General features: G+C 43.3%; 41 protein-coding genes. 29 read left to right on the forward strand and 12 right to left on the reverse strand.

All coding sequences use genetic code 11. The features are described 5' to 3' along the window. Window positions 1–302: 302 nt before the first annotated feature. The 6 genes from BK139_RS21125 (at window position 303) to BK139_RS24495 (ending at window position 9686) form a co-directional block, all read left to right on the forward strand. Complete coding sequence (locus tag BK139_RS21125; protein ID WP_076262730.1) at window positions 303–1619, forward strand: globin-coupled sensor protein; 1317 nt, start codon at window positions 303–305, stop codon at window positions 1617–1619. Between the two features lie 297 nt (window positions 1620–1916). Beyond that, the gene (locus BK139_RS21130) at window positions 1917–3935 is read left to right on the forward strand and encodes a bifunctional 2',3'-cyclic-nucleotide 2'-phosphodiesterase/3'-nucleotidase (RefSeq protein ID WP_286149073.1); all 2019 of its coding nucleotides are present in this window, start codon (window positions 1917–1919) and stop codon (window positions 3933–3935) included. Between the two features lie 270 nt (window positions 3936–4205). Continuing rightward, window positions 4206–6596, forward strand: a complete 2391-nt coding sequence (locus BK139_RS21135) for an immune inhibitor A domain-containing protein (RefSeq protein WP_076262733.1) — start codon at window positions 4206–4208, stop codon at window positions 6594–6596. Window positions 6597–6761: 165 nt separating this feature from the next. Next, entirely contained in the window at window positions 6762–7886 is a 1125-nt protein-coding gene (locus tag BK139_RS21140; RefSeq protein WP_076262735.1) for a DEAD/DEAH box helicase, read from the forward strand. Window positions 7887–8011: 125 nt separating this feature from the next. Then, window positions 8012–9493, forward strand: a complete 1482-nt coding sequence (locus tag BK139_RS21145) for an amidase family protein (protein ID WP_076262738.1) — start codon at window positions 8012–8014, stop codon at window positions 9491–9493. 58 nt (window positions 9494–9551) lie between these two features. Beyond that, the gene (locus tag BK139_RS24495) at window positions 9552–9686 is read left to right on the forward strand and encodes a hypothetical protein (RefSeq protein ID WP_258549819.1); all 135 of its coding nucleotides are present in this window, start codon (window positions 9552–9554) and stop codon (window positions 9684–9686) included. A gap of 559 nt (window positions 9687–10245) precedes the next feature. On the opposite strand, the gene BK139_RS21150 is transcribed toward BK139_RS24495, so the two are convergent. Continuing rightward, window positions 10246–11772: an FAD-dependent oxidoreductase gene (locus tag BK139_RS21150; RefSeq protein ID WP_076262741.1), complete on the reverse strand. Its 1527-nt coding sequence runs from the start codon at window positions 11770–11772 to the stop codon at window positions 10246–10248. A gap of 207 nt (window positions 11773–11979) precedes the next feature. On the opposite strand from BK139_RS21150, the gene BK139_RS21155 reads away from it, so the two are divergent. The 5 genes from BK139_RS21155 to BK139_RS21175 all read left to right on the forward strand — a co-directional run bounded on the left by BK139_RS21155 (window position 11980) and on the right by BK139_RS21175 (window position 17410). Beyond that, window positions 11980–12210, forward strand: coding sequence for a hypothetical protein (locus BK139_RS21155; protein WP_076262743.1), 231 nt, complete (start codon window positions 11980–11982; stop codon window positions 12208–12210). 42 nt (window positions 12211–12252) lie between these two features. Continuing rightward, window positions 12253–13374 (forward strand): GerAB/ArcD/ProY family transporter, encoded by a 1122-nt coding sequence (locus BK139_RS21160; protein ID WP_076262745.1) that lies wholly within the window; start codon window positions 12253–12255, stop codon window positions 13372–13374. Further along, a complete protein-coding gene (locus tag BK139_RS21165) occupies window positions 13371–14960 on the forward strand; it encodes a spore germination protein (protein WP_076262747.1) in 1590 nt (529 codons plus the stop codon). Before BK139_RS21160 ends, BK139_RS21165 begins: the two co-directional genes overlap by 4 nt. Further along, window positions 14957–16150 carry a Ger(x)C family spore germination protein gene (locus BK139_RS21170; protein WP_076262749.1) on the forward strand — a complete coding sequence of 398 codons (1194 nt, stop codon included), beginning with the start codon at window positions 14957–14959 and terminating at the stop codon, window positions 16148–16150. The genes BK139_RS21165 and BK139_RS21170 overlap by 4 nt, the downstream gene beginning before the upstream one ends. Window positions 16151–16276: 126 nt before the next feature. Beyond that, window positions 16277–17410, forward strand: a complete 1134-nt coding sequence (locus tag BK139_RS21175) for a trans-sulfuration enzyme family protein (protein WP_076262750.1) — start codon at window positions 16277–16279, stop codon at window positions 17408–17410. 5 nt (window positions 17411–17415) lie between these two features. Here the strand turns inward: BK139_RS21175 and BK139_RS21180 are convergent, their stop codons facing one another. Next, a complete protein-coding gene (locus tag BK139_RS21180; protein ID WP_076262752.1) occupies window positions 17416–17901 on the reverse strand; it encodes a hypothetical protein in 486 nt (161 codons plus the stop codon). 172 nt (window positions 17902–18073) lie between these two features. Between BK139_RS21180 and mutM the strand changes: the two genes are divergently transcribed. Further along, entirely contained in the window at window positions 18074–18883 is an 810-nt protein-coding gene (mutM, locus tag BK139_RS21185) for a bifunctional DNA-formamidopyrimidine glycosylase/DNA-(apurinic or apyrimidinic site) lyase (RefSeq protein WP_076262754.1), read from the forward strand. Window positions 18884–18917: 34 nt separating this feature from the next. On the opposite strand, the gene BK139_RS24170 is transcribed toward mutM, so the two are convergent. After that, entirely contained in the window at window positions 18918–19061 is a 144-nt protein-coding gene (locus tag BK139_RS24170) for a hypothetical protein (protein WP_175609172.1), read from the reverse strand. A 179-nt stretch (window positions 19062–19240) separates the two neighbouring features. On the opposite strand from BK139_RS24170, the gene rraA reads away from it, so the two are divergent. Together rraA and BK139_RS21195 are read left to right on the forward strand one after the other, a co-directional pair. Then, the gene (gene rraA / locus BK139_RS21190) at window positions 19241–19720 is read left to right on the forward strand and encodes a ribonuclease E activity regulator RraA (protein WP_048010607.1); all 480 of its coding nucleotides are present in this window, start codon (window positions 19241–19243) and stop codon (window positions 19718–19720) included. A gap of 89 nt (window positions 19721–19809) precedes the next feature. Beyond that, window positions 19810–20067 (forward strand): hypothetical protein, encoded by a 258-nt coding sequence (locus tag BK139_RS21195; protein ID WP_048010608.1) that lies wholly within the window; start codon window positions 19810–19812, stop codon window positions 20065–20067. 31 nt (window positions 20068–20098) lie between these two features. Here BK139_RS21195 and BK139_RS21200 read toward each other — a convergent pair whose 3' ends face one another. Both BK139_RS21200 and BK139_RS21205 read right to left on the reverse strand, forming a co-directional pair. Next, window positions 20099–21034, reverse strand: a complete 936-nt coding sequence (locus BK139_RS21200; RefSeq protein ID WP_076262756.1) for a VanW family protein — start codon at window positions 21032–21034, stop codon at window positions 20099–20101. Window positions 21035–21209: 175 nt separating this feature from the next. After that, window positions 21210–21719, reverse strand: a complete 510-nt coding sequence (locus BK139_RS21205; RefSeq protein WP_076262758.1) for a hypothetical protein — start codon at window positions 21717–21719, stop codon at window positions 21210–21212. Window positions 21720–21972: 253 nt separating this feature from the next. Here BK139_RS21205 and BK139_RS21210 point away from each other — a divergent pair, with 253 nt between their 5' ends. The 6 genes from BK139_RS21210 to BK139_RS21235 all read left to right on the forward strand — a co-directional run bounded on the left by BK139_RS21210 (window position 21973) and on the right by BK139_RS21235 (window position 26645). Further along, on the forward strand, window positions 21973–22320 hold the full coding sequence (locus BK139_RS21210; RefSeq protein ID WP_048010486.1) for a lmo0954 family membrane protein: 348 nt from the start codon (window positions 21973–21975) through the stop codon (window positions 22318–22320). Between the two features lie 17 nt (window positions 22321–22337). After that, window positions 22338–22970: a PspA/IM30 family protein gene (locus tag BK139_RS21215; protein ID WP_076262760.1), complete on the forward strand. Its 633-nt coding sequence runs from the start codon at window positions 22338–22340 to the stop codon at window positions 22968–22970. Between the two features lie 186 nt (window positions 22971–23156). Further along, window positions 23157–23891: a cell wall-active antibiotics response protein LiaF gene (liaF, locus tag BK139_RS21220; RefSeq protein ID WP_076262762.1), complete on the forward strand. Its 735-nt coding sequence runs from the start codon at window positions 23157–23159 to the stop codon at window positions 23889–23891. Next, a complete protein-coding gene (locus tag BK139_RS21225; protein ID WP_076262764.1) occupies window positions 23888–24904 on the forward strand; it encodes a sensor histidine kinase in 1017 nt (338 codons plus the stop codon). Before liaF ends, BK139_RS21225 begins: the two co-directional genes overlap by 4 nt. Before the next feature lie 43 nt (window positions 24905–24947). Continuing rightward, a complete protein-coding gene (locus BK139_RS21230) occupies window positions 24948–25580 on the forward strand; it encodes a response regulator transcription factor (protein WP_076262766.1) in 633 nt (210 codons plus the stop codon). Between the two features lie 114 nt (window positions 25581–25694). Further along, window positions 25695–26645: a cation diffusion facilitator family transporter gene (locus BK139_RS21235; protein ID WP_076262768.1), complete on the forward strand. Its 951-nt coding sequence runs from the start codon at window positions 25695–25697 to the stop codon at window positions 26643–26645. Window positions 26646–26688: 43 nt separating this feature from the next. Here BK139_RS21235 and BK139_RS21240 read toward each other — a convergent pair whose 3' ends face one another. Then, complete coding sequence (locus tag BK139_RS21240; protein ID WP_076262801.1) at window positions 26689–27369, reverse strand: TspO/MBR family protein; 681 nt, start codon at window positions 27367–27369, stop codon at window positions 26689–26691. A gap of 307 nt (window positions 27370–27676) precedes the next feature. Here BK139_RS21240 and BK139_RS21245 point away from each other — a divergent pair, with 307 nt between their 5' ends. The 4 genes from BK139_RS21245 to BK139_RS21260 all read left to right on the forward strand — a co-directional run bounded on the left by BK139_RS21245 (window position 27677) and on the right by BK139_RS21260 (window position 33300). Continuing rightward, entirely contained in the window at window positions 27677–29053 is a 1377-nt protein-coding gene (locus tag BK139_RS21245) for a sigma-54 interaction domain-containing protein (protein ID WP_076262770.1), read from the forward strand. Window positions 29054–29138: 85 nt separating this feature from the next. After that, window positions 29139–30458: an aspartate aminotransferase family protein gene (locus tag BK139_RS21250; RefSeq protein ID WP_076262772.1), complete on the forward strand. Its 1320-nt coding sequence runs from the start codon at window positions 29139–29141 to the stop codon at window positions 30456–30458. A 12-nt stretch (window positions 30459–30470) separates the two neighbouring features. Beyond that, window positions 30471–31838, forward strand: coding sequence for a YjiH family protein (locus BK139_RS21255; protein WP_076262774.1), 1368 nt, complete (start codon window positions 30471–30473; stop codon window positions 31836–31838). Window positions 31839–31974: 136 nt separating this feature from the next. Next, window positions 31975–33300, forward strand: coding sequence for a polysaccharide biosynthesis protein (locus BK139_RS21260; protein ID WP_076262776.1), 1326 nt, complete (start codon window positions 31975–31977; stop codon window positions 33298–33300). A gap of 34 nt (window positions 33301–33334) precedes the next feature. On the opposite strand, the gene BK139_RS21265 is transcribed toward BK139_RS21260, so the two are convergent. Together BK139_RS21265 and BK139_RS21270 are read right to left on the reverse strand one after the other, a co-directional pair. Then, on the reverse strand, window positions 33335–34009 hold the full coding sequence (locus BK139_RS21265; RefSeq protein WP_076262778.1) for a TrkA C-terminal domain-containing protein: 675 nt from the start codon (window positions 34007–34009) through the stop codon (window positions 33335–33337). Window positions 34010–34066: 57 nt separating this feature from the next. Further along, window positions 34067–34330 carry a hypothetical protein gene (locus BK139_RS21270; RefSeq protein WP_076262781.1) on the reverse strand — a complete coding sequence of 88 codons (264 nt, stop codon included), beginning with the start codon at window positions 34328–34330 and terminating at the stop codon, window positions 34067–34069. 197 nt (window positions 34331–34527) lie between these two features. On the opposite strand from BK139_RS21270, the gene BK139_RS21275 reads away from it, so the two are divergent. Next, window positions 34528–35466: a magnesium transporter CorA family protein gene (locus tag BK139_RS21275; RefSeq protein ID WP_076262783.1), complete on the forward strand. Its 939-nt coding sequence runs from the start codon at window positions 34528–34530 to the stop codon at window positions 35464–35466. A gap of 10 nt (window positions 35467–35476) precedes the next feature. Here the strand turns inward: BK139_RS21275 and BK139_RS21280 are convergent, their stop codons facing one another. After that, on the reverse strand, window positions 35477–36427 hold the full coding sequence (locus BK139_RS21280) for an SDR family NAD(P)-dependent oxidoreductase (protein ID WP_076262786.1): 951 nt from the start codon (window positions 36425–36427) through the stop codon (window positions 35477–35479). A gap of 74 nt (window positions 36428–36501) precedes the next feature. Further along, entirely contained in the window at window positions 36502–37074 is a 573-nt protein-coding gene (locus BK139_RS21285) for a TetR/AcrR family transcriptional regulator (protein ID WP_076262789.1), read from the reverse strand. Window positions 37075–37219: 145 nt separating this feature from the next. Here BK139_RS21285 and BK139_RS21290 point away from each other — a divergent pair, with 145 nt between their 5' ends. After that, entirely contained in the window at window positions 37220–37732 is a 513-nt protein-coding gene (locus BK139_RS21290) for an acyl-CoA thioesterase (RefSeq protein WP_076262791.1), read from the forward strand. A 216-nt stretch (window positions 37733–37948) separates the two neighbouring features. Beyond that, window positions 37949–39730, forward strand: coding sequence for a gamma-glutamyltransferase (gene ggt / locus BK139_RS21295; protein ID WP_076262793.1), 1782 nt, complete (start codon window positions 37949–37951; stop codon window positions 39728–39730). Between the two features lie 65 nt (window positions 39731–39795). On the opposite strand, the gene BK139_RS21300 is transcribed toward ggt, so the two are convergent. Then, on the reverse strand, window positions 39796–40293 hold the full coding sequence (locus tag BK139_RS21300; protein ID WP_076262795.1) for a GNAT family N-acetyltransferase: 498 nt from the start codon (window positions 40291–40293) through the stop codon (window positions 39796–39798). Between the two features lie 125 nt (window positions 40294–40418). Between BK139_RS21300 and BK139_RS24175 the strand changes: the two genes are divergently transcribed. Next, on the forward strand, window positions 40419–40562 hold the full coding sequence (locus BK139_RS24175; RefSeq protein ID WP_175609173.1) for a hypothetical protein: 144 nt from the start codon (window positions 40419–40421) through the stop codon (window positions 40560–40562). A 687-nt stretch (window positions 40563–41249) separates the two neighbouring features. Beyond that, window positions 41250–42761 carry a cardiolipin synthase gene (cls, locus tag BK139_RS21305; protein ID WP_076262798.1) on the forward strand — a complete coding sequence of 504 codons (1512 nt, stop codon included), beginning with the start codon at window positions 41250–41252 and terminating at the stop codon, window positions 42759–42761. Here cls and BK139_RS24235 read toward each other — a convergent pair. Continuing rightward, on the reverse strand, window positions 42695–43071 hold a 377-nt coding region (locus BK139_RS24235; protein WP_217695245.1), incomplete at its 5' end, for a hypothetical protein. The two genes, cls and BK139_RS24235, sit on opposite strands and share 67 nt — an antisense overlap.

A 43071-nucleotide genomic window follows, 5' to 3' on the forward strand; every position in this document is an offset into this window, starting at 1 on the left:
ATGTAAAGGCCCGATTGGTGAGATACAGTGAAACTTGCCGACGCGCAGGCAGAGGCTTAGTTGAACCAATCGGGTTCGTAGTGTCGATTGATCAAAGCGCTAGCGGAGATCTTAGCGACACTAGAACGCGACTAACAATCAGTGGGGGATAAGAAAGACCCCCACTGATTGAAGTTTCACTTTATATTAAGGACTATTGTCCCGATATAAATAAAGAGTTAATGGTTGCTTTTTACCTATTAATTATACATAATATATACAAAATATGTACAAATTGGCTAAAGAGCCGGAGGGAAACTATTATGCTATTTCAGTTAAAAAAGAAGAATCCATCTTCATTTTTTCAGCCGGAAATGAACTTTCCAGAATTAGAGGAAACAGTTGACGTAAAAGATCAGCGTATTACTGAACGATTGTGGTATATGGGCTTTTCAAAAAAGCATCTTGAAACACTTCAGGATCTGAGCCCGGTGATTTCACCCCTGCTGGATGAATTGCTCCAGAAAGTTCTGGATCATCTTTATAAACAGTCGCCATTAAAGAGAATTGCTGAAAATAATACAAGCAGGAATAGGCTCTATGGCGTATATGTCCGTTACTTCCAGAGCTTATTAAGCGGCAATCTGGATGATGAATACTTTGCGATGAGAACGAGGATTGGCAATACCCATAACGGGGCTGGTCTTCCAGTTGAGTGGTTTCTGGCCACATATTCTGCCATTAATTCATTATTGGTGCCTAAGGTCGTCGCGGAACTGCACCAGGATCCTGAGAAGCTGACGAACGCACTGCTGGCTCTTACACATATCATCAATCTGGATTCCCAGCTGGTTGTCGAAAATTATCTGCAGGCCAGAATGAATCAACTCAATGAATTAAATGCTTCAAATGCTAATCTGCAGAAAGAATTAAATTCTATCAGCCAGGAAGTAGCAGCCTCGGTCCAGCAAACGGAAGCTTCGATCAATGAGACAAGCTTAAAAGCTGATCAAATCCGCAGTGAAACCGAAACAACGCAAAAAAGCAGCAAAAATCTGCTGAACCTGACTAACCTCAACCAAACACAAATGGATGAGATGGTTCATGCTTTCAATAAAGTCCTTCAGGATGTGGAGCAGTCTATAAGCGGAATTGAAGCTTTAAAAGGAATCTCGGAGCAAATTATCACGATGACAAAAGGGATTGAGGATATTGCCGATCAGACGAATCTGCTGGCACTGAATGCATCGATTGAGGCGGCCCGGGCGGGTGATGAAGGACGTGGATTTGCTGTAGTGGCAACCGAAGTGAGAAAGCTGGCAGAAAACTCTAAGAAGATGAGCAGCCATATCAAGGAACAAATCGAAAAAAGCGACAATCAAATCAGCGTGCTGGTTGATACGATGAACTCCATGAATCTCTCAACAAAAGAATCACAAGCTCAGATTCAGCAGGTTAAAGGCGGGCTTGTTACTGTAAAAATGGAAATGGAACAGTATCTGGACATGTTCGGCCGCAATAAAACAGATCTCGACAGCATTGTACAGTCCATTCAGGAAATTAATCATACAACCGAAAGCCTGTCCCTTCTTGCAAATGAGCTGAAGGAAAAGGCTGAGGGCGGAGATAGGAATTATTAATCTCTATGATAATAACTATTTAAAATGATGCAGTATCCTTTGAGGGTGCTGTTTTTTTTAGGTATTTAGAAATTGATTTTTACAAAAAATTAATAAATTGCCACACGAATTGCTCCTAATTGCTCATTCTCAAATAAGTCTAAAAATAGATAGAATTATGAATGTTATCATCCTAATCTACTAATATCGAGGAGATGTATCCATTTGAAAAATCCTGCGCGCAAATTAGGTAAAACAATTCTTGCTGCAACTATGTCCCTATCTGTCTTGGCAGCTCCTGTTTCATATGATTCTGTAATGGCAGCAAAGCCTGATCATTCAGGGAAACCTGAAAATAAATTCAGCCATGAAGTAAGCCTTCGGATACTGGGAACAACAGATATACATACACACCTTTATAACTATGATTACTATAAAGATGCAGAAACCATTGAATTTGGTCTGGCTAAAACAGCTACCTTAATCAAACAGGCGAGAAAAGAAGCAAAGAATACATTATTATTCGACAATGGCGACTTAATACAGGGAAATCCGCTTGGCGATTATAAAGCAAAAGTAGATAAGCTTGAGGATGGGGAAGTGCATCCTGTATTCAAGGCTATGGAACTATTAGATTATGATGCCGCTACGGTAGGAAACCATGAATTCAACTATGGGCTGGATTATCTGGATGAGGTCCTGGATGATTCGCCATTTCCTTATGTAAATGCCAATGTCTACAAAGAAGACCACGACCAAAATCCGAAAAACGATAAAAATTATTTTAAGCCATATAAAATCATCAAGAAAAAAGTGGTTGACGAAAACGGCAGAAAACAGGTCATTAAGGTTGGGGTAATCGGTGCTGTGACTCCGCAGATTACACAATGGGATAAAGCCAATCTTGATGGAAAAATCATCACAAAAGACATTGTAAAATCAGTAGAAGCTAATGTTCCTAAAATGAAAAAAGACGGGGCAGACATTATCATTGCACTCGCGCACTCCGGCATGGGGGATGCGGCATATGCGGAATTGGAAGAGAATGCAGCCTACGACTTAACAAAAGTAGAAGGCATTGATGCGGTGATTTCCGGACACAACCATAAGAATTTTCCGGGAGATTTCACCGATCTTCCCGGAGTAGATACAGAAAAGGGAACGGTCAACGGGGTGCCGTTCATCATGCCGGGCAGCTGGGGCAACCAGCTTGGCGTTATGGACCTGACCATTGCCAAGGTAAAGGGAAAGTGGCAGGTTAAGGATTCCCAGTCATCTTTAAGGTCTATTTTTAGAAGCTATAAAAATGAATCCGGCGCGACCGTCAAAGAAAGCCTTGCAGATGCAGATCCTGCTATTTTGAAAGCTGTAAAGGAAGAGCATGAAGGTACCGTGAATTATGTCCGCCAGCCTGTCGGGGAAACAACAGCGGATATCCACAGCTATTTTGCACTTGTAAAAGATGATCCTTCCATTCAAATTGTAACGAATGCACAAAAGTGGTATATCGAGAAGCAATTAAAAGGAACACCTGATGAAAATACACCAGTGCTTTCAGCGGGAGCACCTTTTAAAGCAGGCGGCCGCAACGGGGCGAGCTATTACACATATATTCCTGAAGGCACAATCGCCATCAAGAATGTAGCTGATCTATACCTGTATCCGAATACTGTGGCTACGGTAAAAATTAAAGGAGCAGATGTGAAAGAATGGCTTGAAATGTCTGCAGGACAGTTCAATCAGATAAAAGAAAATGAAGCAGGAGAACAGTCACTCATTAATAATGATTTCCCTACTTATAACTATGATGTAATCGATGGTGTGACATATGAGATCGATGTAACAGAACCTGCTAAGTATGATAAGGATGGCAAGCAGGTTAATGCTGATGCAAACAGAATCAAAAATCTTCAGTATAACGGATCACCTATTGATCCAGATCAGGAATTCATCGTTGTGACAAATAATTATCGGGCCAGCGGCACTTTCCCTGGAGTCAGAAACAAAACAGCAGTAGAGCTTTATCCGGATGAAAACCGCCAGGCAATCATTGATTATATCCGTGAAGAACAAACCATCGATCCTTCTGCAGATGCCAATTGGTCTTTTGCACCGGTTGCCGGTGAAGTAAATGTAACGTTCGAATCTTCACCGGATGCAAAGAATGCAATTGCTGAAGGCAGCGGAATCGGCTATGCCGGTGAAGCAGGCAATGGCTTTTCGAAGTATTCGCTTCAATTTCCGGAGCCAAAGCCTTTTGAAGTCCAGCTTTTGGGCATCAATGATTTCCATGGCCAGCTTGATACATTTAATGCCGGATTGAATGCGGGAAAGTAAACCCAGTGGTTGAAGGAAGAATTACCAAATTGAATAAATAAAAGTAAAGGGGCATCAGAGCAGTCTGATGCTCTATTTTTATACCCCCTAAATAAGCATTAATACCCAATTATTTTTTTGTGCTGAATAAATTAAACACAATTACCTACTAAAATGTTATCAAAATATTAAAATAACAGTATTGTTAGACTATTAAAAACTTTGTGTTAGTTTGATAGAATTAATCTCGCACTTCGGAAATTCAGAAAAACTAAATAGGAGGCTATAAGAATGAGTAATAAGAATAAACCTTTTAAGGTTGTATCTTCCATTACAGCCAGCACGATGATGGCAGCTGCACTATTTGCGGGATCTTTTGCCGGGACAACAGCAGCTCCTTCAAAAGCTTCAGCAGAGGAACTTTCTGCACCGATTGATTTGAATATTGTGAACGAAGACCGGCTGGGGAAGGCATTAAAAGAAAGAGGATTAGTTAAAAAGGATGCTTCTTCGAAAGAAATAGAAAAGGCAGTAAAGGAATACATAAAGGAAAAACAAGGTGAAAAGCAGCCTGGAAGTACAAAGAATAGCCATGGCCATAAGGATGAGTTTGACAAAAAAACAAAAGATTTTTTAACCAAACAAAAAGACAAGCTGTCAAAGCAGCTGAATAAGGGTCATAAAAACTTTAAAAAGGGCAAACCGGACGGATATGTAAAAGTAGATCCGGCCAAAGAAGCAAACTACAATGGTGATGTCAGAACAGACAAAGTGCTTGTGCTTTTAACTGAATTTGAAGATTTCAAGCATAACAATGTAACACAGGAAGAGGGCTACATGTACGCTGATGATTTCAGCAAAGAGCACTATGAAAAACTGATGTTTGGCGATACTGAATTTGAATTATTTAATGGAGACAAAGTAAAAACATTTAAGCAATTCTATGAAGAGCAGTCCGGAGGCAGCTACACGGTGGACGGCACTGTGTCTGAATGGCTGACGGTCCCTGGAAAAGCGGGCGATTATGGTGATGATAACCCTAACGGAGGCCATGACAATTTATCTCCTCTAGGACCTCGCGACTTAGTAAAAGAGGCATTAAAAGCAGCTGTAGACGCTGGAATGGATCTTTCAGATTACGATGAATTTGATCTATATGATTTAGATGGAGATGGAAACCTTAACGAGCCTGATGGATTGGTTGACCATCTAATGATTATCCACGCTGGTACAGGACAGGAAGCTGGCGGAGGTGCGCTCGGTGATGATGCCATCTGGTCTCACCGCTGGACGCTTGGCGGAGTATTTGCAGTTCCGGATACAACTGCCAAGGTAGATTATTGGGGCGGAAAAATGGGCGCATTTGATTATACGATTCAGCCTGAAGATGGAGCTGTCGGGGTGTTTGCCCATGAGTTCGGACATGATTTAGGATTGCCGGATGAGTATGATACGCAATACACCGGTCAAGGTGAGCCGGTTGCTTCCTGGTCCATCATGAGCGGAGGCAGCTGGAACGGCAAAATAGCTGGTACAGAGCCAACCAGCTTCTCACCGCAAAATAAAGAATTTTTCCAAAAAGGCATGGGCGGAAACTGGGCCAATATTATGGAAGTAAATTATGAAGATATTGATAAAAAAGGCTTGGCAACGGTTATTGACCAAAGTGTAACCAAATCTAAAAACCCTGGAATTGTAAAAGTTAATCTTCCAGAAAAAGAAGTGAAGGGGATCGCACCTGCGTTTGGCGAGAAATACTATTACAGCACGAAGGGTGATGACCTTCATACCACTTTGACGACGCCTGAATTAGACTTAACAAATGCGGAAACAGCTGCCTTCAATGCAAAAGTTTATTATGATATTGAGTTTGATTATGATTATCTGACAGTTACTGCAAAAGCATCCGATGGCACAGAACAAGTAATAGATACAATTGGTGATGATGATACAGACGGCGATGCCCGTGCAGAATCTTCAAAAGGACAATGGGTGGATAAGAAATATGACTTAAGCGGATTTGCCGGTAAAAAAGTTAGCCTGACATTTGAATATGTAACAGATGGCGGCTTAGCATTGGACGGATTTGCGATGGATGAAATCAATGTAACAGCTGATGAAAATGTGATTTTCTCAGACGATGCTGAAGGCGCCTCTCAGATGGCACTTGACGGATTCATTGTTTCCAACGGGATCAGCTTTGCCAAAAACCATTATTACCTTGAGTGGAGAAATTACGCAGGCTCCGATACGGCTCTTGCCCATTCAAGAGGTGTAAAATACAACACTGGTTTAGTTGTTTGGTATGCTGATGACAGCCACACAGACAACTGGGTTGGCGTTCATCCGGGAGAAGGTTTTCTTGGAGTGGTGGATTCACATCCGGAAGCCATTACCGGTCTGTTAGACGGCAAAGAAACAGTATCTCAAAGCACAAGATATCAGATTGCGGATGCTGCATTCTCCCTGGATAAAGCACCAGCATGGGAAGTAAGTTCGCCAACACGCGGGGATTATGACTACCCTGGCCTTAAAGGAATTTCAGTTTTTGATGATTCTAACAAATACATCAACAGTATGATTCCTGATGCAGGAAGAATTGTTCCTGAACATGGCTTGAAATTCCAAGTGGTCGGTGAAGCCAAAGACAACTCTGCGGGAGCTGTATGGATTCATAAGTAAGTAATAAGGTGCGAATGCCAGAAGTGGCTTCGCGCCTTTTTCTGTTAAGGGTGGACAACTTCCAGCCTATAAGCTAGTATCATTACCGATACTAGTTTTTTCCGATTTTCGGCTATACTAAATATAACTTTCTGATTACACGCATTAAAGTTAAAGGAGTAACTTATGACACAATCTATCATTCAAGATATGAAACCATTTATCCAGGAGGCATGGAAAAAGTCTGCATTTACTCAGCCGACGACCATTCAGGCAGAGGCGGTTCCTCCGGCTTTGGAAGGCAGAGATATTATTGCCGAATCTCCGACTGGAACAGGCAAGACACTTGCATACCTGCTGCCGGTCCTGGAAAAAATTGATCCGGATAAACAGGCGGTACAGGCCGTTATTTTGGCCTCTTCACAGGAGCTTGTGATGCAGATATTAAGCGAGATCCAAAAATGGGCTGAAGGCAGCGGGATTAAAGCAGCTTCTTTTATTGGCGGAGCCAATGTGAAAAGGCAGCTTGAAAAATTAAAGAAGCATCCGCATATTGCTTTAGGAACGCCGGGACGGGTGCTGGAGCTGATTAAACAGAAAAAGCTGAAAATGCATGATGTCAAAACCGTTGTCCTTGATGAAGGCGATCAGCTTCTCGTTAAGGAACACACTCAGACGGTTCAAAACATTGTTAAATCTACACTTAAAGAACGCCAGGTCCTGCTGTTTTCAGCGACACTGCCGCCGGTTGTTGAGCAGCTTGCAAAAGAACTGACAGCTGATGCTGAAGTCATTCGTGTCGAGAAGGATGAAACCATTCAGGCTGCAGGTGTGGACCATATTTATTTTGTGGCAGAAGCGCGGGATAAAATCAAAATGCTCGAAAAGATCTCAAGGCTTGAAGACATTAAGGCACTGGTATTTGTTAAAGATATCGGCAACCTGACCGTTATGGCTGAAAAGCTTGATTTTAAAAATATCTCTTCAAGCACTCTGCACAGTGACCTGACCAAATTTGACAGGCAGAAAGCCATCAAGAACTTCCGCACGGGCAATACGAATATGCTGATTGCCACAGATGTTGCGGCAAGAGGGCTGGACATCAAGGGAGTTACCCATGTCGTACATTTTGACTTCCCGAAGGATATAAATCAATATGTCCACCGTTCGGGAAGGACAGGAAGATTCGGCGCAGGCGGAACCGTTATTTCTCTCGTCACTGAAAGAGAAGAGCGCGAACTTAAAAAAATGGCGAAAGAACTGGGCCTCACTGCCGAAAAGAAAGTCATGCGCGGCGGCCAAATCGTTTAAAAATCAAGTGCCGGGCACCTATATCAATTGGTGCCTGGCATTTTTTTATAAAAAGGAATTTCTCCTTTTCTAAGCGAATTAGTAAGTGAAGCTTTATTTCACTAAAGAATAAGGGGAAGTCAGTGATGGAGAATCCAAGACTAAAGAGTTTTCATGATGACTATTTGCTTGAAGCCACGATAGATGAATTACAGGAAAAAATGCAGAATGGGGAAATTACCTCCAAAGAACTTGTAGTGATGTATATGTACCGAATTGGACAGCTTGATCAAAACATTCATTCTGTTTTAGAACTCAATCCGGATGCACTGCATATTGCAGCTGCTCTTGATGCGGAAAGAGAAAAGAAGGGGCCGCGCAGCCCTCTTCACGGAATACCCATTTTGTTAAAGGATAATATCGATACAGGAGACAAAATGCAGACAACTGCAGGGTCACTTGCTTTGAAGGGTCATTATGCACAAAGTGATTCATTTGTGGCTTCTCAATTAAGAAAAGCGGGAGCCGTCATTATCGGAAAAACGAATATGACAGAATGGGCCAATTTTATGGCAGAAGGGATGCCGAGCGGGTACAGTTCGCGCGGCGGACAGACCTTAAACCCTTATGGGCCGGGGAAATTTGATGTGGGAGGTTCGAGCGCAGGATCCGGTGCCGCTATTGCCGCTAATTTTGCAGCTGCAGCCATTGGAACGGAGACATCAGGCTCCATATTAAGTCCTGCCAGCCAGAATTCTCTCGTCGGAATAAAGCCGACCGTCGGACTTGTCAGCCGAACCGGGATTATTCCGATTGCCCATAGCCAGGATACTGCCGGGCCAATGGCGAGAACGGTAAAGGATGCTGTATTTTTATTAAACGTGCTGGCAGTCTCTGACGAAAATGATCCGGTTACCCTGACAAATCAGGATCTTCAGGAGAAGGATTTTACCATCTTCCTTGATAAAAATGGACTTCAGGGAGCACGAATCGGCATTGCCAGAGATACTTATTTTGACTACTTAAGTTCTGAAAAGCTCGCCGTTATGAATCAAGCTGTAGCCCGGTTAAATGAACTGGGTGCAGAGGTTGTCGACGAAGTAGTGATTCCTTCCACTAAAATGGAGTGGAGTTACGATGTCCTGACTTATGAATTTAAAGCGGATGTGAATGCCTATCTGCGGACTGTCGCACCGCACCTGCATATTCGCACCCTGTCCGATGTCATTGGATTTAATGAAAAAAACAGCGAAAAGTGCTTGAAATACGGTCAATCCATTCTGATTGAAGCGGAGGAAACAAGCGGAAATTTGATTGAATCAGCGTATTTATCAGCTTTAGAGAAGGATATTTATTTTTCAGGAGAACAGGGCATTGACTGCGTAATGCAGGAGCATAATCTGGATGCCATCGTGTTCCCGAATAATTATGGAGCAGGCATCCCTGCAAAAGCGGGATATCCATCCATCACAGTACCGGCCGGGTATACCACGGAAGGAGAGCCGGTGGGCATCACATTTACAGGACTTGCATACAGTGAGCCGCTCCTGATCAAGCTTGCTTATGCCTTTGAACAGGCTGCCAGGCATAGAAAAGCACCTGAACTTGGAGTGCCGGCATCAGAATAAGTGCTCCATAATTTACTCATACTACTCCTGATAATACAAAAAAGGAGCAGATGAGAACATGGGCAGAACCAAACTTGGAAACGGCAATGCACAGCGCAATAATAATAAACACAGACCGCAGCGCACAAGCGAAGAGCTTGTAGAATTTACAACCGGAAGCAAAGAAAAGAAAGAAAACAACGTGCAGGACTGATTGAGCCGAATCCTCCTTTTTAAAGGGGGATTTTTTGCTGCCGCCGGCTATATGAAAATAAAAATGTGCTAAACGGTAGTAAAATAGTTTATCCGAAAGGCTCTTTTCGTATAAATTGTTGTTTTCGCTTATTAATGTTGTCCGTTGATTTCCGCTCCAGGATGCTCGCTTTCCGCGGGGCGTGCGCTGAGCCTCCTCGACGCTACGCGTCTGCGGGGTCTCACCTGTCCCGCTACTCCCGCAGGAGTCTCGCACCTTCCGCTACAATCAACTCAGTAAATTTAATACAAATAGCAACAAACTTCGCCTAAACAGCCATCCGAAAATAAAAATGTGCTATCTGCAAGTAAAATCCAGTTATCCGAAAGTAAAAGCGGGCTATCAAGCAGTTCAACATCTATTAGGCAGCCATAGTAACAGCGCAGAAGTCTAACCGCACATAAAATTGAGCTATCCACACAGAAAAAAACTTATCCGCACATAAAAGAGGTGAACTCAATAAAATTACCCTAAAATCCACAAAAAAGACAGTTTCCCAAGGAAGACTGCCTTCTTTTCTTTATTCTTCAACCTTTTTAAGCGGTTTGGCTGCCGGACCTTCCACAACGGTTCCATCATAGGAAAAGCGGGAGCCGTGGCATGGGCAGTCCCAGGTGCGGTCGCCATGGTTCCATTCACATTCACATCCCATGTGAGTGCAGGTTGTATCCACAAGGTGAAGGCTGCCTTCAGGATCCCTGTATGCACCTGTCCGCTTGCCTTTAATCATCACGACGCCGCCTTCATCATTTGACAGATCTCCTGTTTCTTTTGGCACGAATTCAAGCTTGCCTTTGATCAGCTGTCCGGCAACATCTGTATTGGCTGCGATAAACTTTTTGATGCTTGGGTCAGCCTGAAATCTGGATGGCGTAAACAGTTCGGCATAAGGATTGTCTCTTTCCATAATCTGATCCTTTATCAGCATGGCAGCTGCTGTCCCGTTTGTCATACCCCATTTCCGGTAGCCTGTTGCGACAAAGATATTCTTCTGTTTGGACGTAATCGGGCCGATATAAGGGACCTTATCAAGTGTGTATAAATCCTGGGCAGACCATCGATAAGGATAATCGGTAATGCCAAGCACCTCTTCCGCAAAGACTTCCAGGGCGTCGTAGTGCTTCATCGTATCCGGCCCATGGCCTGTCTTGTGGCTGTCGCCGCTCACTAAAATAAGCTTGTCTCCGTTATAGGGTGTGTACCTGAGCGAGCGGGTCGGTGAATCGGCACTGTAATACATGCCTCCAGGGAAATCCTCTTTGATTTTTACGCCAAGTACATAAGATCTTTCCGGAGATAATCTGGAAAAATAAAACCCTTTCATATCCGCAAATGGGAAGTGGGAAGCCGCAATGACATATTTGCATTTCAGACGATGGCCGTCTCTGGTTACGACATCAGGAAGACTGCCTTCTTCAATATCTGCTGCTGTGGTATTTTCATAAACAATTCCTCCCAAATCCACAAAGTCTTTAAGCAGCTTTTTCAAGTATTTAACCGGATGGAACTGGGCCTGATCAAACATGGAAAGCACGGCTGTCGTGTTGATGTTAAACGGAATGCTCTCCTTCATTCCGTGTGGGATTCCGAGTTTTTCATAGGCTTGCCGCTCTTTATCGACTTTTTGTGCATACTCTTCCGATACAGCGTAAATGATTGCTTCTTCATTACTGAAGTCGCATTCAATTTGTTTTTCAGTTACTGTGTTACGGACGAAATTCAGTGCATCAGCCGAAGCCTGATAATAGAGCTTGGCTTTTTCCACGCCAAAGTGGCTGATCAATTCATCATATATTAAGCCATGCTGTGCCGTCACTTTGGCTGTTGTATGGCCAGTGGTGCCGTTCAGGATATTGCCTGCTTCAACAATCGCCACTTTAAAGCCTTCCTTGGCAAGAAGGTACCCTGCCGTTATCCCGGTAATGCCTCCGCCGACAATCGCAATGTCCGTATGAGCATCTTCTCTGAGCTTGTCAAAGACAGGAAGTTCCTCTTCCCTCCAATATGGCTCAGGATATTGGGGTGTGTTGTGGTTGGATGTCGTCATCTTTGTCCTCCTACTTTATATTCGTACATAATTTTTCCTGTAAACCCTATTTCTATACAATTTCTCCTTCTCTAACCATACCCAAATAATTTTTAATTAATCAGGTGGATTGGTAAATTGGAACCTGGACGGTTTTTTCTTTAATTCTGGATAAAATGGGCAGACCGAGAAAAGATATACAATATCCAATGTTAATGGGGTACAGTCATGATTACATTTAGCTATCTGACCATTTTTCTGCTCTTGGCTATATTGAGCACTATATTTGATATGAAAATATTTGATGATACGTTTTGGGAAGCTTTGAAGAATCTGCTGTTTTCAGAGATTGCCACTGGAAGAATGATTATTATTTTTACTGTTTTGGTTGGGTTGGCCTCAAGTGCAGTGGCTGATTTCCGCCTTTTGAAAGCGAAGAAAAAGAAGCGGCTATCATAGAAACGCTTGCTTAATTGACGTACACAAGGGATTGGTGATGGAATGTTAAAAGAGAATATCTCTCTCAGCCAGCTGCTGACATTGATGATCAATTTCCTTTTAGGAAGCGCCATTGTTGTGGGAGTAGGCGGGGATGCCAGGAAAGATGCCTGGATTGCCATTGCTGCTTCGATTATGTTTGGGTTTGGGATCATGCTATTCTACTATTTCCTAATCAGCAGGGTGCCCGGAAAAAATTTGTATGAGCTCATGGAAATTGGGTTTAAGAGACCAATTGCCATTATTTTTTCTAATCTATATGCAGTTTATTTTCTGTACCTTGCCAGCAGGGTGGTCCGGGATTTTGGCGAATTAATTGCGTCGGCCATTCTGCCGTCGACGCCAATTGAGATCATTTCGCTGACCATCTGTCTTGCCATGGCCTATATTTTATATCTTGGTCTTGAAGTCCTTGGCAGAACTTCAGAAATTTTTACCCCATATTTATTCGGCTTTTTATTCCTGTTGACCATCCTTTTATTTGCAAGCGGGAATGCCAATTTATATGAAATAAAGCCCGTGCTCGGAGATGGGCTAAAGCCTGTTTTGAAGGCACTTTTTCCAACTTTAATCGTGTTTCCTTTTGGCGAGCTTATTGCATTTACACTTATCCTTCCGGTAGTAACCAACTTTAAATATTGCCTGCGTGTGTCAATGCTGGGAGTAGCAATTGCGGGTGCGCTTTTATTATTTGCGATGTTTTTAATGATTGTGACTCTTGGAGCTGATGCTTTGCAGCGTTCCAATTTTCCCATGCTCAGTTCAGCCCGCGAGGTCTCCATCGGTAATTTTATTGAAAGAATTGATGCGCTCGTTGTTTTTATCATGATGCTGGGGATTTTGGTAAAGGGGTCTGTGTTTATGTTTGCAGGATTGAAGGGCCTGGAATACACCTTCAGACTTCCATACCGGTATTTTTCCCTGCCTGTTGCCATGATTGTTTCAGCTTATTCTGTATTGATATCAGTAAATTTCGGTGACCATTGGCAGGAGGGACTTGAGATGGTCCCGTATTTCCTGCATTTGCCGATGCAGTTCGGACTGCCTTCACTTCTATTATTCGCAGTTTTATGGAAGAGGCGAAAGAAAAAGTCTAAACCCGGCACGAAGGGGATGAAGTTTTGAGTATTCTTAAATCACTTTTAAAAATGCGCAAAAAAAAGGAATACACTGTACAAATTGAGGAAACCGCAGACCAGGGTCCGGATCTTAAAAGCATGAAGCTGGAACAGTTGAAGAAAAAAATAAACGCAGAGTTTGGGAGCACGATTGATTTAAGCATGGATGAGCTGAAAACAGAAGGCAAAGATGCGCTGCTTATCTATCTTACTACTATGATTGATACTAAATTGCTAAAGGAAACGATTCTGCAATCCATCAGCGGGAAAGAGGATGGTTTTAAATTAACAACAGAGGATGATTTAAAGTCTTTATGCAAGGAGAAATTCGGAGGTGACGGCTATAAGCTGGTGGGGTCATTCGATGAGATTATTACCTCTCTGCTTTATGGAAACATCATCATTTTATTTAAAGATATGGAAAAGGCGCTTTCCCTTTCCATGAGTATCGGCGAAGACCGGTCCATATCAGAGCCAAGCACTCAGACGGTCATACGGGGGCCTAAGGATGGGTTCGTGGAGTCGATCACAACAAATGTGAGCCTTCTGAGAAGAAGAATAAAAAACAGAAACCTCCGTTTTGAAAAATTCATCATTGGTTCTGAGACGAACACTACTGTATACATCGGGTATATGGAAGGCACGGCGAATGAAAAAATCGTTGGAGAGGTTCGCAAAAGGCTTGGCGGGATAAAGGTGAATGCCATACTTGAATCCGGAAATATTGAAGAGCTGATTGCAGATAAATCTGCGACACCTTTTCCGCTGGCTTTGAACAGTGAGAGGCCTGATGCAGTGGCATCCAATTTGCTTGAAGGGAAAATTGCCATCCTTGTGGATGGCACACCTTTTGTGCTGGTGGTTCCGGCTGTACTGGTCGATTTCTTTTCCATTGCAGAAGATTATTATCAAAACTTCATGATGGGAAGCTTCTTAAGAATAATCCGGTATTTATCCTTTATGATTGCTTTGATTACGCCTTCCTTATATGTCGGGATTTTAACCTTTCATCATGAGCTTCTGCCCACGCCCCTTCTTCTCGGGATTATTGCCCAGCGGGAAGGAGTGCCGTTCCCGGCAGTGATTGAAGTGATATTGATGGAAGTTACCTTTGAGATTCTGAGGGAAGCCGGTGTCCGGATGCCGCGGGCTGTTGGGCAGACTGTTTCCATTGTAGGGGCTCTTGTGATTGGACAGGCTGCAGCAGAGGCAGGGATTATATCGAATATTATGGTCATCATTGTCGCTATTACAGCCATCGCCAATTTTGTATCGCCCACTTATAGTTTTGCTGCAGCAGCAAGGCTGTTAAGGTTTCTCTTAATTATTGTGTCGGCCATACTGGGCTTGTATGGCGTCCTGATTGTACTTGTTTTTATTGTGGCCCATTTGAGCTCTCTCAGGTCTTTTGGCATTCCATATCTTTCTCCGGTGGCCCCGTTTATCATTGAGCAGCAGAAGGATGTATTTTTCCGATTCCCGATCTGGAGCATGAGGAAGAGGCCGGCTTATTTAAAGACGCAGAATCCGGAAAAGTTTCCAAAGACAGGGTCGCCTTCTCCTCCTCCAATGAAAGGAGATCAGCCCAATTGAAAAATTTTGGTGTAATGTCCGCCATTTTATTAGCGGCAATACTGCTGTCCGGATGCTGGGATCAGAGAGAACTGGGTGAAATTACTGTTGTGACAGGAATGGCTGTCGATAAGGGAGAAAACGATAAGTATATTCTGACTGTGGAAGGCATTAATGCAACTGAATTGAATAACCGTACCGCCAGCGGTTTTGCTCCATCCATTGTTTACTCTGCGGAAGGGAATTCTCTGGCAGAGCTGACCTATAGAGTGAATGAAGGGATGTCCAGACATCTGATTTATTCACACATGCGCACACTGATTATCGGAGAGGAGCTTGCAAAAGAGGGAATTATTGACTTCATTGATTTTCTGGAAAGAAACCGGGAAATCCGTGATGATTTTAATATATTGATTGCAAGGGAAGCTAAAGGTTCCGATATTCTAAAAGTGACGTATCAATTTCAGAAATCTACTTCATTAAAATTGCACACTCAGCTGGACACGATGATGAAGGATTGGGGTGGAGACCCGGGAGTGAGGATGAATGACGTCATAACAGCCTGGACTGCTCCGGGCCGTCAGCCTGTTATGGCCGCTGTCAGAATCAAGGGTGACCCGGATGCTGGCTCAAGTGTGGAGAATATGATGAAGGTCACCCCTGATGCGCTTGTTGTCCTGGACTCTTTGGCTATATTCAAAGGTGATAAGCTGGAAGGATTTCTGACACTGGAGGATTCAAGAAATTACTTATGGATTCAGAATAAAATCAATAAAACATCCATTACCGTAAAATGCAGCGAAAGTCAGTATATGGGGCTTAGAGTATATGATACAAGGACAAAAATCAAAGGGGAACTCGAACATGGAAAAGCAAGACTTAATTTAAAAATCAGAGCAGAGGCATATATTGACGGGACTCACTGCAACGATCAGTTTGATAAGGCGAAGACATATGAAGAAAATGGTGAAATTGCCCAAAAACAGATTAATGCTATGGTTAAAAAAACGATTGAGAAGGTTCAGCAGGAATATGGCACCGATATTTTTGGTTTTGGCGAGGTTGTGCTGAGGCAGGATTATCAGGATTTTAAAAAGGTCCTGAAGAACTGGGATGAAAAATTTGCTGATGCGGATATAGATGTAGACACAACATTAATCATTCGGCGGACGGGCATCAGGACTAAAAGCTTTCTGAAGGAAGTCAAGTAGAATAGAGATCCTTTCATTCATTGACGCATAAAAGCTGTATTGATATAATTTTTTATATATTCAGCTAATTATCATTAAGGTCTGGGCATGTTTCCAGACTTATTTCTTTTAAAGGGGAAAGGCCATATGAATTTCGAGACTTCTGTTCTGCATAGAAAAAATAGCGGCAATCGCACTATTAAAAGTAAAGTCACACCCATCTATCAGACCTCCGCTTTCGCTTTCAGCGATCTTGAAGAGCTGGAGGGGTTTTATCAGGGTAACGGCAACTATCTTTATTCCCGGGTCGGAAATCCGAATACAGATGAGCTTGGTGAGTTAATTGCCGGCCTTGAAGGAGCGCCGGCCGGGACAGCTGCCTCCTCCGGTTTATCTGCCATCCTCTCGGGAGTACTTGCTGTGGTCAAAAGCGGCGACCATATTGTGGCAGCTGATGACCTGTACGGAGGCAGCTTCCATTTAATCAAGGAAGAGCTGACACAGCTCGGTATAGAAGTAACCTTTGTGCCATTTTCTGATGCTCAACAGGTGGAGGGAGCCATTAAGGAGAATACAAAACTTCTATACTCAGAAAGCATCACAAATCCTTTATTGAGAGTGGAAAACCTTGAAGAAGTCGTCCGCCTGGCGAAGAAGCATCATCTTGTTACCCTGATTGATAATACATTTGCCACTCCGTATCATTGCCAGCCCTATTTGAAAGGCATTGATCTAGTCGTCCACAGTGCAACCAAATACATAGGCGGACACAGTGATATCACCGCAGGTGTCCTCGCTGGAGATGAAGAACTGGTTGGAAAAGCGCGCGGCAAAATTGTAAACCTCGGGGCAAATCTGAGTCCGTTTGAAGCCTGGCTGACCTGCAGGGGAGCGAAAACGCTGGCTCTCAGAATGAAGCAGCAGTCAGCCAATGCCAGAAGAGCGGCAATCGCATTAGAACAAAATCAGGAAGTAAAAAAGGTCTATTATCCTTTTCAGCACGGTGAAGAAGGGTTCGGCGCCATCGTCACGATTGAATTGTCTGAGAGTGCTAATGTGAATAAATTTTTCAAAGAGCTTGGATGGATAAAAATTGTGCCGACACTTGCGGGTGTTGAAACGTCCGTATCCCATCCTCTGACAACATCCCACCGGGCATTGCCTCCTGAAGTGTGCAGGGAGCTCGGCATTACTAAGCAGGTGGTAAGGATATCCATTGGCATTGAACATGCGGATGATATTATTGCACAGCTGAATGAGGCTGTTAATCGGAGTCTGTGAGGATCTTAGACGCTCTCGAGCTGGTCAAACAGCCAAAACTTCAATAAAACCAAAAAGATAACAGTTAAGATGAAGTTTTTCAGACTGAATGTCAACTTGCCATCCCTGGGCAAAACAATGCCCAATGAAACCAAGTACCAGAACCACTTCTTATTGGTCAGCCTATTTGGATTGGAGAAATGCCCCTGCTGTTTCTTTTTATTTTCATGACGGGCCCAGAGAAGTACAACGATGATATCAAGACAAGAGCCGATGGAAATGGCTGTGATCATAAACGTATTGGATGGCTGCCATTTCTCTTCGTTCTCAGCTGCCTTCTTTTCCTGATTGTGCTTTTGAATCTGGAGTTCTTTGGAGAAAGCAGAAGAAATTTCTGAAGGCTGTTGAAAAGCGGGTTTGAATGAGACAGCCGCAAAAATTAAACTGCCTAATAACGCAATATAAACGATAAAAAACATTAAAGCCTGATTGCTGGAACGGTTCTTTTGCATATGGAAAAACCTCCCTTAATCATCATCGTAACATTTCTAACATCAAAATATTGAAAACTATTGTTGCGAAACGTTGAACAAACGAAAAAAATTGATTGTACAGTTTTCAGGAATGAAGTGAATCCTTCCATTAAATACTAAGGTAACAGTATTTTAGGAAGGAGCTGACACCATGCCTGAGCTTCCGGAAATGGAAACCTACAGAAGGCTGTTAACGGAGAAACTGGTCCGTAACGTCATTACTGATGTAGAGGTGAACCGCGAAAAATCAATAAATGTGCAGCCTGCCCAATTCGAAAGTCAGCTGATTAATGTGCAAATAACGGAAATCCAAAGAAGGGCCAAGCACCTGATTTTCAAGCTGAGCTCCGGGAAAAACCTGCTGCTGCACCTTATGCTTGGGGGCTGGATGTATATCGGCAGCGAAGCGGACAATCCTGACCGAACCAAACAGGTTATTATTTCTTTTGGTGATAAAAAGCTTTATTTTATTGGATTAAGACTTGGCTATCTGCATTTGCTGACAGATGCAGAGTTGGATAAGGAGCTTTCCCATCTGGGACCGGAGCCTCTGGATCACACATTGGGATTTCCGGCCTTCCGGGAACTGATCGGAAGCAGAAGAGGAATGCTGAAAACGACATTTGTCAATCAGAAGTTTCTCTCCGGAATCGGCAACTGCTACAGCGATGAAATCTGTTTTGAGGCTGGACTGCTGCCAATGAAAAAAGCGCATGAATTGGATGAGGATGAAATAAAAATCCTGTATCAGTCCATGAAGGGCGTATTAACCCGTGCCATTCAGTTTGGGGGGTATATGGAAGAGGTCTTATTTAAAGGAGATGCCAAAACCGGGGGGTATAATGAGCAGTGCAGGGTCTATGACAGAGAAGGAGAACCATGCCTCCGCTGCAGCAGCCCTATAGTGAAAGAAGAAATATCTTCACGAAAAACGTTCTATTGTGCAAACTGTCAAAGCTAGAAAAGAGGCTGCCAATTCCGGCAGCCTCTTTTCACTACTCTTTCGAATCACTCTGAATCCTGTCAACAGTCGTGGAATCGCGGGAATCCATTGCACCCTTTAGAAAATGGACAAGCATAAATCCGACCAGCCCCAATGAAACAATAAAACCGATTGTAATAGCCCACATTAAAGCCATCCTTTAACCTCCCTTTTCTATTAGCGCAGAATGTCCTTACTAAAAGATATATGCCTGAAATCTGCAATCTTTCCCTTTCGATTATGAAAAAAGGAAGGGAACAGGCTGCTGCATATCGAAGTATTGAAAGATGGCATAATGAGGTTTACAGCCAAAAGTGCTAAAGGAGGAGATCTCTTTTGGATTTTAAAACGGCAGACTTATGTGATGAACACAGCCAGGAGCTGCGTATTTGCCAGCAGGAGTTTAAATCTTATGGGCAAAAAAGAAAGTTTTCCGGCCCCATTTCTACGGTTAGAGTGTTTGAAGATAACGTGCTGGTCAAAGAGTCGCTGGAGTCCATTCCGGAGGGAAGTGTCCTGGTGGTGGATGGCGGAGGTTCAAAAAGATGCGCACTAATGGGGGACAGGCTTGGTGAGATAGCTCAATCAAGAAAGCTTGCCGGTGTGATTATTTATGGATGCGTTCGGGATACTGTGGAGCTTGGAAGACTGGATACTGGCATCCTGGCACTTGGCTCAAATCCTTTGAAGAGCAGAAAAGAAGGAAAAGGGGACCGCAGCATTCCTGTTACATTTGGCGGGATTGACTGGAAGCCGGGTGAATATGTATATGCAGATGAAGATGGAGTGATTGTCTCTTCTGTACCGCTTATTTAAAGTTGAACACCCGCTTATGAGCGGGTGTTTTCTATCTTTGGCACTTTCCTGCTTAACACAGAATACCGTATCTAAAGGGGGTGCACAGCATGATTATCATCTTTTTGCTTTTATGGGCAGCCGGCATTTATCTTTTGTTCCGCAGCAGGAATGAGGAAGAAGAACACTTGGTGCTGAAGCTGATTGGTTATTATCTATTAGGAACATTTACTTTTAGTTTTAATGGCATTGTTCTGCCGGTTGGTTTTGTGATCAGTTTATTCCTGAAGCCCCGGCAGAACAGGAGCGTGAAGCGAGTCTCTGCTATATTTGGGCTGGTCATAATGCTCCTTGGTCTATTTTTATAGACTGTAGTAATTTCGAATGAAATAAAGTCTTTCAATCCTCCTTAACCGCTTCCTTTTCAATGCTGATTTCTTCCGGCAGCATTGTTGAAGCCTTCGGGACCTGGCGGGGCTCATAGTCTATTTCATCAGATGAGTATACTCTGATCACCATCTGGCCGTGCAGGGCTTTTGCTCTTATAAGCAGGGGAAAGCTGTAACGGTTCTTAAAGGTGAAATCAGGACCATACCAGCTTACTGTTGCATCCCGGCCGGGCGGTACATATGGAACCTTCTTGCTGTGGGAATAACGCTCGAGCACCTTCACGCCTGCCCTGTCAACTGCATTGAACAGAGTGGAGGAAACCTGGCAGATCCCGCCGCCGATATCTTCTGACAACTCCCCTCTTACGATCACCGGAGCGCGCATATAGCCTTTACCCGCCGTTCTTTTGCCGACAGCACGGTTAAAAGAAAATATTTCATTCGGAAACACAACAGTATTATCAAGAGCTTCGGCTGCAAGCTGAATATTATGAGAGCGTGAGGTGTTATTCGGATTAAAGTATGTAGCATACTGGCCGATCATTTTAACCCGGATATGGGAAAGAAGGTCCCGGTCGACTCTTGGATAAACGGGGAGCATCGGAATCTCAATTCTGCCCGGCCCTTTATGATAAAAATAGGAATAAAAAATATCTGTGAATGCTTTACGGTGCAGTATTCTGCCGGGTTTCTCAGCAACGATCCGCCCGCTATCGCCTATATAAGCGTTCATAGGCGGAATATACGTCTGACGATCCAATGTCTCAAGCAGCTGAATGAACCGTTCACTATCTACCAGAGGAAGCCCGGGAAAAGGTATTTGATAGTCTATTCTGCTGATAGTTGAAATGGATTTGCCGTCGTTTTCGATGGATAAATTTTCTGGGGGTCCAGCAGTCTGTGTTTGTGCTACTATCATAATCCCTAATATCCATGAGAAATACATATCACACTTCACCTCCGCCATTAGTATTGGCAGGAAAGAATTCTTTCATGTGCCGAAAGAACTGTTTATCAGGCAATTTCAATCAGCATTGGCCGCTTGCTGCAAGAAGCAATTATGGAATGAAACACACACAAAAAGGAAGCTCCGGTGATTGGGGCTTCCTTGTGAATGCCTATTATCTTTTTTCATCAACCAGCTGGCAGTCTGCTGAGGAATCATCTTCATTTTTATCAACCCAGAGCTTGTACATGGCCTTCCCGTCACTAAGCGTGCCATCTGCCATATCCATTGGCAGCAGGGCGAAAAAGACATAATAAAAAGAAAAATAGACGAATTGGTACCACAGCATATTAGCATCCAGAATACCAATTCGAATCAAGTAATTCACAAGAAAAATACTGGCAATGTTTAAAATGGATCCTCCTAAAAAGATAAGAGATTTGGTCAGTTTATTGTTGTGTGTTAAAGATGTATACTCACATCCCCCATACCAGAAGTAAAACCGCCTAACCTCCAAATACCTCGTTGAAAACAGGATTTTACCTGTGCCAATAATAACCCGGATTCCTTTCCCGCCAAAGATGGCTGCAAAGAATATATGACCCAATAGATGAATGAGTGTCACTATAGGGAATACCACAAAAAAAGCTTGCATGAACTTCATAAAATCATCATACCCAAACATGGGAAGACCTCCACTTCAATAGATGTATATCAAAAACTGCATATTGCAGACATCATTATTATTTGTTTGCATACCCCATGTGTACCCCCCGGTCTGTCGTTCTAACGTACATTCTTTTTCCAGATTTCCCAGCTTTATTGAAAGAGGCCGACAAACTGCTACGTCTCAGGTCTTATTTGAAAATAAAGCTGAGGCTCGTTATAGCATTTACGTATAACAGGTAAGATGAAATCAAGAAAGGAGGAAACGAAAAATGAAAAAACTTGGATTATTGATTGCAGGTGGTATTGCGGCGATGGTGCTGATTTCAAACCTTGGCCCGATCGTGGGTCTGGCAGTAAGTGCTGCAATTCTATACTTTGTGTTTAAACAATTTTTAAAAGCAGAAAGCACGATGGCAAAGATCGGCTATGGAATCATCGGGTTCATTGCTTTGATGGCCACAGCTTCCAACTTCCCGGCAATCCTGGGGCTTGCAGCTGCATACGTTCTTTACCTGGTTTATAAAAAATGGAACGATTCAGGCTCACGTGTAATGGAAGAAGATAATGACCCTTTTGCCAGCTTTGAAAAGCAGTGGGCAGAATTAAACAGAAACTAAAAAGAGGAGAGATCGATATGGCAAACCTATTAACAAGAATTAAAGATACAGTAATGGCAGACCTTCATGATGCATTGGATAAAAAGGAGAAAAAGAATCCAATTGCCCTTTTAAACCAATACCTTCGTGATTGTGAGCGTGAAACTGAAAAGGTCCGCAAGCTGTTGGAACGTCAATATACATTAAAGGAAGAATTCACCCGGGAATACGAGCAGGCGAAGAACCTTGCAGATAAACGCAAACGCCAGGCAGAGGTTGCCTCACAGGCAGGTGAAGAGGAACTCTATCAGTTCGCCTCACAGGAGCAAATTCAGTATGAAGAGCGTGCCGGCCGTTTAAAGGATCTCCTAAACCAGGCAGTACAGCAAATGGGTGAGCTTGAAAGAAAATATGAGGAAATGAAGCATAAACTAAAGGATATGCACATCCGCCGCATGGAGCTGATGGGCCGTGAAAACATCACACGTGCCAACCACCGGATGGATAAGGTGCTGGATCAAAACAATGATAAATCCTTTACAAAGTTCCAGGAAATCGAATCCTATCTTGACCGTCTTGAGCATCAGGTGAAAAGCTCCTATCACCGCAGCACAATCGATGCCCGCATCGCGCAGCTGGAAAAAGAGATGGAGAAGAAGCCTGTATTGTAGCGGTTATTTCGTAAGCAGCAGCCCAAATTAACGAGAGAGTAAAATAAACCCTGTCTGTATGATCTTTTTCCCAAAAAAGATAAAAACTCTTTCTACTTAATGAACAAAAAATGGTATTCTAAAAAGGCGTAGAAATACTGCGCCTTTTAATCAATCATTCCATATTACACAAAAGGGGGATGCCTCATGAACACGAACAACAAAAGCGATTATATGAGCTGGATCATCATATTGGGCATTGTCTTTCTCTTTGTGGAAATAGCCTTTTTTAACAGCGGCGTGGTATTCTCTCTTCTTGTGCCAATTGGAATGGTATATATCGGAAGAAAGTGGATGCCTAAGAGCTCCGGTAAATGGCTTTTCTGGCTTGGACTAATTTTTCTGCTCATCAATATTTTCAGCATGATGACGCTGAAATTTTTCCTGCTGGCGATTCTGGTTCACCTGCTGATTCAGTTTTGGCAATCCAAAAAAGAACCTAAACGAATTCAGCCGGAATTAAAGGAACCGGCAGTCAATCTCCAGAAAGAAACGTTCATAAAAAAGAATCCTCTTTTTTCCAATATATTTGTCGGCCAGCAAAAAACGCCTGAGCAGGTGTATGAATGGAACGATATCAATATCCAGACCGGCATAGGTGATACGGTTATCGACTTAAGCTATACAGTTATTCCAAAGGGAGAAACCGTCATTTTTATCCGGAACTTTATCGGAAATGTACAGGTGCTTGTTCCCTATGATGTGGAGGTTACTGTCAGTCATTCAGCGATAGCCGGTAAGGCACGGATATTCGAGTACGAAGAATCAAAGATGTTTAATCAGCATCTTCACGTTCAGACGCCTGGCTATGAACAGTCAGGACAGCGCGTTAAAATTTTCACTTCTTTTGCAGCCGGGGATATCGAGGTGAAGCGCGTATGAGTATCATTCAGCGGCAAATTGCATGGGGAGCGGGCATGTCCCTCCTCATTCTTGCTGTCCTGACAGCCTCTTTTTTTACGATGTTCCCCATTCCCGGCTGGCGGGATCTTTGGGAAACGGAAATACTTGATATTCCATTTATCTTATTTGTGCCGAGCGTAAGCCTGGCCATAGGCCTGATCTTTGGTCTGCTGTCAGGCATTTACTGGCGCCGGCAGCTTTTTGCTGTAGACACTATGCTCCACCAGGTCGAAGAAGGCAGGCAATTGGATGTGCCGGAAACGGGTAAAGAACTGCAGTCCATAGCAGTCAGAGCCGAGAAGATTCAAAAAAATATAGCAGAACAGGCAAAGATCTCTCAAAAGCTGGCAAATGAAAAAGCGGAAGATATCGAGAACAGGATGCAGGAAATCGTTTCACAGGAACGGAACAGGCTTGCCCGTGAGCTTCACGACTCTGTCAGCCAGCAGCTGTTTGCAGCATCGATGATGATGTCCGCCATTACTGAAACCCAGCAGGATCCGGAAGACAGGCAGGCAAAACAACTGAAAATGGTGGAGGAAATGATCCATCAGTCACAGCTCGAAATGCGTGCCCTGCTCTTACACCTTCGTCCGGCTGCACTTAAGGGCAAAAGCCTTCAGGAAGGAATTGAAGAGCTTCTGGTCGAATTGCTTCAGAAAGTTTCCATGGAGATTGAATGGAAGGTGGAGAGTTTTCCGCTTGATAAAGGGGTGGAAGACCATTTATTCCGGATCCTTCAGGAGGCAGTGTCCAACACACTCCGCCATTCCAAATCGCAAAATCTTGAAGTGCTTCTGATTCAAAGAGATGATTATGCCATACTCCGGGTGGCTGATGATGGAGTCGGGTTTGATGTAGAGGAAACAAAGGCAGGCTCCTATGGTCTGCAGAATATGTATGAACGCGCAGCGGAAGTTGGCGGCAGCATGAAAATCATCAGTGTGAAAAATAAAGGAACCCGCCTTGAAGTAAAGGTTCCGATTATGTAAATATTGTCTGCTTGGGCAAGACTAAATTCTGAGGGTGAGGCCAATGATTAAAGTACTTTTTGTGGATGATCATGAAATGGTTCGGATTGGAGTGTCTTCCTATTTGACGGCACAGCCGGATATTGAGGTTATAGGAGAAGCGGATAACGGAAAAACAGCGATTGATATGGCACTTGAATTGCGGCCGGATATCATTCTGATGGATCTCGTTATGAAGGAAATGGACGGAATCGAGGCGACCGGAAGAATCATCGAACAATGGCCGGAAGCTAAGATCATCATTGTGACAAGCTTCCTGGATGATGAAAAAGTGTATCCGGCTTTGGAAGCAGGGGCGACAAGCTATATGCTGAAAACCTCCAAAGCCAGTGAAATTGCAGAGGCAGTCCGCTCGACCTATCATGGACAGTCAGTGCTTGAACCGGAAGTAACCGGCAAAATGATGGTGAAAATGAGGCAGAAAAACCAGCTGCTGCCCCATGAAGAGCTGACAAGCCGTGAGATGGAAATCCTCCTGCTAATGACAGAAGGAAAAACGAACCAGGAAATCGCCGACGAGCTTTTCATTGCCTTAAAAACAGTCAAAACACATGTGAGCAATATACTAAGCAAACTGCAGGTGCAGGATAGGACCCAGGCTGTCATATATGCCTTTAAGCACTCGCTTGTTAAATAATGTCTTTGGAGAGCTAATCATGATATTAGCTCTTTTTATTTTTGCTAAAAATGATTCAGAATCTGCTGATGAGGGTAAAAATAAAACCAAACAAAAATATTTGGCGGTGATGTAATGTCTGTGATTGCTTTATTGAAAAAAGGAAACAAATCATCGGGAATGGCAGCAATCGGAAATACGGCACTCGCAATTGCGAAAGGCCTGGCAGCTTTTGCAAGCGGGAGCGGGGCCATGCTTGCCACGACCCTTCATTCTCTTGCAGATGCATTGAATCAGGGGTTTGTGTTCTTTGGCAGCGCGCTTGCGGAAAAGGCGCCAACCAAAAGATTCCCAACTGGATTTGGCCGGGTGATCAACCTGTTTGTATTAATTGCTGTTATCGTCATTTCCATCATGGCCTATGAAACTTTACATAAAGGCTGGGAATTGATTCAGCATCCAAAGGAATCAACCGACCTCTGGCTCAATGTGGGAGTAATGATACTTGCAGTTGCCGTTGATGGATTTATTTTAGTAAAAGCCATGAAGGAAATCGGCCATGAAACGAGGAATCCTGCTAAAGGATTTGACATTATTCCTGTTGCCTTTAAAAATGTCAGGCTTGCCTCTCCTCCAACACGACTGGTTTTTTATGAAGATATTATCGCGACATTTGGTGCGCTGCTTGCCCTTGTTTCGATTCTGATCGCTCATTTTACAGGGCTTTACTTCCTGGACGGAGTGGGCACGATTTTAATTGGGCTGCTTCTGGTGGGAATCGCTGTGAAAATTGGATTTGAAAATACGCTTGGCCTGATTGGAGTGGCCGCGCCAAAAGATATCGAAGACCGTATTGCCGATATTATTCTTGGTGACCCCCAGGTCGTGGATATTAAACAGCTGCGTCTGATTCAGGAGGGAAGAAGATATCATGTGGAAGGGTACATTGAGCTGGTTGAAGGTCTGACCCTTGCGGATGCGGATGATATAAAAATCGGTGTAAGGAATCAGCTGCTTGATGACCCTGATATTAGTGACGTAACGCTCGGAATACTTGAAACAGACCAAATCCAGACATGGAAATGATGAGAAAAGGAAGCCTTGTGATGAGGCTTCCTTTCTTAATGTCTTACCTTTTTTTCCTTGTCAGCAGAATCCCTGCCGCTGTAAAAAAGGCAGCGAAGTAAGCGGCAAAAGCCACATTTGGGTCATTTTCCATATTCCTGACGCCAATGCCGATAAATGCCCAAACAAACACAAGCGGATAAACCCAGTCATTATTCTTAATCCGGAACACAAGGGCGAGGGCGGTGGCCACTGAGAGCATGATGTATGTCCACAAACTATCTTTAAGACCCCATCCATCCCAGCCTATATAGGTAAGATAAAAGCTGATATTTGCAATCGCCGCTACAGAAATCCAGCCTAAGTAAACGGAAAATGGGGCAATATCCAGAAACTCAGGATCAAATTTCCTGACATTCTTGTATAAAAAAATGAGAGTAAAAAGAAGTGCAATCATAATGAGTAAGGATAAAAGAAAATACTCGTAGTGCCAGGCGAAAATCCATAGACTGTTTAACATGCAGCTCACAATGAACAGAAGACTGGTCTGCCTGTAAATAGGAAGATTCCTTCGCTTCTTTGGAACTTGCCTTGCCAGCCAGACACCCAGCAGCAAATAGATAAATCCCCAAATGCTGAATACATACCCTGCCGGGGTGAAAAGAACCTCCAGCTTGTTGGATATCTCACCTGTTGTCTGCCCATTCAAAGGCAGAATGTTTGCCAGCGCATTTACTGCAATCATGACCAAATAGGCCGCTATTTCAAAAAGTAGAATCAAAAATACCTCTCCTTCCCTTATAAGAGTATATATTCCACTTTTAATGCAGCTATAATCTTTGAAAGTTTTAATTTTATTTTTATACTAAAATACGAATTTTTATTAATTTATCCCATCAGCATCTTTTCATTTCCACTAAAATGATGTATAGTCTTATACAAATCTGAATAATTATTTAAATTTGAATAATCTAAGGGTGAATCTCCTGAAATACAACAATTTTTTTAGAAATATGATTATTCAATAATGAATAATCTGCGGGAGGAACTTGATGAACAGCTTTTTCATGGACTGGAATAATGACAGAGAAGTCATATCTTCAATGGAAGAAGACATTATGGTCACCAATGCAGACGGCATAATTATAAAGGTCAGTAAAGGAAGCGGTGTGCATTATGGCATCGAACCGGATACTCTGCTTGGTGAATCTGTATATGAACTTGAAAGAAGAGGCGTGTTTAAGCCTGCGATTACTCCAGAAGTATTAAAGAAAAAGAAAAAAGTCATTCTGGTGCAAAAAGCCGGCTCAGGCAAAAAGATCCTGGTTACTGGTATTCCTGTATTCAATGAAACTGGGAATATCGATCATATTGTCAGCTATTCCTACGATGTTTCAGAACTTCTTGTTATAAAAGAATATCTGAACAGTGTTGAAGAAGAAATGGCCAGGGTGAAGAGTGAACTGGATCTCCTCCGCAATAAGAGCATTAAAATGGATGGCATGATAGCAGACAGCCTGGCAATGAGAAATATTGCCGAAACCATCAGAAGAATCCGCGATGTAGATGTCACAGTCCTGCTCCTGGGTGAGTCAGGAGTCGGAAAATCGGCTCTCGCCAAATGGATTCATCAAAACAGTATACGAAAAGACGGCCCGTTCATTGAAGTAAACTGCAGTGCGATTCCGGAATCCATCTTTGAAGCTGAGTTTTTCGGGTATGAAGGCGGTGCTTTTACAGGGGCAAAGAATAAAGGCAAAATGGGATTTGCTGAAATGGCAAAAGGAGGCACACTATTTCTTGATGAAATTGGCGAACTCTCAGCCCATCTGCAGGCAAAGCTGCTGAAATTCATACAAGACAAGCAGTTTTATAGAGTAGGAGGGACAAAGCCTGTTCATGCAGACTTTCGGCTCCTGGCAGCGACGAACAAGGATCTTGAAAAAGCAGTGGAATCCAGGGATTTCAGGCAGGACTTATTCTTCCGGCTGAATGTGGTGCCCTTAAAGATTCCGCCGCTCAGGGAAAGGAAAGAGGATTTATTTGCTCTCATTCATTATTTTCTCCACTCTATCTCCAAGCGGCATAATCGGGAAAGGCGCCTGGACAAATCCCTGGTCGATCACCTGCTGCAGCTTGAGTGGAAGGGAAACGTAAGAGAGCTTGAAAACCTGATGGAGCGGCTTATCGTAACAAGCACCAGCCTGATGATTACGAAAGACGACCTGCCTTATGAATACCATATGCAAGGAAAAAAAGAGGGTTTTATAGATTATGAGGGACAAACTCTTCCCGCTATATTGAAAGATGTAGAGAAAAAAGTATTAAACAATGCAAGGAAACGTTACCGGACCACTACTGAAATAGCAGTTGCCCTGGGGATCAGTCAGCCTTCAGTAGTAAGAAAATTAAAAAAATATGATTGTTAATACATACTTTGGCATGAATATTGCATTAAAGAATAGCAGAGAAAACATAACAATTACATCTATGCAGTATTCAGGAGGGAAAAGTATGAACGGAGAAAATTGGAGTCATCTTGTCGGAAACATTTCAAACCTATTGGCGCCAAGCATGGCAAAGGATCATCCGAATTTGCCGGTGGTCAAGGCGGAAGGCTGCTATTACTACGGTGTCGATGGAAAAGAGTATTTGGATTTTACATCAGGCATTGCAGTGGAAAATGTCGGGCATCGCCATCCAAAGGTTGTACAGGCCATTAAAGACAGTGCAGACCATTTGGTGCACGGCCCGTCAGGCGTTATCATCTATGAATCGATTTTGCGGCTCGCAGAGGAGCTTGGAAAAATTACACCGGGAAATCTGGATTGCTTTTTCTTTGCGAACAGCGGGACTGAAGCAATCGAAGGAGCTATTAAGCTTGCAAAGTATGTCACGCGGAGGCCCTATGTTGTTTCCTTCACAGGCTGTTTCCATGGAAGGTCGATGGGAGCGCTGAGTGTATCCACATCCAAGAGCAAATACCGCAAGTTTCAGCAGCCGTCCTGGCTGACCTATCAGCTTCCATATGCGGATGAGCGGGATTGTCCTTTTGGCGAAGATCCTGAGGAGTACTTCCCAAGAAAACTGGAAAAGGACGCTGAAACACTCTTCAAGCATCAGGTTGACCCGGAAGAGGTTGCCTGCATGATCATTGAACCGGTTCTCGGGGAAGGCGGCTATATCATTCCTCCGAAGAAATGGCTGCAGAAGATCAGGGAAATTTGTGACCGGCATGGAATCCTGCTGATATTTGATGAAGTGCAAACCGGCTTTGGGCGTACTGGGGAATGGTTTGCCGCCCAGGCATTTGATGTGGTGCCGGATATCATGGCGATTGCAAAAGGAATTGCGGCAGGACTGCCGTTAAGCGCAACTGCAGCTTCGAAGGAATTGATGGAAAAATGGCCGCTGGGTGCCCATGGAACAACCTTTGGCGGAAATCCGATTGCCTGTTCTGCAGCATTGGCCTCTCTTGAAGTCCTAAAAACGGAGAATCTTTTGGAAAACGCAAAGCAAATGGGAGAGTATGCATTACAGAAATTACAGGCTTTGAAAGCCGAACATCCTGCAATTGGCAGTGTCAGAGGTCTGGGGCTGATGATCGGCATTGAAATCATCGACCCGCAAACCGGAAAACCGGATGGAAACGCGGTAATGGACATCCTGAATTCTTCTCTTGATAAGGGAGTCCTCTTTTATCTCTGCGGAAATTCAGGGGAAGTAATTCGGATGATTCCGCCGCTTGTTGTGACAAAGGAGCAAATTGATCAGGGTCTGAGAATATTGGAAGAAGCACTTATGGAACATGAAGCAGTTGTTTCCAAATCATAAGGAGGTAATAGAATGAAAGCTGAGACAAGGGTTAAGCCGCAAGCCGTCACAGGAGAGTATTGGAAATTTATTATCCCATCTTTAATTGGGTCGCTCCTATTTCTGGTTCCAGTTAAATTTCAGGGAGACGTCACGATTGGTGTCGGTATTTTAGCCTCTCTTTTAGGCAAAGCGTTCAGTGAGCAGATGCCTGCCATTATCATTATTATTTTAGGATTATCCGTTTTTCTTTCCATCCTGGCAAAAACAGCAAAGCCGGCATTTATACTGGATAATAAGTTTTTAAAAGGGTTATTTGATACCGGGAAATTTGGGTTGACCATGAGAGTCCTCGGATTCGCAGTGGGAATCATGACTTTTTATGAAATCGGTCCTGAGTTTATCTGGTCGCGGAATACAGGCGGAGTGGTTCTCTACGACCTGGCTCCCGTTTTGCTTACGTGGTTCCTGTTTGCCGGCATCCTTCTGCCGCTTTTAGTGGAGTTTGGTTTAATGGAGTTCATTGGGGCGCTTGTCCAGAAATTTATGAGGCCATTTTTTACACTTCCCGGACGGTCCTCCATCGATTGCCTCGCGTCCTGGATGGGTGCCGGAACAGTCGGTGTATTGGTAACAACGAAGCAATATGATGAAGGCTTTTACACAAAAAGAGAAGCAGCGGTCATTGCGACAACCTTCTCGATTGCGTCTGTGGCTTTCAGTCTTGTCGTTGCGAATGTTGTTGGTCTTGGCCATTTATTCATCCCTTTTTACTTAACCGTTTCTGCCGCATGTGTCGTGGCAGCATTGATTATGCCAAGAATACCGCCATTATCCCGGAAGCCGGATACTTATTATGAGCCGGTAGGACAGCAGATAGATGAAACCATTCCGGAAGGGGTTTCGAAATTGAAATGGGGATGGGAGCAGGCAATTGATAAAGCAAGGAATGCTCCGGGTCCCAAAAAGCTTTTAACCAATGGCATTGAAACTGTTCTGGATATTTGGATGGGCCTGATTCCACTTGTGATGAGCCTGGGAGCAGCGGCCCTGATCATTGCGGAATACACGCCTGCATTTAAGTTTATTTCTTACCCGCTCATTCCGGTTTTGGAGTTTATGCAATTGCCGGAAGCAGGTGCTGCGGCGCAGACTATGCTTGTCGGCTTTGCTGATATGTTCCTGCCTGCTGTTATCGGAAGCGGAATTGAGAGCGAGCTGACAAGGTTCGTTGTGGCAGGCCTGTCATTAACACAATTAGTATACATGTCGGAAATCGGGATTCTGATCCTGCGTTCAAATATTCCGCTGAGCTTTATGGATTTATTCGTTATTTTTATCGAAAGAACGATCATTACTTTACCTGTTATTGTACTGATTGCACATGTTTTTGTATTTTAGCTGAGAGGGGGGCGGCATATTGCCAGCTCTCCTTTTTTCGTTATATTAATTTTCTCAAAAGTTCCAAAAGGGCAATATATTATCGGGGCATGTCTCATATCTTATATAGAATCTGCATTATATAAGGAGAGGCGCAATGAGTAAATTCTTCAAAGGAGTCATATTGCTTGCACTGGCTGCTTTTGCAAGCGAATGTATAGAGTTTGTGGTGAATATGGTGCTCGCCCGGGAACTGGGGGAGAGGGGACTCGGCATGTACATGTCGATTTTGCCGACCATATTTCTGATCGTGCTGCTGGCCAGTTTTGAGCTTCCGATCTCGATTTCCAAATTCATTGCCGAAAAAGATAAAAGGTATCATCTTAGCATGCTTCATCATGTCATCAAGCTGACCATTATCTTTACAGCCGTTTTGGTGCCGGCCGCAGCGATTATAATTCCGTTTATCAGTGTCTTTGATGAGTACCATCCGCTCTTGAGATGGGTTGTGATCGGCTTTATCCCCATCGTGTCCTTTTCCTCGATTGCCAGGGGCTTTTTCATGGGCAAGCATCAAATGGGAAAAATTGCAGCATCCAATTTTCTGCGCAAATCCGTTCAGCTCCTCCTGCTCGTCGTGCTTTATCAGGCCTTTCAATTTGATGTCAATACAGCGGTCTTTATTGCTTTTTGTACGTTTGTAGGAAGTGAGATTGTTGTTTTTCTATACTTGCTGAATATGTTTATTATTCAGTATCAGCGGATTAAAAAAGAGCCATCTGACTATGTCAGCGGAAAAAGTGTGAGGCAGAATCTAATCTCTGTGTCTGTTCCGACAACGGCTTTAAGGGTCTTTCATGCCCTGACACATGCTGTTCAGCCATTTTTAATCAAGGCGGCTCTCTTAAAAGCAGGAGTGCCCGGCGAAGTTGCAACAGAACATTTTGGGATGCTCGCCGGTGTCGCCATGACCATTGGTTTTTTTCCATCCTTTATAGCCCATTCCTTTTTAATCATGCTGATCCCGACAGTCTCCAAAGAGTATGCTGATCATAATCTGGGGGAGCTTCGGAGACTTCTTCAGCAGGTGTTTTTTGTCACCTTTTTATATGGGATTCCATCGGTTGTTTTTTTCTATTTCTTTGCACAGCCGCTGACCGAGATGTTTTTTCACTCCACAGATGCAGCCGTATATTTACAGCTGCTTTGGCCATTCTTCCTGCTCCACTTTTTCATTATCCCGATGCAGGCCTATTTAATCGGACTGGGTCTGATGAAGGATGCGTTCTATCATTCCGTCTGGTCAACCGTTGTTTCTTTCTCGGCCATGTTTGTGCTTGGCTCGATGCACAGCCTGCAGATGGACGGAATTATTGTGGGAATGAATATGGGCGCTGTTCTCCTGGCGATGATGCATTATGTAACAGTATGCAAAAAAATTGGCCTGACACTCTATCTGTCGCCGGCAAAGCAGTTTAACTGAAGCGGCAAAAAAGCATCTCCACGATGGGGATGCTTTAATCTTCTTTATCCTGTTTAGGACCAAACTTATCCTCAATTGTTTGTTCTTCTCCATATAAAACAATATGGTCGCCTTCCTGCAGTTCCGTAACAAGCCGCTCTTTTCTGATTTTTACATCGCCTCTCTGGATAAATAGCACATTAATATCTTCATCCTCGTCGATAATATCCCCCAGCTCTTTACCAATAAACTCACATTCTTCGTCAATAAAATAGTCCAGGACATGATCATTATCTTCCGTGAGAAGAGCCTCCCTTATCGGAAGATCACGAAAATCATAATGTTCTTCGAGTTCATGCTCCAATTTACCTGGAAGATAATCCCGTACCTTGGGGAGCCTTAAAATAATGATAATTAGGACCAGGGCTGCTGCCACGAATGAGATCTTGGAAGTATAAAATTCATCTGAAAGGATATTGCTGATTGCAGAAATAATGACTGCCAATGAAAAGGCGCCAAATAAAATTAGAAAAGCTCCGAACCTTCTGCGGATCGGATGGTCAATGATGAGTTCCGATTCCCCGGTTGTAAAGCCGGTGCCTGTAAGCATGCTGATCACCTGAAATCTGGCAATATGCTTATCAAGCCCTGTATAGGTGAAAATAAGAGTATGGATTTCAATAACAGCTAATACGATTCCCAAATAAATCAGGATGAAAAGAACACCCATCTTGCTTCCTCCGAAAATTCAGATTTATGTAAAAAACCTAAGGAGTTAGTCCTTAGGTCATTGCTGAACAGTTTCATTATAGTAATTTACTGAATACATGGCACCTTCATCAACCATTTTATTATCTTCAATATTATGAGGGTCCGGGTGACCCAGCTTTTCTGTTGGCACTGTTTCGTTTAAAAAGCGTTCAGGCAGCATGCCTTTCATTTTAACTGCAAGAGACTGAACTTTATTTCGATTGTTTTTGCTTGCTAGTAATAAAATGCTTGTAATTCCAACACCGGCTAACAGATATGGATTTAATGGACGAGAATTCATGTTTATGCTCCTCCTCTAAAAAATTTGATTGTCTTTCTTGCTCTATATTTACCCGGCATAATCAGAAGCAAACATGAAGTACTTTTAACATTGTTTCCAATACTAGAAGAAATTACTCTTTCAACAAGGTTTTATTCAGCCTTTAAGCAGGGAAGTATGATGATATAGATAAAAGAGCGTTTTAGGAGGAAGATGGGATGGAAAAAGAATATAATGAGGATAATTGGACATGGCACCGTTACGATCATTTGGATGAAATAGACTTTAATGAAGCTGGCGACTATAAAGAAGCATTGCAGAAATGGGCCAAAAACACTTCCGAGAACAAAACAAATGTAATGGAAATAGATACCTGCGTCCGCAAAAAGGAGTTTATCAGCGGCTCACTCATTTATCAGCAGACAACGAACGAGCAGCATGAAAATAGTTTGTTTCACTATTTTCTGACAAGGGATTTTCTCCTCACTGTGGACTTTGATTCGACTGTCATTCAGTCTGATGAATCACTGCTTTTAAATAAAATGGATTATACGAACAACGCCATTGATGGATTTTTTGTGATTTTAGGTGAAATCCTGAGCGATAACATTAAGAAGATTGATAAGTTTGAAGTACGTTTAAATGACCTTTTATGGAAAATAAAAGATAAGAATAATATTAATCGCCTGGAAGAAATCTATGAGCTGCGCCACCAGATTCTCGTGTGGAAAAATATTATGATTCCTGTTAAGGAAATCAGGCTTGGTGTAGAAGAAACCTTTGGTGAAGATGTTACAGAAGGAACTGAATTTAAAAGAACCTGCAAGCGGATTGAAAGAGGGTATACGCTGGTGCGTGAGTTTCAGCAAGAAATTGATGACCTCGTGAATTTTGAAGAGATGGTATCCATGCACAGGGGAAATGAAATTGTGAAGACACTCACTGTTATTACCACTCTTATGACTCCGATTGCAACCTGGGGAGCGCTCTGGGGCATGAACTTCAAAATTATGCCCGAACTGGAATGGAAGTATGGTTATTTGTTCTCCATTATCATTATCATTGCTTCTACCGCAGCCCTTTATATCATGCTCGTGAAAAAAGGCTGGATGGGTGATATCCTGAGGGGAAAGAAGAAAAATTCATTCTTCAAATAAAGGAATGCCGTTAAACAACGGCATTCCTTTCGTTTAATAAATGATCCAGTGTCATTTTAATTCCAGTCTCGTATGGTGTTTGAGGGAGAGTGCCGATTCTCGCTTCATATTTACTGCCGTCCAAAATAACAGGAGTCTGATTCAAATACATCAATTCCGTATATTCCCTCATCATGGGATCAAAAACACCGATGGCACGAATCATCCACTTATGGACAGGTGTGAAGGTAACGCCTCTATTTAGATGGCTAGAAACAATACTGGCTATTTCTTCACCAGTTATGGTCCCTGCACCAGGGATATTCCAGACTTCGCCGTATGAGGTTTCATTTAATGAAAGTTCGGCTAAAGCTTCTGCTCCATCCTTAATATAGATGAATTCTCTTGGAATATCGGTTTTGCCGACAAACATGCCTTTATTTTTTTCAATAATCTGGCTGAGTGTATAGTGTAAGAGTGTGTTTCCTGTATGTGGGCCGTAAAAGTCAGGGAAGTGGGCAATGATGTATGGCACGCCTGAGTTTTTTATCATCTCAATTAAGGTTTGGCGCAGCTTGCCTTTTTTTGTGTGCGGATTCTTGGGAGAAACTTCGGCAGCAGGGCTGGATTGAAGGCCATAGGAATATATATTATCAGCATAAATAAAAGGCTTTTGATGTTTGCGGCATGCGTGCAGGATATTATCCAATATAATTGAGAGTGCGGGATTCCAGTCAGGATAAGGAATATTAATGGCATGAAAAACGGCATCCGCTTCTGTCACTGCCTTTTCAACATCATCTGGATTCTGTGCATCCCCTGGATGGATAACAGCATTTGGTCCCCAGTCTTCCTTGAAGTTAAGCAGGTTTTCTTCAGACCTGGCAAAGGCAAAAGTTTTTATATTTATGCGGCATAATGCCTCTGTTAAAGCATAGCCCATTCCGCCTGTTGCGCCTAAAACCGCAGCTGTTTTTATCATTCTTCATCATCCTTTTTAATTTATTAACCACTGTTCAATTAAAGGGAAAAATTAAAGAAATGGATGTCATTTCTTTAATAAATGGCTTTAATCAAAAATTGCGCATGTGAAGAGGCGAGTTCCTTCACTTCTTCAAATGTCGTTTCCGATCTGCAATAATGCGTGACAAAGCCGTGCAAGCTTAAAAATACAGACCAAATATCCTTTATGGAAAGAGCTTCTGGAGCGAGTGAATTAATCGCTTGCGCAAAATGCATGTAGCTTTTATTTGGTCCTTCATTCAGATAGCTTTTCACATCATCATCCCGAATTAAAAACATCAGCTCATAATGCTTTTGATGGGTCAGGCCAAATTGAATATAACGGTAAAAAATGCTGAAAAGCTTCTGTTCATTGGTATCTGCAGATTCTTTCAGCACACTGTCGAGGACCTGGTCGAGCTTTTGAAAATCGGCTTCAACCATTTCGTAAAATAATTGAGCCTTATTTTTGAAATGATAATAGATGGCACCATGGCTGCAGTGAAGGGTGTCCGCAATTTTTCTCATGGATGCTGCGGCATATCCTTCCTGAACAAACAGATCACGTGCTACAGAAATAATTGCTTCTTTTGTTAGTTCGTCTTGGGCTGATTTTCTTGGGCTCATGGAATCACCTTTCGTTATTGAACACTGGTCAATAAAATTATATGATAAAGAGGGTATTTTTGGCAATATTTTTTTAATATCTATCCAAATTATTTTTATTAGCCATCAGCTTTTGATATGCTTTATTAAAACAGGAGGGAACAACATGAATGAAACAAAAACATGCAGAGAATCTTTTACGGTAAAAACAAGCATCGTGCTTCCGCCGGACACGAATACATATGGAACATTATTCGGCGGCAAGCTAATGGCTTATATTGATGATGTGGCAGCCATCGCGGCGATGAGGCATGGAAGAAGAAATGTCGTAACCGCATCTACAGACTCTGTTGACTTTCTTCATCCGGTTTATGAAGGCAATTCAGTCTGCCTGGAGGCGTTTGTGACCTATACAGGCCGGACATCTATGGAGATTTTCGTAAAAGTAATTGCAGAAGACCTGCTGACGGGCGATCGAAATGTGTGTGCGATGTCCTTTTTGACAATGGTTGCGGTTGACGAGAATGGAAAGCCTGCTCCGGTGCCGGCAGTCGTGCCTGAGACAGACGAAGAAAAGAGCTTATATGAAACAGCAAAAGAACGGGCGGAATTCCGCAAAAAGCGGAGAAAGGACAGTGAAGCCAGAGCAAAGACCTATGGTGCAGACCTGCCCTGGTAGATAACAAAACCTATAACAGAATATCGGGGGGAGCGTTTCTCCCCGATTAAAAACTGCCCCCTCATATTTTCCCATCCGGAAGAATAATTCCACCTTTTTACACACCAGCATCTAGTAAAATAGACTTAACTTTCAGAATATTAACTCTTATTTCTTGATTATCCTTTTCCTTCCTCTTAAGTTAGACGTGTAGAACCATACTGAAGGAGGAAGATTATGAAAAGATTTTTGAAAGCTAGTATTCTCATGCTTTTAAGTATTTTACTGGTTGCCGGAACCATGCCGTTAACCGGGCAGGCGAAAAAGCCGAAGCATGATGATGGCTATGGCGGATATAGCCAGGTTGATGTAGGCAGGGATGGAATGGTGGCTTCAGCTCATCCGCTTGCATCAAAAATTGGGGCAGATGTTTTGAAAAAGGGCGGTAATGCCATCGATGCGGCTGTCGCGGTCCAGTTTGCCCTCAATGTGGTGGAACCGATGATGTCCGGAATTGGCGGCGGGGGCTTCATGATGGTCTATGATGGAAAAACGAAAGAAACCACCATCATTAACAGCCGCGAACGTGCCCCGGCCGGAGCCACACCGGATATGTTCCTGGATGAAGACGGAGATCCGATTCCATTTGCGGAGCGATCAACTGGCGGTACGGCTGTCGGTGTGCCGGGCACATTGAAAGGGCTGGAAACAGCTCTTGAAAAATGGGGAACACGCCCTATGCAGCTGCTGATCGGTCCTGCGATTAAGCTGGCAGATAAAGGTTTTCCGATTGATTCTGTATTAGCCGATGCGATTGCCGATAATCAGGACAAGCTGGACAGAACGGCTGCCGGCAAAGTGTTTTTGCCTAAGGGTGAACCTCTTGAAGAAGGGGACCGTTTAGTACAGAAGGATCTTGCCAAAACGCTTAAAATGATTCGTTCTGGCGGAACTGACGCGTTTTATAACGGGAAAATAGCAGACGCTCTTGCAGGTGTGGTGCAGGATTTTGGAGGATCGATGACACCGGAAGATTTGGCAAAGTATGATGTAACTATTGACGAGCCTATTTGGGGAGACTATCAGGGGTATGAAATTGCGAGCATGCCGCCGCCAAGCTCTGGCGGAGTATTTTTGCTGCAGATGCTGAAGATTTTGGATGACTTCAATCTATCACAATATGATTTAAAATCCTGGGAAAAATATCACCTGCTTGCTGAAACCATGCATCTTGCTTATGCAGACCGCGCAGTATATGCAGGGGATCCGGAGTTTGTAAATGTCCCGGTCAATGGGCTCCTTCACCCTGATTATATTAAGGAGCGCCAGGAACTGATCAGCCTGGATAAAGTCAACAAAAATCCTGAAGCGGGAGATCCTTGGAAATATGAGAACAGTGAAGCCAATTATGAAGCGGCTGAACAGCCGAATGACCGCCAATACGGTGAGACTACCCACTTTTCCGTAACGGACAGATGGGGAAATGTTGTATCTTATACGACAACCATTGAACAGGTATTCGGAACAGGAATCATGGTTCCGGGCTACGGGCTGATGCTGAATAATGAGCTGACAGATTTTGATGCCGTGCCAGGCGGGGCAAATGAAGTCCAGCCAAACAAGCGTCCTTTAAGCTCGATGACACCGACGATTGTCTTTGAAGATGGAGAGCCTGTCCTGACAGTCGGTTCACCAGGAGGCCCAACGATTATTACATCAGTACTGCAGACCATCCTTTATGCGATTGAATATGATATGGAGCTAAAAGCAGCAGTTGAGGAACCGCGGATCTATACCAATAACCTGAATTCCTACCGCTATGAGGAAGGCATTCCGTCAGAAGCTATTAATAGGCTAAACGGAATGGGGCATAACTTCGGTCCGAGTCCGACCACAATTGGAAACGTCCAAAGTATTTTGATTGACCGTGATAAAGGTATTTTCAAAGGTGTAGCAGACTCCAGCCGCAATGGAGCTGCCATTGGCGTTGATTTGAAAGGGAAAGGAAAAAGAAAATAGAGTTTATGAGAATAGCACCTTGCTGATAAGGTGCTATTCTTTTTATCCTGCGGGGAAGCTGCCTCTTATAAAAACAATGCCATCAGGTCCTCATCATAGTACTTGCCATCAATCTTCAGTGCATGCCTCTCCTTGCCGTAAACCTCGAAGCCGAAAGATGCATAAAGCTTTTTAGCAGGTATATTTTCAGACATGACGGCCAGGTGGATTTGTTCCACCCCGTCCCATGAGCGGGCTTTTTCCACAGCCTTGCTGACAAGGCTCTTGCCGATACCATTCTTTCGGGCGGACTCTGTCACGTACATCGCATATATATTGGTGCGGTGCTTCATTTTTAACCCGGTATCTCTCACTAGACTGACAACACCTATAAGCTTCCCGTCTTCAAATGCGCCGTAGTGATAGGAGTTTTCTGTCTTAAATCTTTCTCCATACACTTCAGGAGGCCTCCCCGCTTCCTCCTCATAGCTTGAACCAAATGCTTCCGGATTCTTTTTTAATCCCTCTAATCTTAACTCTTTGTATATTTCAGCATCATCCGGGCGCAGAAGCCTAATTTCCATCAGGTTCACTCCTTTATTTTTTCCTAACCCTTAGATTCTCTTTACTGTGACGAAATCCTTTAGCAAAAATTGTTTTTCTTTGCTGTGATAAGGGAACAGGATAAAAAAGTACAGGAGGGATCAGTATGACACAGGATAACAACAAGGACTTAAAAGAGATTGTAAAAGGGCAGGATTCCCGGCAGCAGCAAGAACAGTCGTTAAAAGATCAGGAGCGTAAGCCGGATCAGCAAAACCGTTTGAAGGACCAGGAGAATATGAGGAAGTAATTTTTTAGAGGGAGCTATGAAGAGTAGCTCTCTTTTTTTAAGGCTGAATTGTAAGCAATGGTTTACGCATATTGAATATACATATAAAAAGGGGGAAGCAGAATGGGAGTGCTGTTTGGTTTAATTATTGCGACTCTGGTTTTCGCCTATTGCATTGACCGCAGAAGAAAGAAGATAAAGTGAAACTTCAATCAGTGGGGGTGTTCCTTATCCCCCACTGATTGTTAGTCGCGTTCTAGTGTCGCTAAGATCTCCACTAGTGCTTCAATCAATCGACACTACGAACCCGATTGGTTCAACTAAGCCTCTGCTGCGCATCGGCAAGTTTCACTGTATCTCACCAATCGGGCCTTTACGGGCAGTTTGACCCCCGCTTTCCTCCTTTGATTCCTCTGAGTCTTGAAGTGGGGGTCTTACTGCCCGTTAGACTGCGATAAACAATACAATGCAAAAAGGGATCAGCCCAAGTGAAAAACCGGGGGAGAGCTCGAATTATACGATGGGTGATAATCATTATACCGGAGGGGGACAATAGCCATTGCGATTTCAGCAAGGCTCTTCTTTTTTTCCGGATCATGCTTTCTTAACCTGAAAATGGGAAAAGCTAAGGTTGCCTGGTTTCTATATGGCATCAAAAAGGGTATAAGGAAAACATACATATTGTAACCTTTTTAGGAGAAGTGGCCTATGAAAAAAAGAAGAGTGGACTCTTTATTTGTATTTATCCTGATTGCATCAGTGTATATGATATTTTTCACGGATGCACCCTCACCCATTAAAATCGGTGCTGTCCTGCTTTATGCAGCTGTTATATTTATCAGCGCTATTTCCTTGATGCTCGAGAATCGCAGCCCTAACCAGACCTTGCTGTGGATGTATGTGCTGGTGTTTTTTCCGGTTGCCGGTTATCTGTTTTACTTGTTTTCCGGACAGCTATATTTGAAAGGCTATTTATTTAAAAGCAAAAGAAGCCGGGACAGGGATGAATGGAAAAGGCTGATGAAAAGGGAAGAAACACCTGATATTTCATTCCTGCAGGACAGCCAGCACTGCTTTGCTAAATTCGCCAATAATGTGGCATTGACCCCGCTGAGCACCAATTCACGGGCAAATATTCTTAAAAATGGCGAGGAGACATTTAATGAAATCAAGAAAAAGCTGCGTGAAGCAGAAGAGTTTATCCATATGGAATATTATATTTTCCGGTCTGACAGGCTTGGCAAGGAAATCATCAATATCCTGATCGACAAAGCCAGGCAGGGAGTGGAAGTGCTGTTTATTTTTGATGCGGCAGGCAGCATGGGAATGACATTGGAAGATCTGCAGTCCATGGAGGATGCAGGCATTAAGGTAAAGCCATTTTCTCCGCTGAAGTACGGTTTTTTTAATCAGAAATTCAACTTTAGAAACCATCGCAAAATTGTTGTTATAGATGGGAAAGTCGGCTTTGTGGGCGGACTGAATGTGGGAGTTGAATACCTGGGCGAAAATGAAAAAATCGGCTTCTGGCGTGATACTCACATGCTCCTCAAGGGGGAGGCAGTGTATACATTGCATACGGTTTTTCTCCTGGACTGGGAATATGTCAGCAAGGAAGATGTGCTGGAGGAATACCGGGATGTAAAGTATCCGATTGATGATGATGTGCTTGATGGTGCGGTGCAGGTGGTGGCCAGCGGTCCTGACACACAGCAGGGAATTATGAGTGATCTGTATTATTCAATGATTTCCTGCGCGACACGGTCCATTTGGATTGCCACACCTTATTTTGTCCCTGATGAATCGATTCGTACGGCGTTGAGGGTGGCGGCGGCTAAAGGAGTGGAAGTGCGCATCCTGGTCCCTGAGATCAATGACAGCTTCCTGACGCAATACGCAAGCCGGTCCTACTTTGCGGAACTGCTTCGATATGGTGTCGAGATCTATTCCTATAAAAAAGGCTTTCTCCATCAGAAGATTATTATCGTGGACGGAATCCTCGCTTCCATTGGAACGGCAAACATGGATATGCGCAGCTTCCACTTGAACTTTGAAGTTAATGTCTTTTTATACGGCACAAGCTCCATCCGCGATCTTGTCGCCCACTATGAAGAGGACCTGGAAGAAAGTGTGAAATTAAGTCCCGTCCAATATTATAAACGGGGATTGGCGGAAAGGTCGAAGGAATCATTTGCCCGGCTGTTTTCAGGGGTGTTGTAAAAAAGTGCCATTGATGTGGCACTTTTTTTGTGTGGAGGGGTGCTGCTTTTATAATCTGCAAATAGAAGAGGGGACTTGCAAATAGAATAGTGGAATTTGCAAATAGATAGGTAAAATGCAAACAGAGATCCGGAACCTGCAAATAGATGAGCAAATTTGCAAATAGTCCAGCCGAAATTACAAATAGATGAGCGAACTTGCAAATAGACCAGCCCAACTTGCAAATAGATAGGTAAATGCAAATAGAAACCCGGAACCTGCAAATAGATGAGCAAGCCCGCAAATAGACCAACCGAAATTACAAATAGAT

The organism is Paenibacillus sp. FSL R5-0490, from assembly GCF_001956215.1.
Lineage (GTDB): Bacteria > Bacillota > Bacilli > Bacillales > Cytobacillaceae > Cytobacillus.

Coding starts and splice junctions, on each gene's coding strand:
- BK139_RS21125 (WP_076262730.1), top strand. CDS start 303: ATGCTATTTCAGTTAAAAAAGAAGAATCCATCTTCATTTTTTCAGCCG.
- BK139_RS21130 (WP_286149073.1), top strand. CDS start 1,917: ATGGCAGCAAAGCCTGATCATTCAGGGAAACCTGAAAATAAATTCAGC.
- BK139_RS21135 (WP_076262733.1), top strand. CDS start 4,206: ATGAGTAATAAGAATAAACCTTTTAAGGTTGTATCTTCCATTACAGCC.
- BK139_RS21140 (WP_076262735.1), top strand. CDS start 6,762: ATGACACAATCTATCATTCAAGATATGAAACCATTTATCCAGGAGGCA.
- BK139_RS21145 (WP_076262738.1), top strand. CDS start 8,012: ATGGAGAATCCAAGACTAAAGAGTTTTCATGATGACTATTTGCTTGAA.
- BK139_RS24495 (WP_258549819.1), top strand. CDS start 9,552: ATGGGCAGAACCAAACTTGGAAACGGCAATGCACAGCGCAATAATAAT.
- BK139_RS21150 (WP_076262741.1), bottom strand. CDS start 11,772: ATGACGACATCCAACCACAACACACCCCAATATCCTGAGCCATATTGG.
- BK139_RS21155 (WP_076262743.1), top strand. CDS start 11,980: ATGATTACATTTAGCTATCTGACCATTTTTCTGCTCTTGGCTATATTG.
- BK139_RS21160 (WP_076262745.1), top strand. CDS start 12,253: ATGTTAAAAGAGAATATCTCTCTCAGCCAGCTGCTGACATTGATGATC.
- BK139_RS21175 (WP_076262750.1), top strand. CDS start 16,277: ATGAATTTCGAGACTTCTGTTCTGCATAGAAAAAATAGCGGCAATCGC.
- BK139_RS21180 (WP_076262752.1), bottom strand. CDS start 17,901: ATGCAAAAGAACCGTTCCAGCAATCAGGCTTTAATGTTTTTTATCGTT.
- mutM (WP_076262754.1), top strand. CDS start 18,074: ATGCCTGAGCTTCCGGAAATGGAAACCTACAGAAGGCTGTTAACGGAG.
- BK139_RS24170 (WP_175609172.1), bottom strand. CDS start 19,061: ATGGCTTTAATGTGGGCTATTACAATCGGTTTTATTGTTTCATTGGGG.
- BK139_RS21195 (WP_048010608.1), top strand. CDS start 19,810: ATGATTATCATCTTTTTGCTTTTATGGGCAGCCGGCATTTATCTTTTG.
- BK139_RS21200 (WP_076262756.1), bottom strand. CDS start 21,034: ATGTATTTCTCATGGATATTAGGGATTATGATAGTAGCACAAACACAG.
- BK139_RS21205 (WP_076262758.1), bottom strand. CDS start 21,719: ATGTTTGGGTATGATGATTTTATGAAGTTCATGCAAGCTTTTTTTGTG.
- BK139_RS21210 (WP_048010486.1), top strand. CDS start 21,973: ATGAAAAAACTTGGATTATTGATTGCAGGTGGTATTGCGGCGATGGTG.
- BK139_RS21215 (WP_076262760.1), top strand. CDS start 22,338: ATGGCAAACCTATTAACAAGAATTAAAGATACAGTAATGGCAGACCTT.
- liaF (WP_076262762.1), top strand. CDS start 23,157: ATGAACACGAACAACAAAAGCGATTATATGAGCTGGATCATCATATTG.
- BK139_RS21225 (WP_076262764.1), top strand. CDS start 23,888: ATGAGTATCATTCAGCGGCAAATTGCATGGGGAGCGGGCATGTCCCTC.
- BK139_RS21230 (WP_076262766.1), top strand. CDS start 24,948: ATGATTAAAGTACTTTTTGTGGATGATCATGAAATGGTTCGGATTGGA.
- BK139_RS21235 (WP_076262768.1), top strand. CDS start 25,695: ATGTCTGTGATTGCTTTATTGAAAAAAGGAAACAAATCATCGGGAATG.
- BK139_RS21240 (WP_076262801.1), bottom strand. CDS start 27,369: ATGATTGCAGTAAATGCGCTGGCAAACATTCTGCCTTTGAATGGGCAG.
- BK139_RS21245 (WP_076262770.1), top strand. CDS start 27,677: ATGAACAGCTTTTTCATGGACTGGAATAATGACAGAGAAGTCATATCT.
- BK139_RS21250 (WP_076262772.1), top strand. CDS start 29,139: ATGAACGGAGAAAATTGGAGTCATCTTGTCGGAAACATTTCAAACCTA.
- BK139_RS21255 (WP_076262774.1), top strand. CDS start 30,471: ATGAAAGCTGAGACAAGGGTTAAGCCGCAAGCCGTCACAGGAGAGTAT.
- BK139_RS21260 (WP_076262776.1), top strand. CDS start 31,975: ATGAGTAAATTCTTCAAAGGAGTCATATTGCTTGCACTGGCTGCTTTT.
- BK139_RS21265 (WP_076262778.1), bottom strand. CDS start 34,009: ATGGGTGTTCTTTTCATCCTGATTTATTTGGGAATCGTATTAGCTGTT.
- BK139_RS21270 (WP_076262781.1), bottom strand. CDS start 34,330: ATGAATTCTCGTCCATTAAATCCATATCTGTTAGCCGGTGTTGGAATT.
- BK139_RS21275 (WP_076262783.1), top strand. CDS start 34,528: ATGGAAAAAGAATATAATGAGGATAATTGGACATGGCACCGTTACGAT.
- BK139_RS21280 (WP_076262786.1), bottom strand. CDS start 36,427: ATGATAAAAACAGCTGCGGTTTTAGGCGCAACAGGCGGAATGGGCTAT.
- BK139_RS21285 (WP_076262789.1), bottom strand. CDS start 37,074: ATGAGCCCAAGAAAATCAGCCCAAGACGAACTAACAAAAGAAGCAATT.
- BK139_RS21290 (WP_076262791.1), top strand. CDS start 37,220: ATGAATGAAACAAAAACATGCAGAGAATCTTTTACGGTAAAAACAAGC.
- ggt (WP_076262793.1), top strand. CDS start 37,949: ATGAAAAGATTTTTGAAAGCTAGTATTCTCATGCTTTTAAGTATTTTA.
- BK139_RS21300 (WP_076262795.1), bottom strand. CDS start 40,293: ATGGAAATTAGGCTTCTGCGCCCGGATGATGCTGAAATATACAAAGAG.
- BK139_RS24175 (WP_175609173.1), top strand. CDS start 40,419: ATGACACAGGATAACAACAAGGACTTAAAAGAGATTGTAAAAGGGCAG.
- cls (WP_076262798.1), top strand. CDS start 41,250: ATGAAAAAAAGAAGAGTGGACTCTTTATTTGTATTTATCCTGATTGCA.